Source organism: Amycolatopsis sp. CFH S0740 (assembly GCF_004522315.1).
GTDB classification, from domain to species: Bacteria; Actinomycetota; Actinomycetes; order Mycobacteriales; family Pseudonocardiaceae; genus Amycolatopsis; species Amycolatopsis nivea.
On the sequence record NZ_SDLS01000006.1, the window covers coordinates 111,777 to 167,300 of the forward strand.

54 protein-coding genes and 1 pseudogene (2 of these 55 running past the window's edge) are annotated in these 55,524 nt (G+C 68.8%); 25 read left to right on the plus strand and 30 right to left on the minus strand.

Features of this window, described 5'->3' with window-relative positions; all coding sequences use genetic code 11:
- On the plus strand, window positions 1-47 hold the end of the coding sequence (locus EIZ45_RS12910; protein WP_134663369.1) for a ParB N-terminal domain-containing protein. The gene continues 283 nt to the left of window position 1, outside the view; the window shows 47 of its 330 coding nt (coding positions 284-330); the start codon falls outside the window, past its left edge; its stop codon occupies window positions 45-47.
- Between the two features lie 3 nt (window positions 48-50).
- Here the strand turns inward: EIZ45_RS12910 and EIZ45_RS12915 are convergent, their stop codons facing one another.
- The 3 genes from EIZ45_RS12915 to EIZ45_RS47510 all read right to left on the minus strand — a co-directional run bounded on the left by EIZ45_RS12915 (window position 51) and on the right by EIZ45_RS47510 (window position 2,235).
- Entirely contained in the window at window positions 51-734 is a 684-nt protein-coding gene (locus EIZ45_RS12915; protein ID WP_134663368.1) for an alpha/beta fold hydrolase, read from the minus strand.
- Between the two features lie 181 nt (window positions 735-915).
- A complete protein-coding gene (locus EIZ45_RS12920) occupies window positions 916-1,476 on the minus strand; it encodes a snapalysin family zinc-dependent metalloprotease (RefSeq protein ID WP_037818340.1) in 561 nt (186 codons plus the stop codon).
- Between the two features lie 147 nt (window positions 1,477-1,623).
- Entirely contained in the window at window positions 1,624-2,235 is a 612-nt protein-coding gene (locus EIZ45_RS47510; protein ID WP_134663367.1) for a YbaB/EbfC family nucleoid-associated protein, read from the minus strand.
- Between the two features lie 125 nt (window positions 2,236-2,360).
- On the opposite strand from EIZ45_RS47510, the gene EIZ45_RS12930 reads away from it, so the two are divergent.
- The 4 genes from EIZ45_RS12930 to EIZ45_RS12945 all read left to right on the plus strand — a co-directional run bounded on the left by EIZ45_RS12930 (window position 2,361) and on the right by EIZ45_RS12945 (window position 5,395).
- Window positions 2,361-2,978, plus strand: coding sequence for a TetR/AcrR family transcriptional regulator (locus EIZ45_RS12930; protein ID WP_106961553.1), 618 nt, complete (start codon window positions 2,361-2,363; stop codon window positions 2,976-2,978).
- A gap of 150 nt (window positions 2,979-3,128) precedes the next feature.
- Window positions 3,129-4,337, plus strand: coding sequence for a cytochrome P450 (locus EIZ45_RS12935; RefSeq protein WP_134663366.1), 1,209 nt, complete (start codon window positions 3,129-3,131; stop codon window positions 4,335-4,337).
- A 13-nt stretch (window positions 4,338-4,350) separates the two neighbouring features.
- On the plus strand, window positions 4,351-4,545 hold the full coding sequence (locus EIZ45_RS12940; protein ID WP_037818343.1) for a ferredoxin: 195 nt from the start codon (window positions 4,351-4,353) through the stop codon (window positions 4,543-4,545).
- 49 nt (window positions 4,546-4,594) lie between these two features.
- The gene (locus tag EIZ45_RS12945; protein WP_134663365.1) at window positions 4,595-5,395 is read left to right on the plus strand and encodes a TetR/AcrR family transcriptional regulator; all 801 of its coding nucleotides are present in this window, start codon (window positions 4,595-4,597) and stop codon (window positions 5,393-5,395) included.
- Here EIZ45_RS12945 and EIZ45_RS12950 read toward each other — a convergent pair.
- The 9 genes from EIZ45_RS12950 to EIZ45_RS12990 all read right to left on the minus strand — a co-directional run bounded on the left by EIZ45_RS12950 (window position 5,361) and on the right by EIZ45_RS12990 (window position 13,858).
- On the minus strand, window positions 5,361-6,113 hold the full coding sequence (locus tag EIZ45_RS12950) for a class I SAM-dependent methyltransferase (RefSeq protein WP_134663364.1): 753 nt from the start codon (window positions 6,111-6,113) through the stop codon (window positions 5,361-5,363). The genes EIZ45_RS12945 and EIZ45_RS12950 overlap by 35 nt on opposite strands.
- Before the next feature lie 10 nt (window positions 6,114-6,123).
- On the minus strand, window positions 6,124-6,585 hold the full coding sequence (locus tag EIZ45_RS12955) for a hypothetical protein (RefSeq protein WP_134663363.1): 462 nt from the start codon (window positions 6,583-6,585) through the stop codon (window positions 6,124-6,126).
- 14 nt (window positions 6,586-6,599) lie between these two features.
- A complete protein-coding gene (locus EIZ45_RS12960; protein WP_134663362.1) occupies window positions 6,600-7,100 on the minus strand; it encodes a MarR family winged helix-turn-helix transcriptional regulator in 501 nt (166 codons plus the stop codon).
- A gap of 27 nt (window positions 7,101-7,127) precedes the next feature.
- The gene (locus tag EIZ45_RS12965; RefSeq protein WP_037818347.1) at window positions 7,128-7,331 is read right to left on the minus strand and encodes a hypothetical protein; all 204 of its coding nucleotides are present in this window, start codon (window positions 7,329-7,331) and stop codon (window positions 7,128-7,130) included.
- A complete protein-coding gene (locus tag EIZ45_RS12970) occupies window positions 7,328-7,567 on the minus strand; it encodes a glutaredoxin domain-containing protein (RefSeq protein WP_037818348.1) in 240 nt (79 codons plus the stop codon). The genes EIZ45_RS12965 and EIZ45_RS12970 overlap by 4 nt, the downstream gene beginning before the upstream one ends.
- Window positions 7,564-9,684 (minus strand): phage holin family protein, encoded by a 2,121-nt coding sequence (locus EIZ45_RS12975; protein WP_134663361.1) that lies wholly within the window; start codon window positions 9,682-9,684, stop codon window positions 7,564-7,566. Before EIZ45_RS12975 ends, EIZ45_RS12970 begins: the two co-directional genes overlap by 4 nt.
- Complete coding sequence (locus EIZ45_RS12980; protein ID WP_037818351.1) at window positions 9,681-10,268, minus strand: DedA family protein; 588 nt, start codon at window positions 10,266-10,268, stop codon at window positions 9,681-9,683. The genes EIZ45_RS12975 and EIZ45_RS12980 overlap by 4 nt, the downstream gene beginning before the upstream one ends.
- Window positions 10,265-11,056: an MBL fold metallo-hydrolase gene (locus EIZ45_RS12985; RefSeq protein WP_134663360.1), complete on the minus strand. Its 792-nt coding sequence runs from the start codon at window positions 11,054-11,056 to the stop codon at window positions 10,265-10,267. The genes EIZ45_RS12980 and EIZ45_RS12985 overlap by 4 nt, the downstream gene beginning before the upstream one ends.
- 501 nt (window positions 11,057-11,557) lie before the next feature.
- Complete coding sequence (locus EIZ45_RS12990) at window positions 11,558-13,858, minus strand: germacradienol/geosmin synthase (RefSeq protein WP_205669939.1); 2,301 nt, start codon at window positions 13,856-13,858, stop codon at window positions 11,558-11,560.
- A gap of 407 nt (window positions 13,859-14,265) precedes the next feature.
- Here EIZ45_RS12990 and EIZ45_RS12995 point away from each other — a divergent pair, with 407 nt between their 5' ends.
- Window positions 14,266-15,918 carry a sialidase family protein gene (locus EIZ45_RS12995; RefSeq protein ID WP_167754330.1) on the plus strand — a complete coding sequence of 551 codons (1,653 nt, stop codon included), beginning with the start codon at window positions 14,266-14,268 and terminating at the stop codon, window positions 15,916-15,918.
- A 47-nt stretch (window positions 15,919-15,965) separates the two neighbouring features.
- Here the strand turns inward: EIZ45_RS12995 and EIZ45_RS13000 are convergent, their stop codons facing one another.
- From EIZ45_RS13000 to EIZ45_RS13015, 4 genes are read right to left on the minus strand one after another with little or no spacing between them, the layout of a single operon-like run.
- Window positions 15,966-18,020, minus strand: coding sequence for a glycoside hydrolase family 2 protein (locus EIZ45_RS13000; RefSeq protein ID WP_134663359.1), 2,055 nt, complete (start codon window positions 18,018-18,020; stop codon window positions 15,966-15,968).
- Between the two features lie 5 nt (window positions 18,021-18,025).
- The gene (locus EIZ45_RS13005) at window positions 18,026-18,901 is read right to left on the minus strand and encodes a carbohydrate ABC transporter permease (RefSeq protein WP_134663358.1); all 876 of its coding nucleotides are present in this window, start codon (window positions 18,899-18,901) and stop codon (window positions 18,026-18,028) included.
- Window position 18,902: 1 nt separating this feature from the next.
- A complete protein-coding gene (locus tag EIZ45_RS13010) occupies window positions 18,903-19,853 on the minus strand; it encodes a carbohydrate ABC transporter permease (RefSeq protein WP_037818356.1) in 951 nt (316 codons plus the stop codon).
- Window positions 19,850-21,235 carry an ABC transporter substrate-binding protein gene (locus EIZ45_RS13015; RefSeq protein WP_134663357.1) on the minus strand — a complete coding sequence of 462 codons (1,386 nt, stop codon included), beginning with the start codon at window positions 21,233-21,235 and terminating at the stop codon, window positions 19,850-19,852. Before EIZ45_RS13015 ends, EIZ45_RS13010 begins: the two co-directional genes overlap by 4 nt.
- A 129-nt stretch (window positions 21,236-21,364) precedes the next feature.
- On the opposite strand from EIZ45_RS13015, the gene EIZ45_RS13020 reads away from it, so the two are divergent.
- From EIZ45_RS13020 to EIZ45_RS13040, 5 genes are all read left to right on the plus strand, one after another.
- Entirely contained in the window at window positions 21,365-22,396 is a 1,032-nt protein-coding gene (locus tag EIZ45_RS13020) for a LacI family DNA-binding transcriptional regulator (protein WP_134663356.1), read from the plus strand.
- A gap of 10 nt (window positions 22,397-22,406) precedes the next feature.
- Window positions 22,407-22,706, plus strand: a complete 300-nt coding sequence (locus tag EIZ45_RS13025) for a GNAT family N-acetyltransferase (RefSeq protein ID WP_134663355.1) — start codon at window positions 22,407-22,409, stop codon at window positions 22,704-22,706.
- 186 nt (window positions 22,707-22,892) lie between these two features.
- Window positions 22,893-23,909, plus strand: coding sequence for a S1 family peptidase (locus EIZ45_RS13030; RefSeq protein ID WP_134663354.1), 1,017 nt, complete (start codon window positions 22,893-22,895; stop codon window positions 23,907-23,909).
- 97 nt (window positions 23,910-24,006) lie between these two features.
- A complete protein-coding gene (locus tag EIZ45_RS13035) occupies window positions 24,007-24,849 on the plus strand; it encodes a hypothetical protein (protein WP_134663353.1) in 843 nt (280 codons plus the stop codon).
- A gap of 68 nt (window positions 24,850-24,917) precedes the next feature.
- The gene (locus EIZ45_RS13040) at window positions 24,918-25,673 is read left to right on the plus strand and encodes an SDR family NAD(P)-dependent oxidoreductase (RefSeq protein WP_134663352.1); all 756 of its coding nucleotides are present in this window, start codon (window positions 24,918-24,920) and stop codon (window positions 25,671-25,673) included.
- A 243-nt stretch (window positions 25,674-25,916) separates the two neighbouring features.
- On the opposite strand, the gene EIZ45_RS13050 is transcribed toward EIZ45_RS13040, so the two are convergent.
- The 3 genes from EIZ45_RS13050 to EIZ45_RS13060 all read right to left on the minus strand — a co-directional run bounded on the left by EIZ45_RS13050 (window position 25,917) and on the right by EIZ45_RS13060 (window position 30,131).
- The gene (locus EIZ45_RS13050; protein ID WP_134663351.1) at window positions 25,917-26,333 is read right to left on the minus strand and encodes a VOC family protein; all 417 of its coding nucleotides are present in this window, start codon (window positions 26,331-26,333) and stop codon (window positions 25,917-25,919) included.
- A gap of 33 nt (window positions 26,334-26,366) precedes the next feature.
- The gene (locus EIZ45_RS13055) at window positions 26,367-27,653 is read right to left on the minus strand and encodes a diguanylate cyclase (protein ID WP_205669938.1); all 1,287 of its coding nucleotides are present in this window, start codon (window positions 27,651-27,653) and stop codon (window positions 26,367-26,369) included.
- A 1,227-nt stretch (window positions 27,654-28,880) separates the two neighbouring features.
- On the minus strand, window positions 28,881-30,131 hold the full coding sequence (locus EIZ45_RS13060; protein WP_134663349.1) for an MFS transporter: 1,251 nt from the start codon (window positions 30,129-30,131) through the stop codon (window positions 28,881-28,883).
- Window positions 30,132-30,267: 136 nt separating this feature from the next.
- Here EIZ45_RS13060 and EIZ45_RS13065 point away from each other — a divergent pair, with 136 nt between their 5' ends.
- On the plus strand, window positions 30,268-31,767 hold the full coding sequence (locus tag EIZ45_RS13065; protein WP_134663348.1) for a serine/threonine-protein kinase: 1,500 nt from the start codon (window positions 30,268-30,270) through the stop codon (window positions 31,765-31,767).
- On the opposite strand, the gene EIZ45_RS13070 is transcribed toward EIZ45_RS13065, so the two are convergent.
- Window positions 31,764-32,342 (minus strand): HAD family hydrolase, encoded by a 579-nt coding sequence (locus EIZ45_RS13070; RefSeq protein WP_205669937.1) that lies wholly within the window; start codon window positions 32,340-32,342, stop codon window positions 31,764-31,766. The two genes, EIZ45_RS13065 and EIZ45_RS13070, sit on opposite strands and share 4 nt — an antisense overlap.
- A gap of 98 nt (window positions 32,343-32,440) precedes the next feature.
- Between EIZ45_RS13070 and dinB the strand changes: the two genes are divergently transcribed.
- Window positions 32,441-33,658: a DNA polymerase IV gene (dinB, locus tag EIZ45_RS13075; RefSeq protein ID WP_134663346.1), complete on the plus strand. Its 1,218-nt coding sequence runs from the start codon at window positions 32,441-32,443 to the stop codon at window positions 33,656-33,658.
- Between the two features lie 870 nt (window positions 33,659-34,528).
- Here the strand turns inward: dinB and EIZ45_RS13080 are convergent.
- Both EIZ45_RS13080 and EIZ45_RS13085 read right to left on the minus strand, forming a co-directional pair.
- Window positions 34,529-35,323: an NAD(P)-binding domain-containing protein gene (locus EIZ45_RS13080; RefSeq protein ID WP_205669936.1), complete on the minus strand. Its 795-nt coding sequence runs from the start codon at window positions 35,321-35,323 to the stop codon at window positions 34,529-34,531.
- A gap of 217 nt (window positions 35,324-35,540) precedes the next feature.
- Window positions 35,541-36,479 (minus strand): alpha/beta hydrolase, encoded by a 939-nt coding sequence (locus EIZ45_RS13085; RefSeq protein ID WP_134663345.1) that lies wholly within the window; start codon window positions 36,477-36,479, stop codon window positions 35,541-35,543.
- 129 nt (window positions 36,480-36,608) lie between these two features.
- On the opposite strand from EIZ45_RS13085, the gene EIZ45_RS13090 reads away from it, so the two are divergent.
- On the plus strand, window positions 36,609-37,262 hold the full coding sequence (locus EIZ45_RS13090) for a TetR/AcrR family transcriptional regulator (RefSeq protein WP_037818369.1): 654 nt from the start codon (window positions 36,609-36,611) through the stop codon (window positions 37,260-37,262).
- 211 nt (window positions 37,263-37,473) lie between these two features.
- On the opposite strand, the gene EIZ45_RS13095 is transcribed toward EIZ45_RS13090, so the two are convergent.
- Complete coding sequence (locus EIZ45_RS13095; protein WP_134663344.1) at window positions 37,474-38,031, minus strand: hypothetical protein; 558 nt, start codon at window positions 38,029-38,031, stop codon at window positions 37,474-37,476.
- Between the two features lie 316 nt (window positions 38,032-38,347).
- Complete coding sequence (locus EIZ45_RS13100; RefSeq protein ID WP_134663343.1) at window positions 38,348-39,277, minus strand: LysR family transcriptional regulator; 930 nt, start codon at window positions 39,275-39,277, stop codon at window positions 38,348-38,350.
- A gap of 73 nt (window positions 39,278-39,350) precedes the next feature.
- Here EIZ45_RS13100 and EIZ45_RS13105 point away from each other — a divergent pair, with 73 nt between their 5' ends.
- Window positions 39,351-40,190, plus strand: a complete 840-nt coding sequence (locus EIZ45_RS13105; RefSeq protein WP_240690649.1) for a DMT family transporter — start codon at window positions 39,351-39,353, stop codon at window positions 40,188-40,190.
- Here the strand turns inward: EIZ45_RS13105 and EIZ45_RS13110 are convergent.
- Window positions 40,171-40,941, minus strand: a complete 771-nt coding sequence (locus tag EIZ45_RS13110) for a TetR/AcrR family transcriptional regulator (RefSeq protein ID WP_037818373.1) — start codon at window positions 40,939-40,941, stop codon at window positions 40,171-40,173. The genes EIZ45_RS13105 and EIZ45_RS13110 overlap by 20 nt on opposite strands.
- Window positions 40,942-41,002: 61 nt before the next feature.
- On the opposite strand from EIZ45_RS13110, the gene EIZ45_RS13115 reads away from it, so the two are divergent.
- On the plus strand, window positions 41,003-41,782 hold the full coding sequence (locus EIZ45_RS13115; RefSeq protein WP_134663342.1) for an ABC transporter ATP-binding protein: 780 nt from the start codon (window positions 41,003-41,005) through the stop codon (window positions 41,780-41,782).
- Complete coding sequence (locus tag EIZ45_RS13120; protein WP_134663341.1) at window positions 41,779-42,579, plus strand: ABC transporter permease; 801 nt, start codon at window positions 41,779-41,781, stop codon at window positions 42,577-42,579. The genes EIZ45_RS13115 and EIZ45_RS13120 overlap by 4 nt, the downstream gene beginning before the upstream one ends.
- Before the next feature lie 60 nt (window positions 42,580-42,639).
- Here the strand turns inward: EIZ45_RS13120 and EIZ45_RS13125 are convergent, their stop codons facing one another.
- Window positions 42,640-44,031, minus strand: coding sequence for a sugar porter family MFS transporter (locus tag EIZ45_RS13125; RefSeq protein WP_078870702.1), 1,392 nt, complete (start codon window positions 44,029-44,031; stop codon window positions 42,640-42,642).
- A gap of 430 nt (window positions 44,032-44,461) precedes the next feature.
- Here EIZ45_RS13125 and EIZ45_RS13130 point away from each other — a divergent pair, with 430 nt between their 5' ends.
- From EIZ45_RS13130 to EIZ45_RS13145, 4 genes are all read left to right on the plus strand, one after another.
- Window positions 44,462-44,755 (plus strand): hypothetical protein, encoded by a 294-nt coding sequence (locus tag EIZ45_RS13130; RefSeq protein WP_037818376.1) that lies wholly within the window; start codon window positions 44,462-44,464, stop codon window positions 44,753-44,755.
- Window positions 44,752-46,251 carry an alpha/beta hydrolase gene (locus EIZ45_RS13135; protein ID WP_037818377.1) on the plus strand — a complete coding sequence of 500 codons (1,500 nt, stop codon included), beginning with the start codon at window positions 44,752-44,754 and terminating at the stop codon, window positions 46,249-46,251. The genes EIZ45_RS13130 and EIZ45_RS13135 overlap by 4 nt, the downstream gene beginning before the upstream one ends.
- A 71-nt stretch (window positions 46,252-46,322) precedes the next feature.
- Window positions 46,323-46,865, plus strand: coding sequence for a hypothetical protein (locus EIZ45_RS13140; protein ID WP_037818378.1), 543 nt, complete (start codon window positions 46,323-46,325; stop codon window positions 46,863-46,865).
- A 47-nt stretch (window positions 46,866-46,912) separates the two neighbouring features.
- On the plus strand, window positions 46,913-47,500 hold the full coding sequence (locus EIZ45_RS13145; protein ID WP_043839496.1) for a TetR/AcrR family transcriptional regulator: 588 nt from the start codon (window positions 46,913-46,915) through the stop codon (window positions 47,498-47,500).
- Between the two features lie 72 nt (window positions 47,501-47,572).
- Here EIZ45_RS13145 and EIZ45_RS13150 read toward each other — a convergent pair whose 3' ends face one another.
- Entirely contained in the window at window positions 47,573-48,130 is a 558-nt protein-coding gene (locus tag EIZ45_RS13150) for a YceI family protein (protein ID WP_037818380.1), read from the minus strand.
- Window positions 48,131-48,227: 97 nt separating this feature from the next.
- Between EIZ45_RS13150 and EIZ45_RS13155 the strand changes: the two genes are divergently transcribed.
- Both EIZ45_RS13155 and EIZ45_RS13160 read left to right on the plus strand, forming a co-directional pair.
- The gene (locus tag EIZ45_RS13155; protein WP_134663340.1) at window positions 48,228-48,716 is read left to right on the plus strand and encodes a MarR family winged helix-turn-helix transcriptional regulator; all 489 of its coding nucleotides are present in this window, start codon (window positions 48,228-48,230) and stop codon (window positions 48,714-48,716) included.
- A gap of 21 nt (window positions 48,717-48,737) precedes the next feature.
- Window positions 48,738-49,727: a glutathione S-transferase family protein gene (locus EIZ45_RS13160; RefSeq protein ID WP_134736053.1), complete on the plus strand. Its 990-nt coding sequence runs from the start codon at window positions 48,738-48,740 to the stop codon at window positions 49,725-49,727.
- 10 nt (window positions 49,728-49,737) lie between these two features.
- Here the strand turns inward: EIZ45_RS13160 and EIZ45_RS13165 are convergent, their stop codons facing one another.
- A complete protein-coding gene (locus EIZ45_RS13165) occupies window positions 49,738-50,280 on the minus strand; it encodes an ABATE domain-containing protein (RefSeq protein WP_134663338.1) in 543 nt (180 codons plus the stop codon).
- A 133-nt stretch (window positions 50,281-50,413) separates the two neighbouring features.
- Between EIZ45_RS13165 and EIZ45_RS13170 the strand changes: the two are divergent.
- Together EIZ45_RS13170 and EIZ45_RS13175 are read left to right on the plus strand one after the other, a co-directional pair.
- Window positions 50,414-51,505 (plus strand): annotated as a pseudogene (locus EIZ45_RS13170) (MFS transporter); the annotation flags it as partial.
- 170 nt (window positions 51,506-51,675) lie between these two features.
- Complete coding sequence (locus tag EIZ45_RS13175; protein ID WP_134663337.1) at window positions 51,676-52,797, plus strand: epoxide hydrolase family protein; 1,122 nt, start codon at window positions 51,676-51,678, stop codon at window positions 52,795-52,797.
- Between the two features lie 7 nt (window positions 52,798-52,804).
- On the opposite strand, the gene EIZ45_RS13180 is transcribed toward EIZ45_RS13175, so the two are convergent.
- Both EIZ45_RS13180 and EIZ45_RS13185 read right to left on the minus strand, forming a co-directional pair.
- A complete protein-coding gene (locus EIZ45_RS13180) occupies window positions 52,805-55,066 on the minus strand; it encodes a hypothetical protein (RefSeq protein WP_134663336.1) in 2,262 nt (753 codons plus the stop codon).
- Between the two features lie 51 nt (window positions 55,067-55,117).
- Window positions 55,118-55,524 carry the 3' portion of a helix-turn-helix transcriptional regulator gene (locus tag EIZ45_RS13185; protein WP_134663335.1) on the minus strand. The gene runs 433 nt beyond the window's last position, so the window shows 407 of its 840 coding nt (coding positions 434-840); the start codon falls outside the window, past its right edge — the gene reads right to left on this strand; the stop codon is at window positions 55,118-55,120.

Below are 55,524 nucleotides of genomic sequence, written 5' to 3' on the forward strand. Positions count from 1 at the left end.
TGCGGGCAGCCGATTTCGCGGTGCTCGCGGCCGCGGCGGGCGAGTAGCCGCTACTTGCCGCGCGCCGCCACCTTGTCGATCACCGTCGCCACCGCGTCCGGTTGGGACCACAGCGAATAGTGACTGGCCGCCAACTCGACACAGTCCGCCCCAGCCCGCTCAGCGAGCCAGCGTTGCAGATCCGGGTTGAGGATTCGGTCCTCTGTGGACACTGCGTAAGCGGTCGGCAGGTCGTGCCAGGCGCCAGGACCCGCGGGCACGGCGAAGCACTCGGCACGCGCACGGCGTTGCACCGCGGCCAGTGCGGTGGCTCGTTCGGGAGCCACGTCGGCGGCGAAGGCGTAGTGGAAGCGGTCCGGGTCGGGCAAGGACCAGCCGTCCTCGGTGAACACCATCGCGTCGTTGCCGGGCGAGTCCGGGAACTTGCCGTTCAGCGAGGGCACGTTCTCGGCTTCGTCCGGGACATACGCCGCGAAGTAAGCCAGGGCGTTGACCTGCGGATTGTCCTTCGCCGCACCGGAGATCACCGCGCCGCCGTAGGAATGGCCGGCCAGCACGACCGGCCCGTCGAAGGCGGCGGCTTCCCGGCGAACCTCGGCGATGTCGTCCGCGAGTGAGGTCATCGGCAGGTGCGCGGCACGGACCCGGTGTCCTTGCCGGTGCAGCGCGGGGATCACCTCCAGCCACGCCGACCCGTCGCTCCAAGCGCCGTGAACCAGAACGATTTCCGCCATGAATGCCTCCCCTTCGTCTGAAGGCAAGCCAACCACGGGCGGGGTCCGGGGATTCCCGGTCCCGGCGGAAAGAGGAGGATTCCGACCTCAACCCGGGCCCGAACGGCGCTATCCGACTCGGAGCCCTTGACAGCGAAGCGGCGGCCGGGACGTGCCCGGCCGCCGCTCGCTCAGCTGTGCGTCAGCCGACCGGCGAGTGGTCGTAAATCCGCTGCTGCGGTCCGGAGACCGCGCTGAGCCCGTTGGCCCACAACCGCTGCACGCGGGAGGCTTCCTGGGAATTCGGGTTGGCGTTGTGGCAGGACGGGCCGGGGCCGCCGCCCGACATCAGTTCGGAGCACGGGCCCGAGTAGTGGTCCGGCAGGCCGAGCGCGTGGCCGGTCTCGTGCGCGGTGATCCTCGTGTTGTCGTATTGGCGGGCCTGGGTGTAGTCGATGAAGATGGTGCCGTGGCCGTGCCCGTCGGTCTGCGCGTACGAGCCGCGCGGGTCGTTGCCCTCGACGTACCGCAGCGTGGCCCCGGACGAACGCTCGACCAGCTTCACGTTGGTGACCGCGCGGTTCCAGTTCGCCGCGCCCGCGTTGATCGCGGCCCGGAACGACGGTGCGCCGGACGTCGAGTAGTAGACCGTGGCGGACGCGACGGCGGAAGGAGCCGGAGCGGCGACCGCCACGGCACCCGAAAGCGGGGCGGCGGCCAGCGCGAGCGCCACCGCGCCGGACAGCACGAACTTCCTGGACATAAGAAAGCTCCTGGGGGGATCGGGGAGTTTTGCCGGGTTTGCGCGCGCTCAACCCAAAGTAGGCAGAAGCTCCCGGTCTGTGACCCCCCATTCGTACGGTCCGGCAACTGGTGATTTCCCAACACTAACGACGGGTTGACAATCCGGTCACCACGGCTGCATCTCGTCGTCGTCCTCGCCGGCGGCGCGCCTGCGGTGCGGACCGGACGTCGGCCGGGGCGGTTCGGGTGCGGCTGGGGGCGGCGGCGGGGTGGTGCCGGGAGGCGGCATCGGCGGACGGCTGTGCGTCGCGCCGACCGGTGGCGGCATCGGGCGTCCGTAGGCCGCGCTGCCCGGCGGGGTGGTGCTGCCCGGCGGAGGTCCCGCGTAACGGGCGGGCGGTTCGGGCCGCGGCGGCTCGGCCGGAGGTTCCGGCTCTTCCTCGGGCTCCGGCAGATACGACTTGACCACGTTCATCATCTCGCTGTCGCCGGCGATCGGCTCGAACGCGTCGATGACGTCGCGCGACACCTGGCGTTGCGCCTTCCCGTAGGCGTCCATGATCGCCGCGGTCAGCCGGGCGCCGCCGTGCCGCAGGGCGCGGTCGTCGATCTCGAGGTTCTTGAGCGCGCCGTTCGGGGTCACCGCGACCGACACCAGCCCGTCGCCCGACTTGGCGCGGCCCTCCGCGGTGCTCAAGGTTTCCTGCAGGGCAACGCTTTTCGCCTGCATCTCGTCAATCCGCCGCTGGAAGTCGTCCAGCCACCCCTGATCGTCCACCGGCGAACGCTATCGGCCGCCCGCGCCCAGCCGGTGAACCTCGGATGGCTGACGGGCTACGAAACGACCGACATCCGCGGCGGGCCGGAGCGGTGCGGGGCAGCGCGAGCGGTAACAATGGGCAAGTGTCCGAAGAAGTCCAGGCCCGCACGCGCAACCGCTGGGGCGAGGGCGAGCGGCTGCGCGGGGAAATCCTCGCCGCGGCCAGCAGGCTCCTGTCGGAACTCGACGGCGAGGACGCGCTCACCATCCGCGGCGTCGCCCGCGCCGTCGGCATCGCCCCGGCCAGCATCTACCAGCACTTCAGCGACCGGGCCGCGCTCGTCACCGGACTCGCCGAGCACGAGTTCGGCCGGTTGCGGCTCGCGATGGAAGCCGCCGAATCCCAGGTGCCCGCCGACGACGCGGTGGGCAGGCTGCGTGCTCTGCTGCACGCGTACTGCCGGTTCGCAATGGACAACCCCGGCCATTACCGGCTGATGACCGCCAACGGGTCGAGCCGCACCTCGCCGGACGTCCGGCCGCACGGTCCGACGATCGATTTCGTCGACCGGATCAGCGCCGCGTTCGCCCGCTGCGCCGAGGCCGGGGCCGCGCTCCGGGTGCCCGCCGACCGGGCCGGGGTGATCGCGTTCGTCGGCGCGCACGGCCGCGTCGCGCTGTTCCATTCGTCCGGGAGGCAGCCGGGCGAGGACGCCGTGGTGAGCTTCGCCGACGAGCTGCTGGCGCTCATTTTCGCTTGAGGCGCGGGCGGTTTCTCCCGTTTGCCATCCTCGTCCACGGCCATCCCGGTGATCTTGAGCCCCGGGTCTGGGCAATCGTTCACCAAATCGCCTAACATCTGTTCGGTAAGTATCCGAACACTCGTTTGGTGACTTTTCCAGGAGGCTGTGATGGCCGACGCCCGGCCCGTAGAGCAGTTCCCGATGTCGCGCGGGCGCTGCCCGTTCGACCCGCCGCCCGACCTCGACCGCAAGCTGCGCGACGAACCGGTGTCGCGCGTGCGGATCTGGGACGGCAGCGAACCGTGGCTGTTCACCCGCTACGAAGACGTCCGCGCGATGCTCACCGACCCGCGGGTGAGCGCCGATCCCGGCCGCGCCGGCTATCCGTCGCAGACGCCCGGGCTCAAGGTGCGGCGCAGCCGGTTCAAGTCGTTCATCGGCATGGACGATCCGGAGCACGCCGCCCAGCGACGGCTGCTCACCGGCGATTTCATGGTGAAGAAGGTCCAGCGGATGCGGCCGCGGATCCAGCAGATCGTCGACGAGCTGCTCGACGAGATGCTGGCCGGTCCGAAGCCCGCCGACCTCGTGCAGGCGTTCGCGCTTCCGGTGCCTTCGCTGGTGATCTGCGAGCTGCTCGGCGTGCCGTACGAGGACCGCGATTTCTTCCACCGCTGCAGCAAGATCCTGGTCTCGCGGGAAGCGACCGCGGAACAGTCGCTCGCCACGGCCGAGGAACTGCTCGACTACCTCGGGAGGCTGGTGGAGAAGAAGATCGACGACCCGGCCGACGACGTGTTCAGCCGCCTCGCGACCGGTCAGGTCGCCACCGGCGCGATGACCGTCCGGGAAGCGGCTTCGATGGGGCAGCTGCTGCTGGTCGCCGGGCACGAGACCACGGCGAACATGATCGCGCTCGGCACGGTCGCGCTGCTGGAGAACCCGGACCAGCTCGCCGCGGTCCGAGACGGCGACGACGCCTTGCTGGCCAACGCGGTCGAGGAGCTGCTGCGCTACCTGACGATCGTCCACTCCGGACGCCGCCGCGTCGCGCTCGAAGACCTGGAGATCGGCGGGCAGACCGTGCGGGAGGGCGAGGGCATGGTCGCGGCCACCGACATCGCCAACCGCGACGCGACGCAGTTCCCCGAGCCGGACAAGCTCGACGTCACCCGCAAGGCACGCCACCACGTCGCGTTCGGCTACGGCGTGCACCAATGCCTCGGCCAGCCGCTCGCGCGGGTCGAACTGCAGGTGGCCTACCGGACGCTTTACCGGCGGATTCCGTCGCTCCGGCTGGCGAAGCCGCTGGAGGAGCTGAAGTTCAAGCACGACATGGTCGTCTACGGGGTGCACGAACTCCCCGTGACCTGGTGAAAGGAGCCGCGAAATGAAGGTGGTCGTGGACCAGTCCCGCTGTGTCGGGGCCGGGCAGTGCGTGCTCGTCGCGCCCGAGGTGTTCGACCAGCGCGACGAGGACGGGATCGTGGTGCTGCTGCAGGAAAACCCGCCCGCGGAACTGCAGGCGCAGGCCAAGGAAGCGGCACAGCTCTGCCCGGCGCTCGCGATCGAGGTGGACGGCTGAGCCAGCGACCCCGGCGGTCCTTTATCCTGTAAGGGGAAAGGGGTCGCCGGTGGTCGTGTTCGCGGGGCAGGGCGACGCCCGCCGTTCGATGGAGTTGCTGTGGCGCGCGGGCAGCGAACCGCGCAGCGCGCCGGGGCCGAAACCCGCGCTGAGCGTGGACCTCATCGTGAGCGCGGCGATCGAGCTCGCCGATGCCGAGGGCATGGCGGCGTTGTCGATGCGCGCGGTCGGGGAGCGGCTCGGGCGCACGGCGATGGCGCTGTACACGTACGTGCCGAGCAAGACCGAGCTGATCGACTTGATGTGCGACCAGGCGTTCGGCGATCTGCGCGATGACCACGAGCTGTCCGGCGGCTGGCGGCCCGCGTTGCTCGAACTGGCCGGCGACCTGTGGGACTTCCATCTGCGTCACCCGTGGCTGCTGCAGGTGTCCTACGCGCGGCCGGTGCTGGGTCCGGGGGAGTTCCGGATGCAGGAAACGGTGCTGCGGGTGCTGTTCGCGACCGGTCTGCCCGCCGGCCAGGTACGGCGGCTGGTGGGCGCGCTGCTCAACGTCGTGCGCGGCGCGGTGCAGATCGCCGCCGAATCCCGGTTGGCGCTGAAGGAAACCGGACTGTCCGATGAGGACTGGTGGCGTGCGCGGACGTCCGCGCTCGGCGAGCTGGCCCCGGATCTGGCGGAGCGGTACCCGAACGTCGCGCGACTGGGCGAGGAAGGGGCGCCGCCACCGCCCGCCGGAGTGTCCTATTTGGAGCACGAAGCCCGGTTGAGCTTCGACGCCGGCGTGGCGGTGCTGGCGGACGGGATCGAGGCGGCTATCGCTTGCGCGCCTCGATCAGGTACCGAGTAGTCGTCGCGACGAACGGGCCGTTCTGAAGTTCCTCGTGCAGCTCGCGCAGGCGCGGCAGGTATTCGGCCACCGTGAACCCCGGCACCATCCAGATCACCTTGCGCAGGAAGTAAATCACCGCGCCGATGTCGTGGAATTCAGTGCGGAGTTCCTCGAAGCGCAGGTCCACTACCTCGAGCCCGGCCCGCTCCGCTGCGGCTTTGGCGTGGTCTGGATGGCGGCCGTTGCGTACCTCCGGCGGTTGCGGTCCGAGGAAGTACTCGACCAGCTCGAACACGCTCCACGGCCCGACCTGTTGCGACAGATAGCGGCCGCCGGGTTTGAGGACGCGCTTGATCTCGTCCCACCACACCGTGACCGGATGCCTGCTGACGACCATTTCGAACGTGTTGTCCTGAAATGGAAGCGGCGGCTCGTCCGTGTCCGCGACGACGGTCGCGCCGCGGGGTTCCAGCAACGCGGCCGCCTTCTCGAGATTCGGCGGCCACGATTCGGTGGCGACCGTGAGCGGGGGCAGGACCGGCACGCCGGCCAGCACTTCGCCGCCGCCGGTCTGGATGTCCACAACGGACTGGACGTCCCGCAGTCGTTCGCCGAGCAGCCGTTGATACCCCCAGGACGGCCGCTGCTCGCTGGCCCGGCCGTCGAGCCAGGAGAAATCCCAGCCGTCCACCGACACCGACGCGGCCTCGTCCACCAGTTCGTCGAAGGTACGCATCCGGTGATCGTCACAAATTCGGCGCGGGCGAGCCACTCGATTTCTGCCGCTGCCCGCTGAAGAACTCCCGCGCGGACGGGGGCGCCCACAGCAGGGCAACGATGACGAGCTGCACCGCGCCGACGACCGGGACGACCGCGTGGAACATCGGCGAGGACGACCAAGAGACGGCGCTGAACACCACGGACAACAGCTGGGAGACCGTCGTGAGACGGCGGGTCCACCGTCGCGCGGTGGCCAGCTTCCAGACCAGCAGCGCGCACAGCACCAGCAGGACGCCGTGGAACACCGCGCCGGAAACCACCGCGAGATCGACGGACCGGTCGATCTCGGCCGCGGCGAACTCGGGGTGCTGGGACGCGATCTGTGTGCGCAAGGTGTCCCGGCTCGACCACATCACCACGGGCACCACCAGATGACTGATCGCCACGACGGCGAGCAGCACCCGCGCCCATTGCACTGGCGTCGGCACTGGTCGCTCCCGGATCACTGCTCCTCCTCGCTTTCCCGCACGTGCCGCGCGCGGCGCCAGCGAGGACCGGTTCCGGGCGGGCTCGTGACCGTGCCGCCGCGTTCCGCCCACGCCTGGTTGAGCCGGGTGACCAGCTCCAGCGCGGTGGTCACGTCCCGGTCCGGCCAGTCGGCGATGACCTCCGAGAAGACGGCGGCGCCCGCCTCAATCGTGGTGGCGATCTCCGCGCGTCCCTCGTCGGTCTGCCGGACGAGGAACGTGCGGGAATCGCTGGGATCGGGCTCCGCGACGACCTGTCCCGCCCGTTCCAGCGCGGCGAGGTGGCGGCTGGTCGCCGAGGCGGTGAGCCCGAGTTCGGCGGCGATCGCGGCGGGCCGGACGGGTCCCCGGGCGGCGACGGTCCCGAGCACCTGGATCCGGGTCAGGTCCAGGCGCCGGGAGAGCTGGCGGTGCCCCCGGTCGATGAGTTCCATGACCGCGCGGGCCAGGTCCGCAGAGTCGTTTCGTTGCGACACGAAACGACTTTACCAGAACGCGGCGGTCTACCTCCGCTGCGGAGCTGGCGGCACGGGTTTGGCGGCGACCACCGCGGCCAGCGGAACGACGACCAGGCCGCGTTTGGTCTCGACGGTGCAGGTGTCGGCGTCGCGGGCGCGCAACGGACCGAGGGCGTCGGTGAACCCGCCCTCGATCCGGTATCGCACGACAACCCGCGTGCCCAGCGGGAGTTCCGTCAGTGGAGTCACTGCGCGAGGTGCGCGTTCAGCTCGTCGTCGCTCGGCTCGACGAGGTGGCTGCCGTCCGCGAAGACGATGGTCGGGATGCGGCGAGCGCCGTCCTGCAGTTCGCGTACGCGGGCTTCGGCGGCGGGGTCGGCCTCGACGTCCACGTAGTCGTACTCGACGCCCTTCGCGTCGAGCAGCGCGCGGCTGCGCTTGACGTCCGGGCACCAGCTCGCGCCGTAGACGATCGGGTTGCTCATGACACTACCTCCGAGGGGACGACAGCGGGTTTGTCTTCGGCCGCACCGGGTTCCGGGTGGCCGAGGAAGGTGAGCCAGTCGCGGAACACGCGGTGCACGGCTTCCGCGCCGACGGGTTCGCCGGGTGCCGGGAATTCTCGCGGATGCAGCAGGAAGCCGCGCTGCTGCGGTCCGCCGAGTCCGCCGTGCGAGCCGACATGCCGTTCGAACGGCGAGGACTGGTCGGAGTCCGCGTCGTACCGGCTGTTGATCATGATGTCCGCGCAATGGGGGAAACTGTCGACGCGCTGGACCAGCTCGGCGGCGTACGGACCGTAGCCGGCCAGTGGGTCTTCGCCGATCACGACCCCGGTGGCCAGCCGCTTCAGTCCGTCGCGACCGAGCACCACCGGGCCGAATTCGCGGCTGCGGACCAGCAGGAACCCGACGCCGTCGTGGTCGACCAGCGTCGGCAGCAGGTCCGGGTACTCGCGTTCGATCGTCTCCAGCTCGACCCGGCCCTCGTGCTCGGTGAACGACACCATCGCCAGATGCCCGGACACGACCGCGACGACCCCGGGAGCCACCCGCGTGACCTGCCCCGGCGAGCCAGTCGCGGTGCGCGGCCGGTTGTCGGATCCTTCCGCGCCTTCGACCCTGGCCCGCAACCGTCGCGCGATCAGGCCGCCGGTCGCGGTCGCTTCGGCGAGTGCCGCGTTGACCTGCCAGCTTTCCGCCTGTCGCCGCTTTCCTTGCTCGGCAACGGGTTCGCCGCCGCAAAGCCGTCCGACGAGCGCCTCAATGGTTTCGCCGAACCGGTCGACGAACGCCTGACCTTGCGTTTGCCCATGGTCGGACAGCCCGACGATGTGGTACTTCCGCGGCGAGAGCCGACCGGCCCGCAGCAGCCGCGCGAACTGCTGGTCGATCGACCGCAGCACCTCCAGCGTGTCGAACCGTTCGATGCCGGAATGGTGCGCGACCTCGTCGTAGCCGAGGAAATCGGCGTACACCACCGGCCGTCCGGCGAGCATGTCGCCGATGATCGCGGACACCACGACGTCGCGCGCGATCACCGTCGTGCCCGGCCGGGCGAGCGGGTAGACGCCGCCGCGCGGAATCCGCGGCAGCACTCCCGCGCGCCGCTGTTTGGCCGCCGCGGACAGTTCGCGGACGACGTCGGCGAGCGCGACCCCGAAGGTGCGCAACACGTTGACCGGATTGGCGAAGTAGGCACGGTACCCAGCGCCGACCCGGTCCCGGCGACGCTTGCGCGGCGTGAGCACCGGCACCGAACTCATGGTCAGGCTGACGTGCGGGGCGTCGCCGGAGAAGAGGTTGCCGTGGCTCGCGCCGCCGATCGACAGCAGGCCGCGCCCGTCGCTGTGCCGCCGCTCGATCTCCGCCGCGTCGGACGGATGCGCGCACGCCATGACGTGGTCGCGGTCCTTTTCGTACCAGCGGAAACCGAGGATGTCGTGGTTGGAACCGTGCAGGATCCCGCAGACGCTCGCGCCGGTCTGCGAACTCCAGTCGGTGTGCCAGCGGGTGAGCGAATGCGTGCCCTCGGACAGCCACTTGGCGAAGGTCGGCATGTCCCCGTCCCGCACGGCGCGGCGGACGGTGTCGTAACCGAGCCCGTCGATCTGCAGGAAGACCACGCCGGGCGGTTGATCGGCGAAATCGGTGCGGTGCTTCGCTTTCCGCCGGCGGCGAGCGGCGCGCCGGAAGAAGATCTCGTCCTCGTCGACGGCCAGCACGCTGGAGATCACCGCGCCCACCGCGGACATGGCGACGGTGATGACGACGGCTGTCGAGAAACCGTGCAGCTCAACGCCGGGTACGGCCTGGAGGATCGCCAGTGCCGCGGCGCTGAGCAGGATGTAGGTGCCGACGCCGAGGGTGAAGTACGCGATCGGCCACGCCACCCGCACCACGAGCGGCCACACCACCGAGATGAGCAGGCCGAGGATCAGCGCGCAGACCGTCGGCTGCCACCACGACTGCATCGTGAAGCGGTCGAGCCACGCGTCGAGCAGCCGCAACGCGCCGGTGACCGCCACCCAGACCAGCAGGACCCGCGCGACGACCCGGCCGCCGCGCAGCAACCGGCCCTTCGCCGGAGCAGGTGTCGTCATCGATGTCCTCCCGTCTGATGGGCCGCCCGTTTCTTGGAGATCAGCGTGGTCAGCACGGTCACCAGCAGCACCAGGACGGTGGCGAGCAGCGTCGCGATCAGCGGCGAGTCGAAGATGCCGCCGCTGAGGATGCCCAGCAGCGAGTACGCCACCGCCCACAGCACGCAGGCCAGCAGGCCGGACGGGAGGAACTTGCGCCAGGGATAGCCGAGCGTGCCCGCGGCGAGCAGCACCGGGATGCGTCCGGCGGGCACCAGGCGGCCGATCACCACGAGCTGCCAGCCGCGTCTCGCGAACTGCTCGCGGCCTTTAGCGAGGCGTTCGGCTTGTTGTCGTCGTTCGACGAAACGCAGGAGGGGTTCACTGCCGAACCTCGGGACGGCGAAAGTGATCACGTCGCCCAGGTACGCGCCCGCGACCGCCAGCAGGATCACCAGCGGGAGCGAGAGGTGGTCGGTGGTCATCGCGACCGCGGCCGCCGCGCCGACGAGCGCGCCGGTCGGGACGATGGGGATCACGGAGCCGAGCAGTACTCCGCCGAACAGCGCCGGGTAGCCGATCGCTGACGGGTCTGTCCAATTCACCCGCGCTCCTCGCGAGTCGGGAGCAGGACGTCGGAGCCGGGGCGGGTGTGCAGGACCTCGGTGTCCAGGCCTAGACAGCGGACGTGGTGCGCGAACGTGCGCGGGGGTTCCACGAGGAGCTGGCGCATCTTGGCGGTGCGGTGGATGCCGGGGACGGCGAGCGTTCCCCAGTGGACTGGGACCGCCGTGCGGGCCTGGAGGAGAGCGGCGGCTTCGGCGGCTCGTTCCGGGGTGAGGTGGCCTGGGCCGAGGTTCGGGCCCCAGCCCCAGACGGGGAGGAGAGCTACGTCCACCGGGCCCAGGTCGGCCATGCCGGGGAAGAGGTCGGTGTCGCCTGCGGAGTAGATCCGCTGGTTGTCGGCCTCGAGGAGGTGGCCGAGGGCGGGGCTTTGCGGGCCGTGGGTGAGGCGAGGACCCCAGCGGTGGCCGGAGTGGACCGCTTCGGTGGCGGTGATGTTCATCGGGCCGCTGGTGATGGTTTGGCCCGGGGAGATTTCTTCCACCTCGGTGAAGCCTCGTTTGGCCAGCCAGGAGCCCGCGCCTCGGGGGACGACGATTCTCGTGTGCTTGCCGAGGAGTTTCAGGGAGGGGAGGTGGAGGTGGTCGCCGTGGAGGTGGGAGATGAGGACGACGTCTACCGCGGTCCATGAGGAGACGTCGGGTTTGGGGGCTACTCGGGTTAGCGGGCCTACCCAGCGGGTGAGGACTGGGTCGGTGAGGGCGACCTGGCCGGCTAGCTCCACGCGGGTGGACGCGTGGCCTAGGAAGTGGAGGTTCGGGCTGGTCACGGGTTCGAGTATTGCTGGATGTGCGGCTGGATGCTCGGTGGAGTGGTGGGGGGCACCCTTTGGGGCTGTTGGTTTGCTTGGCGGCTCGTCGCCTGGCGGCGACATCGCTTGGTGGTTGCGTGGGGCACCCCGAAGCTTGATTGTGCTGACGGGCGGTGGGTGCTTGTCAAGGCGGGAAAGATGCCTTGACAAGCACCCACCGCCCGCAGGGAGGCTTCGTATCGGGGTGCGGGGGAGGGGCTGGGTGCCTCGCTCGTTGGGTGCATCGGCTGCGGCGGGGTGCCTTGATCGTTGGGTGCGCCGGGTGCGGTTTGGGTGGGGGTGGGGCTAGCGCCCCAATGTGGCATTGGGTGCGTCAGATGCACCCAATGTGGCGTTCGGTGCGTGGGATGCACCCAATGCCGCATTGGGGCGCATCCCGGCGGGCGGTGGGCTAGTCGTGGGTCGTGAGGGGAACCCTCACGGAATCAGAGTTCCTCAGGGTTCCCCTCACGTACTTCGTCAGTGTGGGGTTGGGCTGGATGGGGCGGGGATGTGCAGGGATTTGGTGCCTAAGCCCGTTGCGTTCAGGTGGAAGCGGGGGGTTGCGCCGAGCGGGACGTGGGGGGTGCCGGTGCAGCCTGGGTGTTGCATGGGGTTAGCAGCGGGTGGGGTCGGTTCGGCGGTGAGCTGTGCGGCGCGGACTCGGTCCAGTTCTTCGTCTGTGTACCGGGCGGATTCGTGGTGCCAGTTCGCGATGCCGGTCATCAGGTTTTTCAGCAGGTCCGCGTAAGCGGTGAGCGTGTCTCGTGCTTTTGTGTCCAGGCCGTAGTCGGCGAAGAGGCCTGGCAGGCCTACGTCTGCTGCGTGGCGGAACTCGGCGAGTCTTGCTTCCGCTAGATCAGCGACGATGCGGATGGCTCGGTCCTGCTCGACGTCCAGGAAGGACCGTACTACCAGCACCGCGTTGTGCAGGGTGCCTTCGTACTCGATTTCCTTGCGGTAGGAGAACAAATCGTTGATCAGCCAGGCGTAGTCGGCGGCGGAGTCTTCCAGTGCTTCGATGACTCGGCTCCGGTGGATTTCCTCGGGGACGGTGCGGCTGTTGGTCAGCCTGCTGATACTCGCCACCAGGTCGGAACCGAAGGCGCGGCGGCGCATCTCGACGTAGTCGATGGGGTCGGGGATGCGGTTTTGGGCTTGGGTGGCCGCTTCCCATACCCAGGCGTCGATCATCGACTCGACTGTGGCGCGGAAGGTTTCGCGTTCGGCGGGGCTCAGGGGGCCGGTGGTGCGTTGCCAGAGGTCCGCTAGACCGGTTTCCAGCGCGGTTTGCGGTGAGGGAGGGGGCTCGCCGATGGTGGGCATGAAGAGTTTGAGGCGTTCGGTGGTCAGTCTGGTGGCGGACAGGTCAGACGAGAGGACTTCTGTGTAGTAGTCGTCGGCGTAGGTGCCCCAGGTGAGCCAGTCGTTGGTGAGGGAGACCTGTTCCGGGGGAGCGTCGGGGCAGATGCCTGCGGTGGCCAGTGGCACGTCGGACGCGCGCAGGCGGGCGGTGTCCCAGACTCCCTCGGACAGGAGACCTATGCGGCGTGGCCAATCGGCGATTTTCGTGCGTTCCGCGGAGAGGTGCGGGCTGAGTCGCAGGGGGAAGGGCAGGGGCAGGGCGGGCAGAGGGACTGGGCCTAGTTGTTCGTGAGGGTGGTGGGTGAAAGATCGTGTGCGTTGCGGGGCGGTGGTGGCGACGGAGCGGAAGATGCGGGCGGCGGAGGTGCCCAGTCCGGAAGGGCCGCCTAGCAACTCTGGGCCGCCTCGGGCTTCTAGGGCGCCTTCGTTCATGTAGCGGCTCGAGCGCAGATGCCATTCGTGTCCGCCGGATTGCCAGTCTTGCAGGCCTTTGACGTACGCGAAGGTTTCGGCTCGCCCGGCTGGTTGTACGCCGTGTTCGTCGAAGAGGGCGGGGACTTCGGTGAGGGCGGTGTGCTCGAATTGGTGCAAGCGCGAGGTTAGCAAGTCGTTTACCGCGTCCGCGGCCTCTTGGGTGGTGCAGCCCAGGAACTTTTCGAAGACCAGGACGCTGTTGGAAAGTTCGCCTTCGTCCTCGACTTCGCGCTGGTAGGAGAAGAGGTCGTTGCGGAGGTGGACGGCGTCGGCGAAGCAGTCGCGCAGGACTTCCATCGGGCGTTTCGCCGCGATTTCGTCCGGGACCTCGGCGTTCAGGGAGTGTTCGATCAGGTTCGCCGACCAGGGGGCACCGCCGACTTTGCGGCGCATGGCGACGTATTCGATCGGGTTCGCGACCCGGCTTTCGTTGATGTTGGCCAGTTCCCAGAGAGATTCGTCGAGGAGGTTGCGCGTGCTTTCGCGGAAGCGTCGCCGCCAGGCCGCGGACCGGTGCGGGACAGTGCGGTTCCACAGATCGGTCAGGCCGCGTTCGACGGGGTTTTCCGGGGTATCGGTGATTTCGCCCTCGGCGGGCATGAAACGAGCGATCCGGTCCAGATAACCGCGGGCGTGTTCGATGTCGCCGGTGCGTTTGAACAGTTCCAGGAAATGGTCGTCGAAATAGAATACCCAGACGTACCAGTCCGTGACGAGGTCGAGTTCCTGCGGGGCGGCGTCGGGATGGGTGTAGGAACACAAGAGCGCGTAGTCGTGGGAGTCGAGGTCGTGCTCGTTCCAGATGACGGTGCCGTGCTGGGGCACGTCGATCATGTCCATCGTGTACGCCCATGCCTTGCTGTGCTTCCGCGCGCCGTCCAGGTGCGGGTTCAGCCGGGCCGGGTACGACAGATAGAACTCGGGCAGGACGAACGGCTGCACGCGGGCTCCCCTCGCGGTCGCGGGTACCGACACCACGAGGCAAACAGACCGCACCGGCGCGGCGGAAGGCCCGCCACTCCGGCGAACCGGGCGGTCGCCCGGGCGGCCTAGCGGAGGCCGGCGCGGGATCGCCCCTGTGTGCTGTCGCGTCGCTCGTCGGTGCGGGGCGCGCCGACATCCGGGTAGGGACGCGGTAACCGGTGCGAACGATTGCACGGGCGGCCCGAACAGCTTATTGCAACGTGTGCAAACTGGAGTATTCTCAGTTTTTCACACGATGGCAAAGCGGCCCGGATCCCCGTGGCGGCCCTCTTCGAGACGACTCGGCACGGCGGCGAGAGAAGGCCGCACGCGTGGGCCGTCGTGCCCAGGGGCCGCGGCGCTGTCCCGTCCTAGGAGTGACGCTCATGTCGCCTGGTCCCCTGGCTTCTCGTTCTGGTCCACGACGGCGCGGTGCGCTGGTCGCGGCGGTAGTGCTCGTCGCGGCCGCGCTCCCGCAAGGCGTCGCCGTCGCGGCGACGACGTCTGGCGGAGTGCTTTACCGGCCCAGCACCGCGAGTGGTTCCACCGAAGACGCGAGCTATCCGCGGGTCATCCGTCTCGAACACAACGGCGGCGCCAACGGCACGCTGCTCGCGACGTTCTCTCATTCCGGCACCGGCGTCGGAAAGGCGAACTTCCCGATCTACCGCTCGACCGACAACGGTGTGACGTGGACTTCCTCGCCGATCAGCACGGTCACCGACACCCAGCACGGCTGGGATCTCGACGGCCCGACGCTCTACGAACTGCCGCGCGCCGAAGGGTCGCTGCCGGCTGGCACGCTGCTCGCCGCGGGCACCGCCTGGAACCACGGCGACTACACGCAGCAGGCGGTGGAGGTGTTCGCGTCCACCGATCAGGGAGCGAGCTGGACCTACCGCAGTTCGTGCGCGGCCGAGTCCGGCATGGCCAACACGATCGGGCACGGCATCTGGGAGCCGGAGTTCGAGACCACCAGCCACGGTCTCGTCTGCTACTTCTCCGACGAACGCCCGTCCTCGAACGGGTACGCCCAGGTGCTCGCGCACACCGTCTCCGCCGACGGCGGCCTGACCTGGGGGAGCGAGGTCTACGACGTCGCGGTGCAAAACGGTGTCGACCGGCCGGGGATGGCCACCGTCGTCCCGCTGCCCAACGGCTCCTACGCGATGACCTACGAGGACTGCAAAGCCGGCGCCGACCCGGATCAGGCCTGCGACGTCTACATCAAGACCTCGGCGGACGCCGAATCGTGGAACCCCGGCAGCCTCGGCACCCGGATCGAAACCGCTGACCACCGCTTCCTGCTGCACACGCCGTATCTGACGTGGTCGCCCGCCGGCGGCGCGAACGGGACCCTCGTCGCGTCCGGACAGCGGGTCGTCGCGGGCACCGACGGATCGCTGGCCGTGCAGCCGGAAGACGGGCACGTGCTGTTCGTGAACCGGAACCTCGGATCCGGTGCCTGGCAGGAGATCACCACGCCGGTGACCACCGCTCCGACCGGCGGCTACGACGCGGGCGAGACAGCGTGCGCCGGGTACAGCTCCCCGTTGCTCGGCGCGTCGTCCGGCAACACCTTCCTGATGCTCGCGGGCACACACCTGTCCACCGGCAAATGCGAAACCGCCTTCGGCACGGCGACGCTGCCGAACGCGCAGGGCCAGATCACCGGCCCCGCGGGCAAATGCGTTGACGTGAACACCAACACGTCCGTCAACGGCAACGCGGTGCAGCTCTACACCTGCGGCATCGCGACCGGTCAGCAGTGGTCTCTGGAAACCGACGGCACGATCCGCGCCTTCGACAAATGCCTCAACATCGTCGGCGGCAGCACTGCCAACTTCGCCAAGGTAGAGCTGCGCGACTGCCTTGGCACGCCTGCACAGCAGTGGCAGGCACGGGCCGACGGATCGATCTACAACCCGCCATCGGGCCGCTGCCTGGACGATCCGCAGGCCCAGACGGCGGACGGCACGCAGCTGCAGATCTATGACTGCAATGGGCTGTTCACTCAGTCCTGGCACGTTCCTGCTTGAGCGGAAAGGGCGGTCAGCTCAAGCTGGCCGCCCTTTCCCGCGAACGGTCACTCCCGCGCGCCGCGCCGGTTCAATTCCTCCACCACGGCCGCGTCCACGAAGGTCCGCGCTGCTGTCCCGCTTTCAGTCTCCAGCCAGAGATGCAGCCGCGCCGGGCCGCCCGGTGCGGGGACGGTCAGCGGGAACGCGTCGCTGAGCCGGAACGGTTTCGCTTGCGCGGCAACGGAATCCATCGACTCCGGGAGAGTGCGCGAGCCAGCGGCTCCCCACCCCGCGTGCAGTGTTCCCGCGATCGGTTCCGTCCCGGTGTGCGACACGTGCACGTCCAAGGTCAGCGGCTCCGCGGGAACCGGCAGGTCCGCGCCCGCGTGCGCCGGGACCAGGTCGACTACCAGCGTCGTCGGCGCGAACGCGTCGGCCGGGTCGAGCCCGCCCCAGTCCTTGGGCCGCCGGTGTGCGTCCAGCAGGCCCGCCATTTCGTGTTCCACATCGGTCAGTTCGGTGTAGATGTACCCGGAAAACCGGTCGTGCCTGCGGATTTCCTGCGTCTGCCAGCGCACGTGCCACGCTCGTTCCAGGCTGGTGAACCCCGCGCCGTATTCGCTGTTCAGCACCGGCACTCCGGAGCGCGGGAAGCTGGCCGAGCCGTAGAACGATTTGTCGACAAGGAAGTCCGCCCGGAGCTTGACCTCGAAGGACTCCCGTTCGCCGGACGCGAGCGCGGCGAGGTTGTCGGCCCAGCGGCGCGGGTCTTCGTCGTAGTAGTGCCAGTCGACCAGATCCGTCTTCACGTGCGCCCAGCCGGAGTTCTCCACGATCGGGCGGGTGTCGTCGAGCGAGCGCAGGAGGTCGTAAGCGTGCGTTGCCGCGGCGGCGCGCTCGGGGCTGCCCGGGATGTCCCAGTCCAGGCCCCATTCTTCGTTGTACAGCCCCCAGATGACGATCGAGGGATGGTTGCCGTCGCGGCGCACGAGGCCCGGCAGTTGTGCCTCGAAAGCGGCGGCCGCGGCCGGGCTGAACCGGCTGGGGGCAGGCGGTTCAGCCCACACCAGCATCCCCATCCGGTCCGCGTGGTGCAGCCAGCGCGGTTCCTCGGGCTTGAGATGCTTGCGCACCAGGGAAAAACCGAGTTCCCGGGCCAGTTCGAGGTCGCGGACCAGCGCTTCGTCGTCCGGTGCGGTGAGCCCGCTCTCCGGCCAGTATCCCTGGTCCAGCACCCCGCGCACGTACAGCCGTTCCCCGTTGAGATACAACGCTTCGCCGCGGGTTTCGATCCGGCGCAGCCCGCCGGTCACGGTCAGCCGGTCGGCGTCGTCGCCCTCGCCGACGGTCAGCGCGATGGAGTACAGATGCGGTGATTCCGGGCTCCACAGCTGAGGGTCGGGAATGTCCAGCCGTCCGGAGAACCGCGCGTCGCGCACCGGGAGGACGGTCTCGCGGCCTTCGAGTTGAGCGACCACGACCGCGGTGTCCGGAGCGTCGCCAGCGAGGTCACCGGTGATGTCGAAGCCGGTCAGCGAATCGCCGCGCACGGAAACTTCGGCGGCGTACGTGCGCCCGCGGGCCTCCAGCCAGACGCTCTGCCAGATCCCGGACGTCGGCGTGAACGAAACGCCGTCGTAGTCGTCCCGCGGGATCGAACGCTGTTTGCCGTGCGGGATTTCGCGTTTGTCCGCCGGTGCCTCGACTTCCACGGCCAGCTCGGCGGGACGGCCAGGTTCGAGCACCTCGGTGACGTCGAACTCGAACGAGCTGTACCCGCCGACGTGCGAGCCAATGGGCACGCCGTCGATCGAGACGGTCGCCCGGTGATGCACGGCGCCGAAACACAGCACCACGCGGCGTCCGCTCCACTCCGGCGGAACCGTGACCGTACGGGCATAGACCGCGCGCGGCAGCCAGGTCCGCTGCACGCCGGAAGCAGCGGTCTCCCAGGCGAACGGAACGATGATCGACTCGGGAGCCCCGTCGTCGGCGATGAACCGCCAGCGGCCGTTGAGGCTCAGCCACCGCGCGGATCGGTCCCGGTCGGGGCGCGGGTATCCGGGCCGGGGAACCGCCTCTTCGCTGCGCGGGTCGGCGGCGTTCTCGGCAATCGTCATGTGTGTCAGCCCTTTACGCTTCCGGCGAGGATGCCGTTGATGAAATGCTTCTGCAGCACGATGAACAGGATCAGGAGCGGAACGAGCGCGATCGACGCGGCGGCGAGCAGTTCGCCGGTGACGGTCGCGTAATCCGAGCCCACGCGGTTGCCCGAGATGTTCTGGGCGAGCGTCGAGAGAACGACCTGGAGGGTGGCCATCCGGCTGGAGCTGGCCGCCACCACCGGCCAGACGAAATCGTTGTAGATGTTCATGATCGTCAGCACGCCCAGTCCGGCCAGCCCCGGCCGGATCGCCGGGACGACCACCCGCCAGAAGATGCCGAACTCGCCGCAGCCGTCCACCCTGGCCGCGTCGAGCAGTTCGTCCGGCACCGCCGCGATCACCTGGCGCATCCAGAAAATCGCGAACGCGTCGACCGAACCGGGCAGGATCAGCGCCTGGTAGGTGTTGACCCAGCCGAGTTCCTTCATCTCCAGCAGCAGCGGGATGACGAGCACGATCGTCGGCAGCATCAAGGTGAGCAGCACGGCGCCGAAGATCAGGTTCCGGCCCGCGAAGCGGTACTTCGCGAACGCGTAGGCCGCCAGCGGCGCGCAGAACATCGTGATCGCGCCCTTCGCCGCGAGCACGACGGCGGTGTTGAGAAAGCCGCTGCCGATCGGGACGTCCTGGAACATCCCGCGGAAATTGGCGAGGGTGAACGTCGCCGGGTCGAACCCGAGCGGATTCCGGATGATCTCGCCCGCCGGTTTGAACGAGGACAGGATCGCCCACACCACCGGCGCGAGCAGCGCGACGGTGAGCACGAGCAGGAACGCGTGCGAGCCGAGCAGCGGGCGGGCGGACTTCCACCGCTCCCGGACGTCGAGGGTGGTCATGTCAGTCCTCCGCTCGCAGCAGCCGCACGAAAAGCAGCGACACCGCCATCACGATGATCACCAGGAGGAACGAGTTCGCCGCCCCGGTGCCGAGATCCGCGTGGGTGATGTGGTTGTAGAGGTAGAGCCCGGCCGTGGTGGTCGACGTGTACGGCCCGCCCTGCGTCACCACGTACGGCTCGGCGAACATCTGGAACACCGCCAGGGTCTGCAGCACGACGCTGAACATCAGCGACCGGCGCAGCAGCGGAACGGTGATCGACCAGAGTTGCCGCATCCGGCCCGCCCCGTCGAGCGAGGCCGCTTCGTACAGTCCGCGGTCGATCTGCTGGAGTCCGGAAAGGACGATCAGCACGACGAACCCGGTGGTCTTCCAGAGAAACAGCAACGCCAGCGTCGGCTTCGCCCATCCGCTCGTGACGAGCCAGCCGACCGGCGGCAGCCCGACCGCGCCGAGCACCGCGTTCACCGCGCCGTTGTTCTGGTCGAACAGCACGATCCAGATCTGCGCGACCGCGACCAGCGGGGTCACGAACGGCACCACGAACGCCACTCGGTAGAACCCGCGCAGCCGCTTGATCGCGTTGAGCAGCACGGCCACGAGCACGGCCAGCACGATCTGCGCCGGGACGATCAGCAGCCACAGCACCCCGGAGTTGCCCAGCGACGACCAGAAACCGTTGCTGGTCAGCAGATACCGGTAGTTGTCGAAACCGATCCAGTGCGCGGCGCCGGAGCCGTGCCAGTCAGTGAAGCTCAGGCGCAGCGTGAAAAACAACGGGTAGACGCTGAAAGCCAGGAACACCAGCACGAACGGCAGCACGAACAGGTAGGGGGCGAGGCGGCGGCGCCACGCGAAGGCGCGCCGCCGCGGTTTTCCGGCCCGCGGTCCGACGGACGGAGACGGCTCCCGGAAAACCTTCGCCTCGGCGGTAACGGAACGAGTGGTCATTTGCGGTCGATCAGGTTGGTCTGGATGTCTTTGCTCGCCTTGTCGATCACCTGCTGCGGAGTCAGCGCGCCGTCCAGCATCTTCTGCAGATCAGTGCCGAGGTAGTCGACCGCGCCCGACCACCAGGCAGGGATCGGCGCTCCGCCGGGGATTTCCCGGCCCGCTTCGACGGCGGTCTTCCAGACGTCCTGGCCGCCCATCGCGTCGATCGGCCGGAACAGCGGCTTCGCCGGATCGGCCGCGGGCAGGTAGGCGGGGACCGACGTGTTCAGCCCGCCCGGATAGACCGCGTTCGGACCGTAGACCGCGGTGTAGCCCGCCTGGTCGAACATCAGGAAGCGGTAGAACAGCCAGGACAGCTTCGGGTTCTTGGCGTCCTTGGGGATGACGAACGACGAACCGCCCATCGCACCGCTGCGTGCGCCGCCGGCGTTCCACGCGGGCAGCGGCATCGCCCGCCAGTCGCCCTTCGTCGTGGTCAATTGCTGCTGCGGGGCGAAGTCGAACCAGATCGCCCACGGGTAGAAGACCTCGTCGCCGGAGTCCAGCGCGCTCACGTCGCTGGGCTTGAGGTACTCCGCGCGGGTGCCGAGCCCTTCCTTGCGCACGGTGTCGAGCCAGGTCAGGATCTGGTGGTACGGCGGGGAATTCAGCCGCAGCTTGCCGTCCGGGCCGGCGAGGCCGGTGCCCAGCTGGCTGGCGAACATCTCCAGCTGGAGCTGGCTGTTGAAGGCGTTCTGTTCCAGGTGGATCGGCTTCGCGCCCGGCTTGAACTGCTGGTACTTCTTCGCCGCGGCGACCAGATCGGCGTAGGTCTTGATGCCGTTCGGGTCGATCCCGGCGGCGCTCAGCGCTTTCGCGTTGTAGAACAGCAGCCCGGGGTCGAGGTCGAAAGGAACGCCGTAGATGCCGCCGTTGACGGTGTTGACGTCGACCTTCTGCTTGGCGATGTCCTTGGTGTAGGGCGCGAGCACGTCCTTGAGATTCCACAGGTGGCTGACGTAGCCGCCGACCTTGGCGTCGTCGAGGAACACTCCGTCAGGCACGTCGGTGCCGGTGATCAGCGTGTTCTGGAGCTTGCCGTCGATGTCGACGGCCTCGTGCTTGACCGTGACGCCGGGGTATTTCGCGGTGAACTTCTTGATCGCGGCGTCGAAGACCTTGTACAGGTCGCCCGAGCGGTCCCAGATCGTGATTTCGCCTTTCGGCGCGTCTTCGGACGGCGCCTGCAGCACGGCGTTGTCCGCCGCCGAACCGCCGGAGCTGATGTCCGGGCCGCAGCCGGTCAGCCCGGCGGTGAGCAGGGCCGCGGCGGCGACGGCACCGGCCCGGCGGGCGAGGAGGCGGGCTGTCCGTCCGCTCCGTCGGAGAGTGGGGTTCATGGCACTCCTTTGTGCGGGACGGTGGCAACGCGGCGAGGCGCGCCGCGGATTTGCCAACGTAGGCAAACTGTACGACATGCTTGCACACGTTGCAAAAGGTAGGATGACTTTCCGGGCGGAAGGAGTTTCATGGCGGCGACGTTGCGGGACGTGGCGGACCGGGCGCGGGTTTCCGTGCGGACGGTGTCGAACGTCGTCAGCGGGTACGAGCACGTCAGCGAGAAGATGCGCCAGCGCGTGCTGAGTGCCATCGACGAACTCGGCTACATCCCGAATCCGGTCGCCCGCACGCTGCGCACCGGCAAGACCGGCTTGCTCTCGCTGGTGGTGCCCGAGATCGACGTGCCGTACTTCAGCCAGCTCGCCCGCGAGGTCATCGACGCCGCCGCGAGCCTCGGTTTCCAGGTGATGATCGACCAGACCGGGCACGACCACGAGCGGGAACGCCAGCTGCTGCGCGGCGGGGGCAGGCGGAACCTGTTCGACGGCATGCTGTTCGCGCCGCTCGCGACCAGCGAGGAACTGCGCGACGTGGACCCGGCCCGCTCGTCGCCGCTGATCCTTCTCGGCGAGCACGTCTTCGACAGCCGCTTCGACCACGTGGCGATCGACAACGTCGTCGCGGCGCACGACGCGACCACGCATCTGCTCGACCGCGGCCGTACACGCATCGCGGCGATCGGCGCCCAGCCGAAGGAGACGTACTCGACGCCGTTGCAGCGCACCGAGGGATTCCGCAAAGCGCTCGACGAGCACGGGCTCGAGCCGGTGAACGCGTTGCAGGCCACCGCGGCCCATTACGGGCGGGCCGACGGATACGCGGCGACGGCGTCGCTGCTTCGCGAATCCCCTTGCCCGGACGCGATTTTCTGCTATTCCGACCTGCTCGCGATGGGTGCGATCCGAGCGGTTTTCGACGCGGGTCTGCGGGTCCCGGAGGACGTCGCGATCATCGGCATCGACGACATCGAGGAAGGCCGCTATTCCCGCCCGTCGTTGAGCACCGTCTCGCTGGACACTCCGTTCATCGCCCGGACCGCGGTGTCCCGTCTCGCCGCCCGGATCGAGAACCCGGAGCTGCCTGCCGAGGAGTTCGTCGCGCCGCACACGGTGCTTGCCAGGGAGAGCACGGAATCGGGTCCCGCCGGCGGTGGTGTGTGAAGATGCGGGAATGAGCGAAGAGACCAGCGTTTCCCGCAACGACAGCGAAAACCGCTACGAAGTGTATGCGGACGGCAAGCTCGCCGGCTTCGCCGAGTTCACCTCGAAGGACACCGAAACCGTCTTCACGCACACGGAGATCGGTGACGAGTTCGGCGGCCGCGGGCTCGGCAAGGTGCTGGCGAAGGCGGCGCTGGATGACGTCGTCGCGCGGGGCGGCGTGATCGTGCCGGTGTGCCCGTTCATCGCCGGGTACCTGCGCAAGAACGAGGGCTACGCCGAGCACGTCCGGTGGCCCGGACAGCATTGATCCAGGTCGCGACGCAGGTCAGCGGTGCCGTTCGGGGTATTCCAGGTGGCCCGAACGGCGCAACGGTGTCCGATTGGTCCGCATTTTTTGGTTATTAACCAACCTTCGTCGGTTTCGCGTTGGTTGCCGGGCAACAAAAGTGTGGGGCGTCCCACCGGTCGGTTCAGCCCACCTGGAGGAAGATCCATGACTTCCCGGAAGACGCTCGTCGCGGGATTCACCGCACTGTCGGCCGCGGCCTTGACCGCGGGCATGTGCGTGAACGCCGCCTCGGCAAGCCCGATGGCGTTCGCCCAGATGCAGGCACAGGCGATCACCCAGGCGACGCAGGTCGCCGACACGCTCGGCGCCGGAAACGGCGGCATCTACCTCGAACGCGGCAAGGCGGTCCTGAACGTCACCGACGCCGCGGCGCAGGAGAAGGCAGAGGCCGCGGGCTTCGCGACCAAGCTCGTCAAGCACAGCTTCACCGCCCTCACCGGCGCGAAGAACCAGATGGACACCGTCAAGAACGTGCCGCAGACGTCGTGGGGCATCGACACCAAGACCAACCAGGTCGTGGTGAAGATCTACGACTCGGCGTCCCAGGCCACGAAGGACAAGGTCGCGGCGGCCGCGGCGAAACTGGGCGACGCGGCGCGCGTCGAGCACCGCTCGGGCAAGCTGGCCACCTACATCGCGGACGGCGACTCGATCAACAACGGCCAGTTCACCTGCTCCCTCGGCTTCAACGTGACCAAGGGCGGCCAGCCGTACATGCTGACCGCGGGCCACTGCACCAACGAGGGCGGCACCTGGTCCGGCGGCGACGTTTCCGGCGCGCAGGTCGTCGAAAGCGACTGCCCCGGAGCCGACTCCGGCCTGCTGACTCGCCCGAACGGCTCCGGCCCCGGCGCGATCAACACCGGCCAGCAGATCACCAGCGCCGGCACGCCGACCGTCGGCGAGCAGATCCAGAAGATGGGCCAGACGACCGGCGGCGGCAGCGGCGAGGTCACCTCGGTGGACGAGTCGGTCAACTTCGACGTCGGCGTCCTGAACCACGAGTTCGGCACCACTGCCCACACCGACCACGGCGACTCGGGCGGCCCGGCGTACGACGGCGAGAAGGGCCTCGGCACCCTCTCCGGCGGCGACACCCAGACCAGCTACTTCTACCCGCTGACTCTGGAACTGCAGTCCTACGGCCTCGAGCTCGCCTGAGGTTTTTCGGTTCCACGGCCCGCCGTCCCCCTTCCGGGGCGGCGGGCTTCTTCCTGCGCGGCGGTTTTTGTCGTACCCGGGGCCTAGAGTTTTCCGCATGAAGCCGAACCCGGCCCGAAACCTCTGGACCGCCATCGAACCCCTCCACGCAGTCGTCTACTTCGCCCCGGAACCCGCCGCGGCGGCGAAGAATGTCGGCTTGCGCGGCTGGTGGATGGGCTACTTCGCGGGCCGGGCGGCGCCACTCGGTCCCATCGGCCCGGAACCGGTCACGTCGATGTTCTTCGGGTTCGCGCCGCGGATGGTCGAGCGAGCGCTGCCGGACGCGTGGACGTTCGCTTCTCCCGCCGATGTTGTGCGCACGCGGGTGGAAGCGGTCGAAGCGGCGTTGACGCGGCTGCTGGGTCCGTCCACTGTGGACGAACTGGTCACGCTGCTGGAACAAGCGGTCGCCGCCTGCCAATTCGACGCCCGCCCACTCGCCGCGGCCTGGTCCGCGGTGCCTCGCCCGGACCGGCCGCTGGCCCGGTTGTGGCTCGCTACTGCCGTCCTGCGCGAACATCGCGGTGACGGCCACGTCCTGGCCGCAGTCGCGTCCGGGCTGACCGGGCTGGAAACCACCCTCACCCACATCGCCACCGGAGCCACCAGCCGCGAGCAAGTCCAGCGCGCCCGAGGGTGGACCGACGAGGAATGGTCCGAGGCAACGGCAAACCTGGTCGATCGCGGTCTGCTCGACGCTGGCGGGTTGACCCCAGCGGGTGCGGAAGTCCGCCGGACCATCGAGGAAACCACCGACCGCCTGGCCGCCGCCCCGCTCGAAGCCTTGGGCCCGGAAGGCGCCGACCGGCTGCTGGACCTGGCGATCCCGTTAAGCCGGCGGATCATCGACAACGGAGGTGTGCCTATTCCAAATCCGATGGGTGCGGAACGTCCCTGAGAACGGTGTCGATTTCCCGGTTCCCCGCTCGACGCACTGGTGACAGGCACGAGAAGGGAGCCCGGAAGATGCTGCTCGAAGGCAAAAACGCGGTCGTGTACGGCGCTGGCGGAGGAATCGGCGGTGCGTTCGCGCGAGCGTTCGCGGAGGAAGGCGCACGGGTCTTCCTGGCCGGACGTACTCGCGAGAAGCTGGACCGAGTCGCCGGGGAGATCCGCGCTGCTGGCGGTACCGCCGACGTCGCCGTGGTCGACGCGCTCGACGAGAAATCTGTCGATGCGCATGCGGACGCGGTAGTCGAGGCCGCGGGCAGTCTCGACATCTCGGTGAACGTGATCAGCCACGGCGACGTCCAGGGGACTCCGATGGTCGAGATGTCGTTGGCCGACTACGAACAACCGGTAGTCAACGGCGTGCGCACCACCTTCCTCACCATGCGTGCAGCGGGTCGGCACATGAAACGCCAAGGCAACGGCGTAGTCCTCCTCTTCGGCGGCGACGGCGACCCGGTGCGCAACCACGCGGTCGGCGGTCTGCAAGTCGGCTTCTCCGCGCTGGAAGCGATGCGTCGACAACTCGCCGCCGAACTCGGCCGGTACGGCGTCCGCACGGTGACCCTTCGGACCGGCGGCGTCCCGGAAACGATCCCCGCGGACTTCCCCGGTGCCGAGGAACTGAGTGCGGAACTCGCCGAGCCGACCATGCTCGGCCGCACCGCAACGCTGGCCGATGTCGGTGCGGTGGCGGCGTTTGTCGCGTCCGATCGCGCCCGGACGATGACGGCCGCGACGGTGAACGTCAGCTGCGGTGCGCTGGTGGACTAGGCCGGTTGGACACCGGTGGTTGCTGTGGTTGAGGGTGAGTTCTTGGCGCGGGCGGAGATCTGTTGGACGGCCCAGCTGGTGCTGTCGGGGTCGGCGAAGTGGGCGTACCGCGATGCTGGCCGATCTCGGTGCGGTGGCGGCGTCTGATCGCGCGCGGGCGATAACGGCCGCGACGGTGAATGTCAGCTGCGGCGCGCTGGTGGATTAGGCCGGTTGGACACGGGCGGTTGCCGTGGTCGAGGGTCAACTCTTGGCGCGCGCGGAGATCTGCTGGACGGCCCAGCTGTTGCCGTCGGGGTCGGCGAAGTGGATGAACCCGATGTTGTCGAGGTCTTCGAGCGCGCCGGTGCCCGGGTCTGAGCCGTAGACCTGGAGTTCGCCGACGTCGACGCCGCGTGCGACCAGCTCCTCGCGAGCCTTCCGGACGTCGGCGACGACGAGCTGCAGACCCTTCAGCGAACCCGGCGGCATGTCCGGGACCATGCCCTTGCCCAGCACGATCGAACAGCCGGATCCGGGCGGCGTCAGCTGCACCAGGCGCTGGCCCGGTCCGGGGTTGATGTCGTGGTCGAGGCGGAAGCCGACCTGGTCGACGTAGAACGCTTTCGCCCGGTCCACATCGGTTACTGGAACGACGACGACCTCGAGAGTCCAGTCCATGAGACGAGTTTTAGCGGTGGCCTGAGCAGGCGGTCAAGCGCTGGCCAGCTCGACGCGGTTCCGGCCCGCCTGCTTGGCGCGGTACAGCGCGGCGTCGGCGGCCACCAGCACGTCGTCGACGCTGGAGAGGTGCTTCGCCGGGTACAGCGCGCAGCCGATCGAGACGGTCAGGTCGCTGATCACCGAATCCTGGTCCGGCAGCGCGACGACCACCTGCGGGATCCGCCGCCGGATGCGATCGGCGATGTGGCCGAGGTGTTCGGCGCTCGGGATGTCCGGCAGCGCGATCGCGAACTCCTCGCCGCCCCAGCGGCCGCACACGTCCTGCTCGCGGACCTCGTCGCGCAGCGACAGCGCGATCTCCCGCAGCACCAGGTCGCCGGTGGGGTGGCCGTAGGTGTCGTTGATCGCCTTGAAGTGGTCGAGGTCCAGCAGCAGCACGCCGACGCTGTCCTGGTTCGCCCGCGCGCGCTCGAGGTAGCGCTCGGCGACTGTGCGCCACCAGCGTTTGGTGGCGAGCCCGGTGGTGACGTCGGTGCGCGCGTCGCGCTGGAACTGAGTGAGCAGCAGCCCGCGGTGCAACGCCACGAGCGCGATCACGACGCCCGCCAGGATCAGCGGGTTGGCCAGCAGCAGGAGCGCAGCGGTGACCAGGCCGAGGCCGATCGCGCCGGCTTCGAGGAGCTGGTCGCCGAAACCGGAGAACAGGTCGGCGAACGACCGCGGCGGGCTCGACAGCGCGATCGCGACCATGACGAGCGCGGTGTTGATCGCCCAGCGCAGCCCGGCGGCGAGCACGAAGACGATCAGATCGACCAGGCCGGGCCCGAAGCCGTGGGCGAGCACCCCGGGGTACTCGTGCATCCCGAGCGCGAGCACCGCGACGGCGGCTTGCGTCCCGCACAGGACGGACGCGCAGGAGAAAATCCAGCGGTGCGGCAGGACCGGCCGTTCGCGCGGCCAGATCCGCCACCAGGCGACGGCGTAGGTGAGCACGACCATCGCCGACGCGAGGATCGCCGGCAGTGCCACTACGGCGGCGATGCTCCACACGGCCTTGGTGTCGACGTACGCGACTGTGGGTGCTCGGCTGTACTCGCGCTGCCGTTCAATGTGCCGGGTCGCCTCGATCGCGAGCGCCGCGCATACGGCGAGAACCCCGAAGCGGACCAGGTCGATCTGACGCACCGGCGCGAGCCACGCGGTGGCGAGGGTGGTGCCCACCGCCACGACGTTCACCAGCAGCACATACATGCGGACGTGAGAGGGCAGCCGCCATAGGCGCCAGCCTGTGAACCACCCGGCAACTCGTCCGCGCACTCTTCACCTCACCCGATTGGCTTCTACGGTAAACGACGAGGCGCGTTGTGTGCTGCCTGTCGTCCGGACTCTGGGAAGCCCCGGGGCGATTTCGCCCGGTCAGCCCAGCGCCAGACGGCCGGCGAGGGGAGGTGGCCACTGTGAGTAGTGACCAGCTGCTCCGAATCCGGGCCGGACCAGGGGATCCACGAGGGTCCCATTTGGCCCCCCCATGGCCACATTCGGTGACCAGCCGACCGGCGATGACGTGCGAAAACCGCCGAAGGCGCGACTCTGAAACGGAGGTGACAACAGTGCGCGACAACAACTGGACGGCTCTTCGGTGACCTCGGTCTCCCTCGCGGTCTCGACTCGAGGTCGAGACTTCGGCCTTCGCAGATGAGAGGAGGTGCCCACAGTGCGGGACAACAACTGGTGAATGGGGCGGAGGAGGGAATCCGGGATGCGGAAAGGAGGCTCGCGATGCGCGACAACAACTGGACTCGCTGAGACGGCTGAAACCACTGCACGAAATGTGCGCGGAGGAGGTGAACAACTGCCATGCGCGACAACAACTGGACTCGCTGAACGTGCTGAGTGCTGACCGTCGATCCGGAAGGGAGCTGCCGTCGTGCGCGACAACAACTGGACCCGCTGAATCCCAGCAACCACTGCCGTCAACTCGCGAAAGGAGCCGCTGCTGTGCGTGACAACAACTGGACTCGTTGAGTTCCGCCGACCATCGCCCGTCGAGCCGTGAAGGGAGCCGCCCGCGATGCGTGACAACAACTGGTCTCGCTGAACCCCCACAACCCCCGCCCGCCAACTCGCGAAGGGAGCCGCCGCGATGCGTGACAACAACTGGATCCGCTGAATCCCGCGACACCGACCGCCCAATCGCGAAAGGAGCCGCCGCCGTGCGTGACAACAACTGGTCCCGCTGACCCCCGCGACCACCGCCCGTCGAGCCGAGAAAGGAGCCCCGCCGTGCGTGACAACAACTGGATCCGCTGAATCCCGCGACACCGACCGCCCAATCGCGAAAGGAACCGCCCCATGCGCGACAACAACTGGTCCAGCTGAGCCCGTAACCACCGCCCATCAAGCCAAGAAAGGAGCCCCGCCGTGCGCGACAACAACTGGACCCGCTGAACCGCCCCCAGCCCGCCCTACGAGGAGGTGAGAGGGCATGCGTGACAACAACTGGACGTGACCGAAGCCAGTCCCGCGGCGCACCCGTCCCGCGGATTACGGCGCGGGAGGTGGGGTGGCCCCGTCGAGGGGAGTTCGGCGGGGCCGCACCGCGCGGTCCGCTCGCACCGCCCGCGTCCAGGCGATCCCGGCCAGAGCGGCGCATCCCGCCCCGGCGACGGCGGCGATCGCGACCACCGTCGTCGGCGCGAAGGCCAGTGCCAGCGCGCCCGCGGCCGCGATCGTCAGGCCTTGCGCCGCCCGCAACGCCGCGATCGCGACCCCGATCACCTGGCCGCGCTGTTCCGGCGGCGCGGCGAGGCTGTACTGCACCTGGGTGATCAAGTCGTGCGCGGAGAACATCCCGGACACCGTCCAGACCGCGACGACCACCGGCAACGCGGGCGTCCAGCCGGTCGGCAGCAGGACAAGACTGCTCGCCACCGCGAGCGGGCCCAGCCACCGCACCTGCCGTGCCCGCGGCAACCGGCTGATCAGCAGCGCGCCGAGCAGCGTCCCGACCGGGTTCGCGACCAGCAGCCAGCCGAGCACGCCCGTGCCGCCGAGTTGCGCGGCCACGGGCACCGCCAAGCCCTCCGGCACCACGTAAAACCCGCAGCAGCACGCGATCGCCAGCAGCGACCGCAGTTTCCGGTCCCGCGCGACCAGCCGGCAACCAGCCTTCAGCGACGCCCATTGCGGCACGTGCGCGGTCACCTTCGAAACCGGGTACAGCCGCAATCCCCAGCGCAGCGCGGCTGCCGAGACCGCGAACGTCACGGCGTCGGCCCACAGCGCGCCCGAAACCCCGAGCCACGCGACCACCGCGGCGCCCGCGCCGAAGCCGATCACCAGCGCGGCCTGGTACGTCGAGGAGAGAATCGCTTGACCGGTCGCCAGTTTCTCCTCGCCGAGCATGTCCGGCAGGACCGCTTGCCGAGCCGCCTGAAACGGTCCGGCCGCGAGTTGCACGATCACGAGCAGTCCCGCGGCGACCGGCCAAGGCATGCCGGGGATCGCCATCAACGCGACCAGCAATGCGCGCACGACATCCGCGACCACGAGCACGGTCCGGCGCGGGAACCGGTCGGCGAGCCCGCCGAGCGCACCGCCGAGGAGGTCCGGCAAATAGGTGAGCGCGTACGTCCCGGCGGCCCAACCCGCGGACGCCGTTCGGTTGAACACCAACACAGTCAGCGCGACTCGTGCTAGTTGATCACCTGCCACCGACAATACGTGCGCGAGCCAGAGCGCACGAAATTCGCCCATCCGGAACACACTCCGGAAAGACGGCGCTGTCGTGGTCATGTGCTCACCCTGTCGTGACTCGGCCACCCGGAGCAACCCCGGCCTGGCGCGGGTGGGTCGCGGATCCGGCTCCGGCCGTCCGTGGAAAACTGGGTGATCGCCGTCCGTGGATGATGTCGCACCGAAGGGTTTTCCGTTGACCGAGGAGAGCCGGCAGGTCGCCGGTCGCTACGAGCTCGTCGAACTGATCGGCAGCGGCGCGATGGGGATGGTCTGGCGCGGGGAGGACAAGATCCTCGGCCGCGTCGTCGCGGTGAAGGAACTCCTCATGCCCGTGAACCAGGGCGAGGACAAGGTCGAGGAAGCCCGCAACCGCGCCATGCGCGAGGCCCGCATCGCCGCCCGGCTGCAGCATCCGAACGCCATTTCGGTCTTCAACGTGGTCGAGCACGAGGACCGTCCGTGGCTGATCATGGAGTACCTGCCGTCGCGCAGCCTCGCGGTGAAACTGCGCGAGGACGGCCCGCTGACCGTCGACGAGGCGATCCCGTTCGCGGTGCAGCTGGCGGGCGTGCTCGCCGCCGCGCACCGGGCGGGCATCGTGCACCGCGACGTCAAACCGGGCAACGTCCTGCTCGGCGACGACGGCAGCACGGTCAAGGTGACCGACTTCGGCATTTCCCGCGCGGTCGGCGACGTCACGCTCACCGCGACCGGCGAAATCTCCGGCACGCCCGCGTTCCTCGCGCCCGAGGTCGCCCGCGGCGAGGAAGCGACGTTCGCCTCCGACGTGTTCGCCCTCGGCGCGACGCTGTACATGGCGGTGGAGGGCGACCCGCCGTTCGGCACCGCGGACAACGCGATCGCCTTGCTGTACCGGGTTTCCAGCGGTTCGATCAACCCGCCGAAACAGGCCGGGAAGCTGGAGCCGCTGCTGCTGAAGCTGCTGGAGCTCAAGCCGGAGGACCGGCCGTCGATGGCCGAGGTCGTCACGGAACTGCGCAAACTCGACGGCGGCGTCACCCCGGTCGTGGCGGTCCCGGAACCGCCGACCCTTCCGGACGCTAAGCCGCCGGTCGTGCCCACCACGGTCGCGGTTCCGGCCGCGGGCGCCGCCGCCGCGCCGCCCGCGGGTTCGGACCGAAGACGCCGCGGGATGATCTTCGCCGGGGCGGGCGCGCTGCTTGTCGTGATCGCCGTGATCGTCACTGTCGTCCTCACCCGCAACCACGGGGGCGAAAACCCCTCCGCGAACCCGCCGCCCGCCGCCGAGAGCTCCGCGGCTTCCAACGCTCCGGCGACCTCGTCCGCGTCGCAGCCGTCACCGTCGACGCAGCCGTCGGCGCCGTCCTCGTCGAGCAGCCCTCCGTCGTCCAGTTCCGCGGCGAACTCGCCCGAGGCGATGGCTACCGCGCTGCGTGCCTACTTCTCGTACCTGCCGAGCAATCTGGAAGCCGGCTGGGCGATGATCAGCGACAAGTTCCGTGCCGCGCACAAAAATCAGACTTTCGACGAGTACAAGGCGTGGTGGAGCCGGTTCAGTTCGGTGACCGCGAACGACGTGAAGGTCACCGGTGAGAACACGCTCACCGCGGTGATCACCTATCACCGCGCCGGCGGCGGCCCGACGACCGAGACGCACCGCTACACGATGTCGCAGCGCAACGGCACCTGGCAGATCGACGTGGAGAACTAGCTCTCGAGCAGCAGCGCGATCGCGGCGGCGGGTTCGCGGTCCGGGCCGACTCGCACGGTGCGCAATCCGGCGGACCGGGCGGGTCCGACGTCCGCGCCGACGAACCAGGCGTCGTCCAGCGTGGTCTCGCAGCGTTCGGCGACGAGCCTGAACAGCTTCGGGTCCGATGTGGACAGTCCGTCCGGCCCGGCGAGCGCCCAGCCGTCCACGAGTCCGGCGATTCCGGTGCACAGCAGCGTGGACAGCTGCGGTTCGCCCTCGCCGAGGACGCCGATCCGCCAGCCCGCCGCGCGCAGCCGGGGCAATCCGGCCAGCACGCCTGGCGCGGCCGGGACGAGGGCGGGATGGCGTTCGCGGTAGGCGTCTTCGAGATCGGGTTCTTGCAGGTCGAAGCGCTCGCGAAGGTTTTTGAAGAACGTCGCCCGGTCGGCGCGCCCGCGGTCGTCGGCGGTGATGAGCCACGCGGCGTCCGCGTCGGCGAGCCGGTGTTCCGCGCAGAACTCCCACGCCCAGCGGCGGAATCCCTCCGCGCGATCGACGAGCGTGGTGTCGAGGTCGAACAGGACGAGCCGCACGGGGGAGAGGTTAGCGCGTTCCGTCCGGGCTTCGGGAGATTTTCCTACTCCGTTCGAGTGAACGGATCGCGGTTTTTGTCGGTGTTCGATGCGAACATATGTTCGTGACGAGCGAAGGACCGATCCTCCACGCCGATCTCGACGCGTTCTACGCCTCGGTCGAGCAGCGCGACGATCCCCGGCTGCGCGGCAGGCCGGTGATCGTGGGCGGTGGCGTGGTGCTGGCCGCGAGCTACGAGGCCAAGGCGTTGGGCGTGCGCACCGCGATGGGCGGGGCGCAGGCCAGGCGGTTGTGCCCGCATGCCGTGGTGGTGCCGCCGCGGATGCCGGTCTACAGCGCGGCGAGCAAGGCGGTGTTCGAGGTGTTCCGGCAGACGACGCCGGCGGTGGAAGGAGTGTCGATCGACGAAGCTTTCTTGGACGTCGGCGGTCTGCGGCGGATTGCCGGACGTCCGTCGGAGATCGCGGTACGCCTGCGCGCGGAGGTGCTGGCGCAGGTCGGGCTGCCGATCACGGTAGGGGTGGCGCGCACGAAATTCCTGGCGAAGGTGGCGAGCGGCGTCGCGAAACCGGACGGTTTGCTGGTGGTGCCGCCAGATCAGGAGCTGGAATTCCTGCACCCGCTGCCGGTGGAGCGGTTGTGGGGAGTGGGAAAGGTGACGTCGGCGAAGCTGCGGGAACGCGGCGTCCGCACCGTGCGCCAGGTCGCCGAACTGCCCGAGGCCGCGCTGGTCTCCATGCTGGGCCCAGGTTCGGGCCGTCACCTGCACGCCTTGGCACACGGCCGCGACCCGCGCGCGGTTCAACCAGGAAAACGTCGCCGCTCGATCGGCTCGCAACGCGCGCTGGGCCGCCGCTCCCGCTCTCCGGCCGAACTGGACGAGATCGTGGTGTCTATTGTGGACCGATTGGCCCGTCGGCTGCGCGGCGCGTCGCGGGTATGCCGGACGGTGGTGCTGCGAATGCGCTTCGCGGACTTCACCCGCGCCACGAGGTCGCACACGCTCGCCGACAGCACCGACCACACGGAAACCCTGCTCTGCGCCGCCCGCGGCCTGCTGTCCGCGGCGCAACCGCTGGTGTACGACCGGGGTTTGACGTTGCTGGGCCTGTCGTTCTCGAACCTCGACAGCCACGGCGCGGTGCAGTTGGCGCTGCCGCTGGATCAACCGTCCAGCCCAGCGCTGTCCGCGGAGGCGACTGCGCTGGACTCAGCAGTGGACGCGCTACGAGACCGCTTCGGCGCGGCCGCGCTGACCCGAGCGGCGCTGCTGAGCCATGAGGCGGGGATGGAGATGCCTATGCTGCCGGACTAATCGAACGCGGTGGTCCCGCGGGTACTTCGCCGTGGGTCCGGACGACTTTGCGCGACAGCACGCTCCGCGTGTGAGAGTGCGGGAGGTCGTTGCCCGGCATCCGGAATGGATGCCTGTGCTGCCGGATCTAGTGAGCGTGGTGATTCCGCGAGGGCTGGTACCCGAACCGGGCGGGTAATCCCGGGACAGCTGGATGCTGGGCGGAATTTTGGCTGGCCGGGATCTGAGTGCGGTGGCTTGCGCCGACCCGATATGGCTGCACTTGGCCGTAGTCGGAGACCGCGCTCCGGGCGGCCGTTCTTCGGATCCGGTATGGACTGGCTCGGTTTCGGCGGCGCCACCGAAACCGGTGCCGAGTCCAGCCGCCGCTCTGCAGCCGCCGGGCCAAGGTGACGCGGCACCTGGAGGAGGTGCTGTGCGGCCTTGGGAGTCCGGTGTTGTGGGTGCTGGGCGGGGCGGCTGCCGGAGGGCGAGGTCCTGTGTGGCTCCGGGGATCCGGTGCTGCGGGTGCTCGGTCAGCGGCTCCTGGAAAACCAGGTGCCGAGTACCACCGGGGAATCCTGTTGCTGCGGGCAGCGAGTGGGGCGACGACTGGACGAACAGGTGCGGCGTGCCCCAGAAACACGAGCAGGTGCGGCGTGCCTCACGAAACCCGGAGCTGCGGCTGCTGGGCCGGTGCGGTTCCGGTGAGCTGATCTTGTTCAGGCTCAACGTCGTTGACCGCAGTCGTCACCCGCGGGCGTCCGTGGTCCGTTCCGGTCATCGCACGCGCGGACGGGGGAGTGCCGAGGCACAATCCCCCGCCCGGCAAGATCCATGCGAGCGACAGGCCGTTCCAGGGCACGGAAACAGGTCTTCGCCCGGAAGCCGCTATTTCAGGTCAGCGAGCAGACCGTCCAGGGCTGTGGCGAGGGCCTCGGCGTTGGCTGGCCCGAACCACGTCGTGCGGATTCGTTCGTTGTTTCCCTGAGGTGTCTCGTGGTCGGCGGCAAGCTGATCCAGCGAGCGGCTCTTGTCCTCCAGTGCGCGGCCGACGTTCTGGAAGAGACCGCGCACGTACCGTTCGGCGACCTCGGTCGCGATGCCATGCTCGCCGGCCCAGGCGGTGAGCGTGGCGAGGTAGGCGTAGTGGGCGGTGAGAGTCCCGGTCAGGGCGGAGAAGACGTTGAAGGCGTCCTCGTCCGCGACGGGCAACGACCCGCCCAACTGGTCGAAGAGAGCGTCCACCGCTGGATGCGGAGGTGTGGTCACGGTGACGGACCGGCGAACGCGCACGGCGGGCAGCGGGATGGCGCGGACGATCGGGGCGGCGGTGCCGAGGGTTTGGCGCAGAGCGTCGATGCCGACCCCTGCCATCAGGGTGACCACGATCTTCTCGTCGGCCACCTTGAGCCCGCCTAGCGCTTCGTGGCGGTCTTGGCGGCGCACGGCGATGATCACCAGGTCCGCGCGGTCCACGACCTCCTGGTTGTCGGCGCACACCTGGACGCCCTCGAAACGTTCGGACAGTTCGGCGGCGGTGCGGGCTCCTCGCGGGGAGAGGAAGATGTCCGCGGTCGCACCGTTTTCGTGCCGGATGCCTTCGACGAGGGCCTTGCCGATCTCGCCGACGCCGACGATGCCGATTTTCCGCATGTTGTTGTCCTCCAGGGAATGCTGGGTCATGTCGGTCGCCTGGCGCTCCACGGCGAGCCGACTGCGAGACGGCCGAGAGGTGATCGTTGTGCTGTCGGTGCAATGACGCTTCGCAGGCAAGCCGCAGATCGTCGGGCGAACCGGCGGGCACCAGGTCGTGGCAGTGCGCCGGACACCGGTTTTTGGGGCCAGGCAACGCTCATGCAGTCCAGACCGAGCCGGGCGTTGTTGTGCACCTGTCCCTCCATCACTTCGCCAAAGCCGCGCCGAGGAACGCGAGGATTTCCGCCTGTGCGGCTTCGGCCTGCGGTTCCACCCCGGGCAAGGTGAGGAACGCGTGTTTCGCGCCCGGGTATTCGGAAAGCTGCACAGAGCTTCCGGCCTCGCGCAGCCGCTCGGCGTAACGGCGGCCGTGGTCGGCGACCGCGTCCTGGGTGGGCACCACCACGAGTGCTGGAGCCAGCCCGCTCAGATCGTTGGTGTGCAACGGGGAGACGGCAGCGGCGTCGGTGCCGGGCGGGATGGCGAGTCGCTGGAAGAGCTTCAACAGCGACAGGGCTGGGCTCGGGCGGTACGCGTACTCGGCGACGGAGGGGTAGTCGAACATCGTGCCGGTCACGTCGGCGACCGGGTTGACCAGCACCTGCGCCTTAAGTTCGAGACCGGCTTCCCTGGCGCGGACGGCAGCCAGTGCGCTGATAAGGGCACCGCAGCTCTCGCCGAAGACCGCCACGCGCGCGGGGTCGATGCCCCACTCCGCGGGGTGCTGGACCAGGTGCCAGAGCACGTTCCAGCCGTCGTCCGCGGCGTTCGCGAGCGGGGTGTCGGGTGCGAGCAGGCGGTGTTCTACCGAGACGACGACGGCGGGAAGCCGCGCGGCGAGACGGCTGTTGGTCCAGTCGCACTGCGCCGCCGTGCCCACGAAGCCGCCTCCGTGGACATGGACCACCAACGGCAGCGTGGCTTCCAGCCTCGGCCGGTAGACCCGGACCGGCAGGTCGCGGCCGGGCAGCGCGATCTCGCGCCACTCGATCTCGGCGTCGGGGCTCGGCTCTCCGATGATCGGGTATGCCGCGCTGGAAGCCCGGAAGCGGTTCTCCGCCTCGCGGTAGACGTGCAGTTCCTCGGGCGTGATCACCGAGTAGTCCGGCTCCGGCGGTCTCGTCGGGGCAGCGGGTTCTCCCATGGTTCCTTCTTTCCTCCCGGCGGAAAGCCGGGTGCGTCGTGGTGTCCCCAGTGACTTGTCCTCATTATGCACACACCGTGTGCATTGCCAAGTGCATAGGTTATGCTGGGCCGGACGAGAGGGGCCGAGATGACCGGTCGCAGGCGATGGTCGACCGACGAAATCCTGGACACCGCGGAAGACCTGCTGCGCACGAGCGACGCGGAGTCGTTCAGCGTGCGAAAACTCGCCGCCGCGCTCGGGACCGATCCCTCCAGCCTTTACCGGCACTTCCGCAACAAGACCGAACTGCTGCGCGCCGTCGCGGACCGGATCCTGCTGGCCGCGATGGACGGCTACCGTCCGGAAGGCACTTGGAAGCAGCGCATCACCGCACTGGCGCTGTGCCTGCGCGAGGCTTTCGGGGAGCAGCCTCAACTCGCCACCGTGTGGGGCCGCTACGCGTCCGGCGGCACCGGATCCCGGTTGGTCATGGAGGAATTGCTGCAGGCCCTGCGCGCGGCCGAGGTTCCTGACGAGCAGATCCCGGTGCTGTACCACCGCCTCGTGGTCCTCATCGCCGCCCTGATCGCCGCCGAGGCTGGCGTCAGCAGCATCACCGCTGAGGAGTACGAACAGGGTCTGGAGCAGTTCCGCGTCGCAGTGCTCGGCGCTGATCCCGAACGCTTCCCCGCGTTGGCGTTCTTCGCCCGCGAAGTCCGTCCCCTCGGGGCGGATCGCCGCGCGGCGTTTGAAGAAATCGTCGACGGTCACTTGGCCCAGATTGAGGCTCAGATTCCTTGATGCGCCTGGCCAACCGGGTGCCGAGGCAACATCGAAGGATGCCTACTGCAGGGCTGAGCCACGAGATGGCGATGGATTGATCGAACGCGAGCTTTCCCCGCTGACCCGCCAATTCCGGCGAGGGCGCCGCTTGCTGGGTTGAGCGTGGTTCCGCGGTGCGGGAGCTTGGCTCCATCGCTGAGCCTGGAGTCGGCGACCGGTTAGGGGATCGTCACCGCGGTTGCGCAGCGGTGTACAGCGCCTGGGCCATCTTGCGGAGCAGTGCGCCGCAGGACTCGGGACTTCCGCCCGGGGTGGCCGCTGTGTAATGGATCTGAAAAACGGCGTTGCGGTCGAGGAAGATCAGTCCGCACTCGGCCTGGCTTTTCTTGGGGAGCCAATGCGCCTTCTCGCCGAAGGGCAGGCCGACAGGGCTGTCGTCGTTGCTCACGGCGGAGGCACCGGTGAAATTGGTGCTGGCGCGTTCGCTGCCGGACTGTGCGGCAGTTGTCGCGAACCAGCTTGCTTGCAGTTCCACGAGTGGTCGTTGTTGATCCTTGGGGGTGAAGCTGCAGAGAAGGGTGCCGTCCTTGCTGATTTCGGGATACCAAGTGCGGGCCACTTCGGAAGCGTCCCGCGGAATTTCCTGGCTCCGGGCCGTGAAGTCGGTGCAGGCGGCGAAATCGGTGTCGCGGTACTTGTCCGGCGTAGCGTCTGAGGTTTTGTGGTCGGCGCCCCAGAGGAATGAGCCGAGGCCTGCCGCCCAGAAAACTGCTAGTGCGGTCGCCACGACGGCTACGCATATCCCGGACCACAACGCGACCCGGTGGCTCGTCTTCATTTTTTGCCGCGCCGGAGGCTGTGGCGTCGGTGCGGTCGGCGGGCGGTTCGGTCGCACAATCACGCTCCAGCCGAGTGGACGGCTTGCGGCCACCGAGATGCGGGAAGCGCCTTGTCGTTCATCCAGCTGTTCAGGTCTCGAATGCGGCCGAGTGTTTCCATGAAACGGTTCGCGATTTCTGCCAGTAGGTTGAGGCCGTCGAGACGGCAGACTTCAACCACGTTGTACGCCTCCCCTGCGTAGCTTCGGAGCGAAGCGTAGCAGTTCAGAGCCGGGATACTGGTACTGGGAGAGCCTCCCCGGCTGAGGCAATGGCGCGCAGTGAAACAAGGCCTGCGCTGACCAGAGGATGTCCACTGCTGCCACGTCGTACCGCGGTCAGCAATTGGCGGGTAGGAATAGACGTGCCCAGCAATGGAATCCGCTTAACCGCGTGCTCCGGCAATGGCACGATCCTCGGCATCAGGCACACGCCGAGCCCTTCCGCGACGAGGGCGGAAACTGCGTACCACTCCTTGACTTCATGCACGATCCGAGGCGTGAAACCGGCGGCGGCGCAGGCTGCGGTCACCAAGGGATAAGTGTCGTTGTTGTGTTTCTTGACGATCCACGGCTGATCAGCCGCCTCCGCGAGTTGGATTCCCTTGCGGCGCGCCAGGGGGTGGGTGGCGGCGACGAGCAGGTCTTGGCGGTCGGTCGTCAACGGGGTCTGTTCGAAGCGGGAATCGGTGACCGGCGGTGCTTCCGGCCCGGGCAGGACTAAGGCGATGTCGGCTTCGTCGGCGAGGAGGAGGCGGTAGCAGTCGGCGCTTTCCTCTTCGGTGGTTTGCGTTTCTACCAACGGATGCGTCCGGCGCAGGCTGGCGACGGCGGGGGCGGCGAGCGTCGCCAGCGCGGAGGAGACGCCGCACAGGCGCAGTGTGCCGCGGAGTTCAGTGGCCTCCGCGGCGAGTTCCGCGCGGGCTGCTTCCCATTGCAGGCGTAGGGCGTCGGCGTGTCGGAGCACGATGTGTGCGGCGGGCGTCAGCTGCACTCGACGGCCTTGCGGCACCAGGAGTTCCACTTCCAGATCCCGGGCCAGCAAACGTAATTGCTGCGAGACGGCAGACGGGGTCAGGTGCAGTGCGGCGGCGGTCGCGGTCACGGTTTCGTACTCGGCGAGGGTTCGCAGGACGTGCAACCGGTGGTCAATCATGTAGTCCAGGCTAAACGGTTTCGTGCGGAAAGATTCGTTGGACGTGCACGCTTCCAGAGTCAAGCCTGGAGGGATGAGGAATGCGCCTGCGCTGATGGTGGGGAGCGTGCTGAGTGTCCAGTTCGGGCAGGCGTTCGGGAAGCAGCTGTCCGAGGACGTCGGTGCGTCCGGTGTGGTGGCGTTGCGGCTTGGGCTGGCTGCGGCGGTTCTGCTGATCCTGTACCGGCCCGCGGTGCCGCGCAGTTGGGCGGAAAGGAGGGTGATCCTCGGCTTCGGTACGGCCATCGCGGGGATGAATTTGATCTATCCGGCGCTGACCATCTTGCCGTTGGGGTTGGCGAGCGCGCTGCAGTTGTTGGGGCCGATTTCCTTGGCATTGTGCACTTCGCGACGTCTCCGCGACGTGGCTTGTGCGGTCGTGGCCGGAGTCGGGGTGTGGTTGTTCTACGCTCCGCGCGACGTCAGTTTTCCGCTCGCCGGCGTGGTTCTCGCGTTGGCTTCTGGCGCGTGCATGGCTGCTTACTTCCTGCTCAGCAAACGCGCGGGCGCAAGCAGCGTGGGAGGGGGTCCGCTTGCGCTGGCGTTGGCGTGGGCTGCCGTGCTTTCGGTGCCGTTGGGGGTGATCGACCAAGGCGCCCGGCTGGTGACGCCTCGGGTGTTGCTGGTCGGCGTCGTGGTGGCCGCGTTATCGGCGGTGGTGCCGTATTCGTTGGAGCTGGCTGCTTTGCGACGGCTGCCTGCCCGTACGGTCGGGGTGCTGGCCAGCCTTGAGCCGGCGAGTGCGGGGCTGGCCGGGGTGCTGGTTCTCGACGAACACTTGCGCGCGGTGCAGTGGGTGGCGCTCGCCTGTGTGGGGCTCGCGAGCGCAGGGGCGGTGCTGGGGCGGAAGGACGCTACTCAGCGGGTCGGTTGACCAGCGCGGCAATGCCTTCGATCAGGCGGTCCAAGCCGAACGCGTACTCGTGGTCGAGGCTGTACGGGGCCTGGTGCGTTTGCCCGGCGGCGGCGCCGACCCGGTCCGCGACCGGGAAGCGGCGCGGTTCGTAGACCTCCGCCAGTGCGGGGGCGGTCGCGGCCCACCATTGCTGATCGGTCATCCCGGTTTGCCGCACCACGCGCGCGGCTTCGACCTTGCGGCGCGCCAAGCCTTCCACATGGGTGGTCACCAGGGTGATCGTCGAATCCATTTCGAGGTCCGACAGGCCAATGCCGTCGACGACCGCAAGTTCCAGGTCGTACTTCGCGATCGCGTTGGGGCCGAGCGTCGGACGGCCGGTGAAGACTTGCAGCAGCCACGGATGCCTCAGGTGCATCGCCCAGTTGACGGCGGCGACGCGGCGGAGGCCGTCGCGCCAGTCGTCGGCGTCTATTTCGGACAGTTCGGCTACTGCCTCGCCGTACACCGCGTCGACCATCGCTTCGACCAACTCCGCGCGCGACGAAACGTAGGTGTAGAGCGACATCGTCCCGACGCCCAGCGATTCGGCGACCCGGCGCATCGACAGTGTCGCCAGGTCCTGTTCGGTGTCCGCGACCTCGACCGCGGCGTCGACGATCCGGGCCGGGGTGAGTCCGTGCTTCGGGCCGCGCTTCGGCAGCTGGCGGGTGCCCCACAGCAGCGCGATCGTCGCGGCGGGGTCGCCGGGGTTGCCGTCAGTCGTCACGTGACCAGCATAGGAACTTAACTCCGTAGGCAATACGGAGTGTTGTGCTAGCCTTCTTCGTATGGCATACGGAGTAGATGGCCTCCTGGCCCGCGGGGTGCAGAAGCGGTATGGCGAACGGGCCGCGCTGGACGGGTTTGACCTGCGGGTTGAGCCGGGAACGGTGTGCGGGCTGCTCGGTCCCAACGGTGCGGGCAAGACGACGGCGGTCCGCATTCTGACCACGTTGCTGCGGCCGGACGCGGGGGAGGTGCGGGTGGCCGGTTTCGACGCGGTCGCCGAGCCGGACGAGGTGCGGCGGCGGATCGGGCTGGTCGGGCAGAACGCCTCGGTGGACGAGATTCTGACCGGCAGGCAGAACCTCGAGCTGTTCGGCAGGCTCGGCGGATTGCCCTCGCGGACGGCGCGGGCACGAGCGACGGAGCTGCTGGACCGGTTCGGTCTCGCCGAAGCCGCGGGCCGGTCCGTCTCCGTCTACTCCGGCGGCATGCGGCGCAAGCTGGACCTGGCCGCCGGGCTCCTGCTGAACCCGGCGGTGCTGTTCCTCGACGAGCCGACGACCGGGCTCGACCCGGCTGCTCGCCTCGACGTCTGGGCGGACGTCCGCGCGCTGGCCGGCACCGGCACCACGGTGCTGCTGACCACGCAGTACCTGGAGGAGGCCGATCAGCTCGCCGACCGGATCGCGGTTCTCGACGCCGGGCGGGTCGTCGCCGCGGGCACGCCGGACGAGCTGAAGGCGAAGGTCGGGCCGGACCGGGTCGAGACGGTCGTCCGGAAGCCGACGCTCGACGAGGTTTTCCTGCTCCTGACCGGCAACGCGACTGAGGAGGCGCGATGACCATCCCTGCCACCGCACCCGGACACGTGTCCTGGCCGACGCACACCGCCGTCCTGACCCGGCGGATCCTGGTGCACTGGAAGCAACGTCCGGTCTCGATCGCGGTCACGCTGCTGTTCCCGGTCCTGATCGTGGTGATGTTCGGCCAGCTGTTCGGCGGCGCGATGGACATCCGGGACGGCGCGTACATCGACTTCCTCATCCCCGGCATGCTCGCGATGACCATGCTGTTCGGGCTGGAATCCACTGTCCTCGCGGTGACTTCCGACGCCGCGAAGGGCGTCACCGAGCGGATCCGCGCGATGCCGGTCGGCGGGCTCGCCGTGCTGACCGGACGGTGTCTCGCCGACTTGATCAGCGCGGTCGCCGGGCTGGTCGTGATGATGGGAGCGGGGCTGGCGCTGGGCTGGCGGCCGCACCAGGTGTCCGTGCTGGGCGCGGTCGGGCTGCTGTTGTGGCTGCGGTTCGCCTTCGTCTGGATCGGGATCTATCTCGGACTGCTGCTGAAGACCCCGGAGTCGGCGGTTTCGGTGCAGGTGCTGGTGTGGCCGGTCGGATTCCTGTCCGGCGTTTTCGTTTCCCCCGACACCATGCCTGCCTGGCTGAGCGCGGTTGCGACCTGGAACCCGCTCACCGCAACGGCTTCCGCGGTGCGCGAGCTGGCGGGCAATCCGGCGTGGGCGGCGAATGGCTGGGCGGCGGAGCATTCCGTGCTGCTCGCGATGGCGTGGCCCGCGGTGCTGACGGCGATCTTCCTGCCGCTCGCCACCCGGCAGTACCGGATGCTCGGGCGGTGAAAAACAGCCGGGCGGCAAGGGGAATCCCCTGCCGCCCGGCTGCACCCCGAGAGGAAAAAATCAGGCGCGTGCCTTCGCGTGCGTCCGTCCGCGCAGGTCGAGTTCGATTTCCTCCAGCGACCGCCCCTTGGTTTCCGGGACGAGCCACTTCGTGAGGAAGAACAGGACCACGTTGATGCCCGCGAACAGGAACATCGAGCCGCCGAGGCCGAGTGCGCCCGGGTCGGAGATGATCGGGAACACGGCGCTGATGATGCCGGTCGCGGCCCACAGCACGACGCTGCTCACGCCCATGCCCGCGGCGCGCACCTTCAGCGGGAACACCTCGGCCATCATGACCCACACGACCGCGCCCCAGCCGAGTTCGTAGCCGACCAGGTAGAGCACCATCGCGACGAGCATCAGGATGCCCTTGGTCGCGGTGTCGTGGACTTCCAGCACGATGAATCCGGCCCCGACCAGGGTGATCACCATCAGCACATTGCCGATCAGCAGCAGCGGCTTGCGGCCCCACCGGTCGACCACGAACACGACCCACGCGGTGAACAGGAACTTGGTCACGCCGAGCAGCACGCCGGACAGCAGGGCCGCCTGGGTCGCGAAACCGAGGCCGATCAGCATCGTCGGGAAGTACGCGTTCACCGCGTTCACGCCGCTGAACTGCTGGCCGATCGCGAGCAGCAGGGCCACCACGAGCATCGGCCGCACGGTCGGCGTCAGCAGGTCGCGGAGCCGGGTCTTCGCCGATTCCGAGTCGAGCCGGATCACCTCGCGGATCGTGCCGATCTCCTCGTCGACGTTCACGCCGCCGCCGTGCGAGCTGAGCAGGACCGCGCGGGCCTGTTCCTCGTGGCCGTTCGCGACGAGCCAGCGCGGCGTTTCGGGCAGGAACACCAGGCCGGCCAGCAGGATCACCGCGGGCACGATCGCGCCGGCGAACATCAGCCGCCAGTTGCCCGAGCTGCCGAGCCCGTAGCTGACCAGGAACGCGATCAGGATGCCGAGCACGATGAAGATCTGGTTCAGCGCGCCCATCGCCCCGCGCAGCCGGGCCGGGGCGAGTTCCGACAGGTACGTCGGGACCGTCGAGGACGAAAGACCGATGCCGACGCCGATCACCAGCCGGGAAATGATCAGCAACGCGAACGTCGGCGAAAACGTGGCCGCGAGCGTGCCGATGATGACGACGACCGCGGCCACCATGATCGTGCGGCGGCGGCCGAGCCTTTCGTTGAGCCGGGAGGAGAAACTCGCGCCGACGATCGCACCGATCGAAATGCTCGCGGTGATGACGCCTTTGTCCCAGCCGGACAGGCCCCAGAGTTTCCCGATGAAGGGCAACACCCCGGAAATGACGCCGAGGTCGTAACCGAACAGGATGCCGCCGAGGGCACCGAAGAAGTACAGCGTCGTTCTGCCGATGGGCCGCCGCGCCGCGGCTGTCTGTGTCATTGCCGAGCCGTCTCTTTCCGGGATGGCCGGCCGGTCCTGGTCCGCTGCCCGCGAGGTCAGCGCCGTCCTGGCCGGACGAATGGGGGTCGAGGGGACAAGGACTGCCGGACTGGTCCAGCACTGCGGAACGGCCGGATCCGCCGTCGCACAGCGCCTTTCCACGCTGTTCGCCTGCCCGGCTCGCTCCCGTTCGAACTTCGCCGTACACAGTCACACGCTGGTCACCGGCGGGCAAGACGCGGGCTGATAACTATTCAGTCACGTGACTAGCGTTCACATATGTGGACACGGTAGGCGGGCGTTTTCGCAGGTCAACGCGGTGGCAGGGAGATCTTGTCAAGAGTTTCCGCGAACGTCGAACTGTGGGGAACCGGCTGCCGGGGACGTCCGTCGTACCGGGCGTCCGGTCGCCGCGGTGGGGGAGATGCGCATGGGAACGGGTTTCGAGGTCGCTCCGAGGGAGGTCGTGACCGCGGCCGGACGGGCGCACCAGGCGGCGGCGACCGTGCGGACGGTCGACCTCGCGGGCGCGCTCGCCGGGGTCGGGCTGTCCGGCGGCACGAGCGCGGCGGCGGCGGATCGGCTGTCCGACACCTGGGGCCGCGTCGTTCCGAAGTGGACCGCCGACACCGAGGCTTATGCGGAGAACCTCGACCAGGCCGCGGCCGGCTACCGCGACAGCGACCAGAACGCGGCCGGCGAGATCGCGGCGGCGGGCCGATGATCACCTGGGGAGACGTCCGGCGCTGGAACCCGGCTGACCTCGCCGCGGCGGTCGACGCGCTCGGCGCCCGGGCCGCGCGGCTCACCGCGGCGAACGACGACGCCGACGCCATGACGAAGTTCGGTGCCTGGCAAGGCGACGCGGCAGACGCGGCGACCGCCAAAGGCACTGCGCTCACGGCGGAATTGCGGCAGTTGACCACCGACGTGTCGGCGGTCCGGCGCGGGGTGCACGACGCGCAGCTGGCGGTCGAGCGGATCAGCTCGGCGGTGCGCGACGTCGACGATTTCGCCTCGCGCAACGGAATGCGGATCGACGACGGCGGCGGGGTCAGCGGAGAACCCGAGCGGCAAGCCGAGGTCGCCGACCGGGTCGGCCAGATTCTCCGCGACGCCACCGCGGTCGACGCGGACCTCACCGTCGTGCTCGATCGCGCGGCGAAGGGCGAAAGCGGCGGGACGGGCGTCGTCGCGCTGGCGATGGCGACCAGCAGCCAGCCGAAACCGAACGGCACCCCGGCGGAGAACCGGGCGTGGTGGGACAGTCTGTCCGACTCCGCGCAGTCCTCGATCTTGCGCGACAACCCGGATCTGATCCGCAACCTCGACGGCATCCCAGTGGTCGATCGCGACGCGGCGAATCGCGTTGTGCTGCAACAGGAAATCGACAAGCGCAAGGGCGACGACGCGCAACTCCGCGGCCTCACCGCGATCCGCGACCGGCTCGCGGCCACCGGCGACGGCAAACCGCCCGCCTTCCTGATCTCGCTCGACGTCAGCGGCGACGGCACCGCGGTGGTCGCGGCCGGAAACCCGGACACCGCGGCGAATGTCGCGACCTACGTGCCCGGCACCGGCAGCGAACTGGCCAAGATCGGCGGCGACCTCGGCCGGTCGGACAAGATGTGGCAGTCGGCGACGATGGCGGGCTCGCCGTCGACCTCGGTGATCACCTGGGTCGGCTACGACGCGCCGGATGAACTCGTGAACGCCGCCAGCGAGAAATACGCCGACGGCGGCAAAGCGGCGTTGTCGAAATTCGAGGACGGACTGCGGGCATCGCACGAAGGCGCGCCGTCGCACAACACTGTGCTGGGCCACAGCTATGGCACGACGGTAATCGGCCACGCGGCTCGCGACGGCGGCCTCAATGCCGACGACCTGATCTTCGCCGGCAGCCCCGGTGTCGGCGTCGAGCACGCGAACCAACTGCACCTCGACGGCGTCCCGCAGGATCAAGTCGCCCAGCACGTGCACTCGACGGTCGCGGAACACGACCTCATCAAGATCACCAACATCGGCGTCGGCGGCCATGACCCGCTCGGCCCGAGCCCGACCGGCGACGGATTCGGCGGCCAGGTCTTCGAGTCCGCGCCGGGCGACAAGGGCCCGTGGTACGAGGGCGGTCTGTCCGGGGCCGCGCACAGCCAATACTGGGAGGACAACAACCCGTCGCTGCGCAGCTTCGGCCGGATCATCGCCGGGTTGCCGGCGTGACGGCGCGCCGCACCGCGCTGGCCTGCCTCGCCGCCCTTCCTCTCGTAGCCTGCTCCCCAGGAGGTGAAGCCATGACCACCACGATCACCGAAACCGAAGCCCGCGACCGGGTCGAGGGCTATGTGCGCGCCGTGTTCGCGGTGCTGCCCGCGCCGGCCGCGCGGGAACTGTTCTCCCGCAACCGGTCCGAATGCACCGACCCGACCGACAACGGTCCGGCGGGGCGGTACGAAATCTCCGCCACCTACGAGGTGACCGGCCTCGAACCGGACACCTTCACGGCGCAGTTCGACGCCGTCGTGGATTGGTGGCAGGGGCACGGCTTCACGGTGCTGACCGACCGGCGGCCGACCGACCAGTACGTCTTCGCGCGCAACGAGCGGGACGGCTTCGACATGTCGTTGCAGGCAAACGAACTCGGGAAGCTTTACCTCGGCGCGACGTCGCCGTGCGTCTGGCCGAAGGGCACTCCCGAGGCCGCGCCCGAGGCGGTCGTAGAAGAAGAGGAAGTCGCGGAAGCTCCGGAGCCCGAGCGTCCCCGACCGCGCCGCGCGCCGGTGGACGACGAGGACTTCGGCCAGACGTCCTGGTCGGACGGAGGCGCCGCGTTCTGATCACTCGCGGGTAGAGTGGACTCTCAGGTCCAATCAGGAGGCAGGCGATGACGCTCACGCGCAAGGGCGAGGCCACGCGACAGCGGATCGTGGAGGGCGCGGCCGAGGTGATCCGCGAGCGCGGCGTGCTCGCGACGACGCTCGACGACGTCCGCGCGCAGACCAGGACCAGCAAAAGCCAGCTGTTCCACTACTTCCCGGACGGCAAGGAAGAACTGCTGCTGGCCGTCGCGCGCTGGGAGGCGGACCGGGTGCTGGAGGTGCAGCAGCCGTCGCTCGGCGCCCTGCGCACCTGGGACGACTTCCGGACCTGGCAGCAGGTGGTGCTCGGGCACTACACCGAGCAGGGCAGGCATTGCCCGCTGAACGTGGTGATGTCGCAGATCGGCCGCAACACGCCGGGCGCGCAGGCGGTGGTGACGCAGCTGATGGAGCGCTGGCTGTGCGAGCTGACCGCGGGGATCGAGAACCTGCGGGCGGCGGGGGAGACCCGGCCAGGGCTGGATCCGAAGCGGGCCGCGTCGGCGCTGCTGGCCGGGGTGCAAGGCGGGGTGCTGATGCTGCTGACCACGGGGGAGCCGCAACACCTCGAAGCCGCGCTCGAAGTCGGTATCGCCGGGTTGCGCGCCGCTTAGCCGAAGTACGTGAAGGGCTCCTTGCGGGAATCGGATTCCGGCAAGGAGCCCTTCACGGACAGCTGGGGCGGTTCAGGCGTTCTTGATCGCGGAGATCTCGAACTCGAGGGTGATCTTGTCCGAGACCAGCACGCCGCCGGTCTCGAGCGCGGCGTTGAAGGTGACGCCGTAGTCGCTGCGGTTGATCGAGGTCGAGCCCTCGAAGCCGACGCGGTCGTTGCCGAACGGGTCCTTCGCCGAGCCGCCGAACTCGAACGGGATGGTGACCTGCTTGGTGACGTCCTTGACGGTCAGGTCGCCGGTCACGTCGAAGGTGTCCTCGCCGGTCTGCGCGATCCCGGTGGAGGTGAAGGTGATGGTCGGGAACTGGTCGCAGGACAGGAAGTCGTTGTTGCGCAGGTGACCGTCGCGGTCGGCGTTGCGGGTGTCGACGCTCTTCGTCTGGATGGTGACGTTCGCGCTCGAGTTGGCCGGGTTCTCGCCGTCCAGGGTGAACGAGCCCTCGAACTCGTTGAAGGAGCCGCGGACCTTGGTGACCATGGCGTGGCGGGCGACGAAGCCGATCCGGCTGTGCGAGCCGTCGATCGTGTAGGTGCCGGTCAGGTGGGAGTAGGTGGTCGCGCTGGTCATGAGTTCCGTTCCTTCGGGTCCTTGGTTGAGTGTTCAACTAGCACTGTAGCCCACAATAACTGATTGCGCGAGCAAGTGTCGGATATACTCCTCGTCTGTGGTGAACAGAACCCCGCTGACCAGCGAAGAAGAGGCAGTGTGGCGTCCGTTGATGCGGGTCGTCACAGTGCTGCCGAGGGCTCTCGAGGACCAGTTCGCGCACGACACCGGCGTCTCGCTGACGGATTACACCGTGCTCGTGTCGCTCTCGGAAGCGCCCGAAGGCAGGCTGCGGCTCACCGATCTGGCGGAGTCCGCGGCGCTGTCGCTGAGCCGGATCAGCCGGGTCGTCGAGGCCATGGTGCGCCGCGGCCTGGTCCAGAAGGTGAAATGCCCGCAGGACCGCCGGGCCGCGCACGCGACGCTCACCGAACTGGGGCGGGCGAAGCTCGCCGCCGCGTACCCCGGGCATCTCGAGCGCGTGCGCTCGTACCTGTTCGACCACCTCTCGCCCGAGGAGGTCCGCGCCGCGGGCCCGATCCTCGCCCGGCTGGCCGCCGCGCTGGAGCCGCCGGACTGTCCCGCCTGCCCGGACGATCAGACCTGACTCCGCGACGAAAGGGTTCCGATGCCCGACCAGGGTGAGTTCAAGCGCGACACGAACTACATCTCCGACCGCATCACCGCCGACGGCCGCGACGGCTGGCCGGTGGAGCCGGGCCGCTACCGCCTGGTGATCGCGCGCGCGTGCCCGTGGGCGAACCGCGCGTCGATCGTGCGCAGGCTGCTCGGCCTCGAAGAGGTGCTGTCGATGGGCCTGTGCGGTCCGACGCACGACGAGCGCAGCTGGACTTTCGACCTCGACCCCGGCGGCCGCGACCCGGTGCTCGGCATCGAACGGCTGCAGGAGGCTTTTTTCGCGCGGTATCCGGACTATCCGCGCGGGATCACCGTTCCGTCCATTGTGGATGTCCCAAGTGGACGGGTGGTGACGAACGACTTCAAGCAGATCACCGTCGATCTGTCGCTGGAATGGGGCGCCTACCATCGCGACGGCGCGCCCGAGCTGTATCCGGAACGGCTGCGCGACGAGATCGAGGACGTCGCGGAGAAGGTCTTCCGGGATGTGAACAACGGCGTGTACAAAGCGGGTTTCGCCACTTCGCAGGAGGCGTACGAAGAGGCGTACCGCGCGTTGTTCTCCCGGCTGGACTGGCTGTCCGAGCGGCTGTCCGGCCAGCGATACCTGGTGGGCGACACGATCACCGAGGCGGACGTGCGGCTGTTCACGACGCTGGTCCGCTTCGACGCGGTGTACCACGGGCATTTCAAGTGCAACCGGCAGAAGCTCGCGGAGATGCCGGTGCTGTGGGCGTACGCGCGGGATCTGTTCCAGACGCCCGGTTTCGGGGACACGATCGATTTCGGGCAGATCAAGGAGCATTACTACGTGGTGCACCGGAACGTGAACCCGACCGGGATCGTGCCGCTGGGGCCGGACCTGTCGGGATGGCTGACGCCGCACGGGCGGGAGGAGCTGGGCGGGCGTCCGTTCGGCGACGGGACGCCGCCCGGGCCGCCGCCGGCGGGGGAGCGGGTGCCTGAACTGGGGTCGTGAGATCCGCGAGTCAGTCCGCGTTTTGCCGACTCCGGTAGGCCGCGACGCTGGCCCGGTGCGCGCAATTCCGGGTGCAGTACCGCTTCGAGCCGTTGCGCGACAGGTCGACGAAAGTAGCTCGGCAGTTCAGTCCTGCGCAGACGCCGAGGCGCGACGGACCGTGGGTGGCGATCACGGAGGCCAGTGCGCTGAGCGTGGTCGCCGCCAGATGTGCTGAGCAGCGGTCGGTGTCGGAAGTCACCTCGGTCCACCAGCGGTCGTCCTCGTGCCGCAGTTCCGGGGTGGCTCGGCTGTCCCGTAGCCCGGCATTGATCAGGGCCGCGGCTTCGACCGCGTCGGTGCTCGCTCGTTCCAGCACGGCGCGCACGGTCTCGCGCAACTCGCGGACTTCTGCCAGGTCGGCGCGGGTGAGACGGCGTGAAGGCGCGGCCGCGGGATGGCCGGCGAGGAAGTCCCGCAGCTGCTCCACGGTCTCGAGCGCGTCCTCTCCCTTGATCGGCCGCAAAGTGTTGGCGAGGTCGACGGCCGTCTGCACGTGATACGCATCCAGCATTTGACGTGTCTCCTCGTGTCTTCGTACTGTGACACCCATGGGTGCGTTCGCGTGTCACAGGATACCTGCGGCGGAAGCTGCGAGCGCGGACGGGCGGCGGCTGGGGCTGACGCTGGGGATGCTGGTGCTGCCGATGTATGTGGCGCTGGGCGCGCCGGCGGTGGCGCTGCCTGCCATCGGCCGCGCGCTCGCGGTGCCGTTCGGGGCCACGGCCTGGATTCTCGCCGCGTGGTCGCTGACCTCCGCGCTCGCGATGCCGGTCGCGGGCCGGTTGATGGCCCGGTGGAGTCCGCTGCGGGTGCTCGTCGCCGGAGTCGTGGTGCTCGCCGCGGGCTCGGTGCTCGCCGGGGCGGGTTCGACGCTGCCGGTCGTGATCGCCGGTCGGCTGATCGGCGGCGCGGGGGCGGGTGCGACCGTGATCGCCGTCTTCGCCGCGGCCACCGCTCTTCCTGGGCGGGAACGGATTCGCGCGCTGGGAATCATCGCGGCCGCCAGCGCGACGGCGTCGGCGTGCGGAACGCTGCTGGGCGGGGCGGTCACTGCATGGCTGGGGTGGCGTGCCGTGCTCGCGCTCCCGGCCCTCGCGCTGCCCTTGCTGCTGGCTGTGGTGGCGCGCAGGCGCACGTTCACGCGGACCGACGGTGGTGAGCGGGACGGGCGGCTCGACATTGTCGGCGCGGCTGTGCTGTCGGTGCTCGCTGGCTCCTTGATCGCGTTGCTGCAAGCGCGTTCGGTCGGCCTGCCCGCTCCGGTCACCGTCGCCGTGGCTGTCGCCGGTGTGCTCGCCGCGGCGGGACTGTGGCGGCGCGTGCGGCGCTTGCCCGACGGGTTCGTGCCTCGGCGGGTGATCGCAGCACACGGCTTCCTGCCAGCCGGTCTGATCGGCGGGACGGTCTTCGCCGGTTACTACGGGGTGCTGTTCGTCGCCCCGTCCCTGATCGAACAGGCCACCGGCGGCGGTGCCCTTGAAGCTGGCGCGATCTTGGTCCCGGCCGCCGCCTGCTCAGTGCTGGCCGGGAGACTAGTGGGCACCCTGCACGACCGGTTCACCAGTTGGCAGATGGCGGCCGGACTCGCGGGACTCACTGTCGTCGGGGTCCTCGTGGTCGCGGTCTTCGACGGGCCGGTCGCGGTGGTCATCGGCGCGGCGCTCACCGTGTGCGGGTTCGCCGGTTCCCAGGCCGTACTTGTCGGCCTCGCGCCGGAACTGGTCGCCGCGGATGATCGCGATACCGCACAGGGCCTGTTCAACTTCATGACCGCTTTGGGCGGCGGAATCGGCCCGGCCGCGGTCGCGGGTCTGTCCGGCCTCGTGCCGATGCCGGTGGCCCTCGCGGTACTCGGCCCTCCCGCTGGCCGGAGTCGTTCTCAGCCAGTCCCGGAAAGGAGCCCGCCGTGGCCGCCGAGCCATTCAAAGTCAGTGTCAGTGAAGCCGAGATCGCGGATCTGCGTGAACGATTGCGCCGAACGCGATGGCCCGAGGCCGAGCCGGTGGACGACTGGTCGCAGGGGTTGCCACTGGCTTATGCGCAGGAACTGTGCCGCAGCTGGGCCGAGGACTACGACTTCGGGTTCGCCGAGCGGCTGAACGCTTTCCCGCAGTACCGCGAGACGATCGACGGGCTGGGCATCCACTTCCTGCATGTCCGCTCGCCGGAGCCGGACGCGTTCCCGCTCGTGCTCACGCACGGATGGCCGGGTTCGGTGCTGGAGTTCCTGGACGTCCTCGGCCCGCTGACCGATCCGCGCGCGCACGGCGGGGATCCGGCGGACGCGTTCCACGTGGTCGCGCCGTCGTTGCCCGGGTACGGCTGGAGTGACAAGCCGTCGAGGACCGGTTGGGGCGTCACCCGAATCGCGCGCGCCTGGGACACGTTGATGATCTCGCTGGGCTACGAACGGTACGGCGCGCAGGGCGGCGACTGGGGTTCGGCAGTGTCCGGCGCGCTGGGCGAGGTGGCTCCCGAGCGGGTCGCCGGCGTCCACCTGAACCTGGGGTCCGTGGCGGCGGGCACATTCGCTGACCCGACACCCGCGGAGCTGGCGAATCTTGAGGCAGAGAAGGAATTTCAGCGCACCGGCCGCGGTTACTCGGCGCTCCAGGCGACCCGGCCGCAGACCCTCGGCTACGGCCTCACCGACTCCCCGGCGGGTCAAGCCGCCTGGATCGCCGAGAAGTTCTGGGCCTGGACGGACAACGACGGCCACCCCGAGGACGCGTTGCCGCGGCAGAAGATCCTCGACGAGATCTCGGTTTACTGGTTCACCGCGTCGGCCACGTCGTCGGCGCGGCTGTACTGGGAGAGCTTCGCCAACTTCCGGGACAAGGTCACCGCGCCGTCCGGGCTGTCGGTCTATCCGCGCGACATAACGCGTCCGTCGCGGCGCGAGGCCGAACTGCGGTTCACCGACCTGCGCTGGTTCGAGGAACTGCCGCGTGGCGGTCACTTCGCCGCGCTGGAGCAGCCGGAATCGTTGGTTGAGCAGGTGCGGGGGTTCTTCCGTCTCTTCCGCTGACCGTCCGTTATTCGCGACCGGGCAACGGAAGGTCGTGTGCTTTGCGGAAGTCGTTCAGCGCGGCCCATGCGAGGTGCGGGTCCAGCGCGAGACGTCGTCGGGCGACGGCCAGTTCGTGCAGGCTCGGCGTGAGGCGGGACTGGGTGAGCGCGTCGGTGAACACGTCCAGGACGGTGGCGCAGAAGAGGACGAACGCGCTGCTGTGCAACCGCAATCGGTTGACCGCGTCGGCGAGGTCAGGGGTCGCGCCTTCGTGCAGTTCGGCGGCGAGTTCGGCGAGTTCCACGGCTTCGCGGGTGTCGGGGATGCGGAGGAGTTTCGGCCACAGTTCGGTCAGCTCCGGCGTTTGCGTGAGGCCGCGAGCTTGTCCGGTGAAACCGCTCGCTTTGGCGGTCAGGTCGGCGCGGACCAGGATGCCGGTGACCGTCGACAGCGACGGTTCGTAGTGCTCGATCGTCACGTCCACCATGTCGATCGTGGTGCGGCGCAGGTCGCGGGGAAGGCCGCCGGAGAGGCAGTGGCCGAGGTAGCAGAACTGCTCCGGGACGCCGGGCAGCCGTTGCGCGATCCACAGCCTGCTTTCGTCCAGCGTGAACGATTCCAGGCGCACCACCTCGGAAAACGCGCTGTCGAACGCGTCGCGCACGGCCAGTCCGCGTTGCTCGAAGCTGAGCACCGCGTCGTCGGACACCGCCACGAAGTACAGGCAGCCGGGCACGCCGAAGATGCCCTTGATGTCGTTCACCAGCTGCTGGGCCTTGTCCTGCTCGCCGATCTTGTCGAGTTCGTCGATGGCGACCACGACCCGGTCGGTGATTCCCTCCTCGCGCAAGGACTCGGCGGTCAGCTGGGCGAACGCGCGGAACTCGTCGACGACCTCCGGATGCGTCAGCTGCTGTTCGGCCCGTTGCGTGGTGCGGGTGCGGCCCAGTTCGCCGCCGGCCGGGACGGCGAGCTTGCCGGACCAGCCGGTGGTGTAGGTCAGGAGGTACTGGATCCGGAGCAGCTGCCGCCGTGCTTCGGCTTCGAGGGCGCGCGGCCCGGCGGACGATTTCCGGCGCAGGAAGAGGATTACCGCGCCGATTGCGGTCGCGAGAAGTTTCCACACCCAGCGGAGCGCGAGGACCGCGACCACGGCCAGGGCGATCCGGTTGTTCACTGGCTGGTTAGTCCACAGTGGACCGAGCAGATTCGGGAACCGCACTGTGCTGACGGTCTGCCACAGGTCGGCGGGGAACCGGGTGAATTTCCCGTTCCACAGCAGGCCGCCGATCGCCCAGCCGAGCGCGGCCGAGAGGACGAGGTCGGCCGATCCGCGCCAGAACCGGCGGGCCCACCAGCGCCAGCGGAGTTCCGGACCCAGCGTCTGACGGATCCGGGCGAGGACAGCCTGGCACAGCAGTTTGTGCAGGTGCAGCACGAAATCGCGGGCGTCGTAGGTGGCCGGGGCGGAGGCGACCACGACCAGTGGCGCGGGGTTTTCGCTGCCGTGCAGCAGTCCTCGCTGCATGGAACGGATCGCGGTGGTTTTGCCGGACCCGCGTTGCCCGCCGAGCGCGACCGCGCCGGAACCCGCGCGTTCGAGGACGCGCCGGATCCGTTTCGCCGCGGCGGTCGGCACGATCCGGCTGCTGTCCTCCTCGCCGAGGTCGTGTTGCTGGTCGAAAACCAGCGTCGTGCCGAAATGCAGCCGCCGGTGCGCGGAAATGACGTCGCGGACCTCGGGCAGCACGATCTCGCGCGCGGCGAACGAACGTCGCGGCCCGAGACCGAATTGCTCCTCGTGGAACTGCATGGCGTCCGGATTCATCCACTCGCGCAACGCGGTGACTTTGCGGACCGCGAGCGCGCCGGTGGCGAACAGGACGCACGGCATCATGATTCCGGCGAAAACCCGGAAGAACAGGGGAAGCTGGCTCCACGCGGCGCTCATCAAACTGAGGTAGCCGAGCCCGAGCAGCACCGCGACGACCAGCCAGACCACCTCGCGCGGCGACACCGCCCGGTTCCGCGGCCGGAACCCTTGGTCGCCTTCGGCCATGACCTGGTCCTGCAGCGTCCGAATCTTGGCGAGCAGAGTCTCGTTCGCGAACAGTTCCTCGCGCACGACTTCGGTCCGCAGCGATTCGCGGGCGAGCAGCCGGGTGACTTCGGGCGAGCCGAGCGTCTCGTCGATCAGGGAGGCCAGCGCGGCTTGCGCGGTCCAGGAATCGAAATCCTCGAAGTCTTCCTCTTCGAGGGAATGGGGGTCGCTCCGCTCGCCGGTCACTGGCGGATGATGCCATATGCCGTGCTGCGGGCAGGGCGTTTTCGGTGACGGTTAGCGCGAAGCGAGTAGTCGCAGTGCGTCCCGGGATGCGGCGTCGCGCGGGGTGTAGGCCTCCAGCCGATGGTCAGGGCTGTCGGGCTGGAGCCAGACCTGATAGTCGACGTCCACGTGACCCAGTGTCGGATGGCGCAGGTTCATCGGCCCGCTCGTGCAGTCCGCGACGTCGCCGGTCGCCCACAGTTCGGCGAATTCCGGGCTCCCCATGGCGAGTTCGCCGATCAGTTCCGCGAGCCGGGCGTCGGTCGGGTGCCGGCCGGAGGTCAGGCGGAGGTAGCCGATGTGGATGCGGGCGAGGTCGGACCAGTTGCGGTAGAGGTCGCGGTGCAGCGGGTCGAGGAAGAACATCCGCGGGATCGACGGGCGGGTTTCGGGGGAGTCCGGGGCGGCGTAGTCGACGT

Bases quoted from the DNA above. Each gene is read 5' to 3' on its own strand.
- EIZ45_RS13080 (WP_205669936.1), bottom strand. From the start codon at position 35,323: ATGACCCAGCATTCCCTGGAGGACAACAACATGCGGAAAATCGGCATC.
- EIZ45_RS12920 (WP_037818340.1), bottom strand. From the start codon at position 1,476: ATGTCCAGGAAGTTCGTGCTGTCCGGCGCGGTGGCGCTCGCGCTGGCC.
- dinB (WP_134663346.1), top strand. From the start codon at position 32,441: ATGTTCGTGACGAGCGAAGGACCGATCCTCCACGCCGATCTCGACGCG.
- EIZ45_RS13145 (WP_043839496.1), top strand. From the start codon at position 46,913: ATGACGCTCACGCGCAAGGGCGAGGCCACGCGACAGCGGATCGTGGAG.
- EIZ45_RS13120 (WP_134663341.1), top strand. From the start codon at position 41,779: ATGACCATCCCTGCCACCGCACCCGGACACGTGTCCTGGCCGACGCAC.
- EIZ45_RS13060 (WP_134663349.1), bottom strand. From the start codon at position 30,131: ATGACCACGACAGCGCCGTCTTTCCGGAGTGTGTTCCGGATGGGCGAA.
- EIZ45_RS13000 (WP_134663359.1), bottom strand. From the start codon at position 18,020: ATGACGATTGCCGAGAACGCCGCCGACCCGCGCAGCGAAGAGGCGGTT.
- EIZ45_RS12940 (WP_037818343.1), top strand. From the start codon at position 4,351: ATGAAGGTGGTCGTGGACCAGTCCCGCTGTGTCGGGGCCGGGCAGTGC.
- EIZ45_RS13165 (WP_134663338.1), bottom strand. From the start codon at position 50,280: ATGCTGGATGCGTATCACGTGCAGACGGCCGTCGACCTCGCCAACACT.
- EIZ45_RS13015 (WP_134663357.1), bottom strand. From the start codon at position 21,235: ATGAACCCCACTCTCCGACGGAGCGGACGGACAGCCCGCCTCCTCGCC.
- EIZ45_RS13085 (WP_134663345.1), bottom strand. From the start codon at position 36,479: ATGGGAGAACCCGCTGCCCCGACGAGACCGCCGGAGCCGGACTACTCG.
- EIZ45_RS13005 (WP_134663358.1), bottom strand. From the start codon at position 18,901: ATGACCACCCTCGACGTCCGGGAGCGGTGGAAGTCCGCCCGCCCGCTG.
- EIZ45_RS13105 (WP_240690649.1), top strand. From the start codon at position 39,351: ATGAGGAATGCGCCTGCGCTGATGGTGGGGAGCGTGCTGAGTGTCCAG.
- EIZ45_RS13140 (WP_037818378.1), top strand. From the start codon at position 46,323: ATGACCACCACGATCACCGAAACCGAAGCCCGCGACCGGGTCGAGGGC.
- EIZ45_RS12970 (WP_037818348.1), bottom strand. From the start codon at position 7,567: ATGAGCAACCCGATCGTCTACGGCGCGAGCTGGTGCCCGGACGTCAAG.
- EIZ45_RS13010 (WP_037818356.1), bottom strand. From the start codon at position 19,853: ATGACCACTCGTTCCGTTACCGCCGAGGCGAAGGTTTTCCGGGAGCCG.
- EIZ45_RS12975 (WP_134663361.1), bottom strand. From the start codon at position 9,684: ATGACGACACCTGCTCCGGCGAAGGGCCGGTTGCTGCGCGGCGGCCGG.
- EIZ45_RS12915 (WP_134663368.1), bottom strand. From the start codon at position 734: ATGGCGGAAATCGTTCTGGTTCACGGCGCTTGGAGCGACGGGTCGGCG.
- EIZ45_RS12995 (WP_167754330.1), top strand. From the start codon at position 14,266: ATGTCGCCTGGTCCCCTGGCTTCTCGTTCTGGTCCACGACGGCGCGGT.
- EIZ45_RS13035 (WP_134663353.1), top strand. From the start codon at position 24,007: ATGAAGCCGAACCCGGCCCGAAACCTCTGGACCGCCATCGAACCCCTC.
- EIZ45_RS13025 (WP_134663355.1), top strand. From the start codon at position 22,407: ATGAGCGAAGAGACCAGCGTTTCCCGCAACGACAGCGAAAACCGCTAC.
- EIZ45_RS13100 (WP_134663343.1), bottom strand. From the start codon at position 39,277: ATGATTGACCACCGGTTGCACGTCCTGCGAACCCTCGCCGAGTACGAA.
- EIZ45_RS12935 (WP_134663366.1), top strand. From the start codon at position 3,129: ATGGCCGACGCCCGGCCCGTAGAGCAGTTCCCGATGTCGCGCGGGCGC.
- EIZ45_RS13090 (WP_037818369.1), top strand. From the start codon at position 36,609: ATGACCGGTCGCAGGCGATGGTCGACCGACGAAATCCTGGACACCGCG.
- EIZ45_RS13040 (WP_134663352.1), top strand. From the start codon at position 24,918: ATGCTGCTCGAAGGCAAAAACGCGGTCGTGTACGGCGCTGGCGGAGGA.
- EIZ45_RS13135 (WP_037818377.1), top strand. From the start codon at position 44,752: ATGATCACCTGGGGAGACGTCCGGCGCTGGAACCCGGCTGACCTCGCC.
- EIZ45_RS13130 (WP_037818376.1), top strand. From the start codon at position 44,462: ATGGGAACGGGTTTCGAGGTCGCTCCGAGGGAGGTCGTGACCGCGGCC.
- EIZ45_RS13150 (WP_037818380.1), bottom strand. From the start codon at position 48,130: ATGACCAGCGCGACCACCTACTCCCACCTGACCGGCACCTACACGATC.
- EIZ45_RS13030 (WP_134663354.1), top strand. From the start codon at position 22,893: ATGACTTCCCGGAAGACGCTCGTCGCGGGATTCACCGCACTGTCGGCC.
- EIZ45_RS12950 (WP_134663364.1), bottom strand. From the start codon at position 6,113: ATGCGTACCTTCGACGAACTGGTGGACGAGGCCGCGTCGGTGTCGGTG.
- EIZ45_RS13160 (WP_134736053.1), top strand. From the start codon at position 48,738: ATGCCCGACCAGGGTGAGTTCAAGCGCGACACGAACTACATCTCCGAC.
- EIZ45_RS13020 (WP_134663356.1), top strand. From the start codon at position 21,365: ATGGCGGCGACGTTGCGGGACGTGGCGGACCGGGCGCGGGTTTCCGTG.
- EIZ45_RS13125 (WP_078870702.1), bottom strand. From the start codon at position 44,031: ATGACACAGACAGCCGCGGCGCGGCGGCCCATCGGCAGAACGACGCTG.
- EIZ45_RS13115 (WP_134663342.1), top strand. From the start codon at position 41,003: ATGGCATACGGAGTAGATGGCCTCCTGGCCCGCGGGGTGCAGAAGCGG.
- EIZ45_RS13050 (WP_134663351.1), bottom strand. From the start codon at position 26,333: ATGGACTGGACTCTCGAGGTCGTCGTCGTTCCAGTAACCGATGTGGAC.